General features: G+C 62.0%; 57 protein-coding genes and 2 pseudogenes (2 of these 59 only partly in view). 36 read left to right on the top strand and 23 right to left on the bottom strand.

The annotated features are described in order from the left end of the window. Nucleotides 1–249: the 5' portion of a tRNA (uridine(34)/cytosine(34)/5-carboxymethylaminomethyluridine(34)-2'-O)-methyltransferase TrmL gene (trmL, locus tag BN1079_RS11990; RefSeq protein ID WP_037024658.1), read on the bottom strand. It extends 213 nt beyond the left edge of the window; the window shows 249 of its 462 coding nt (coding positions 1–249); it begins with the start codon at nt 247–249; its stop codon lies beyond the left edge, outside the window. Here trmL and BN1079_RS11985 point away from each other — a divergent pair. Next, the gene (locus BN1079_RS11985; protein ID WP_037024657.1) at nt 248–703 is read left to right on the top strand and encodes a hypothetical protein; all 456 of its coding nucleotides are present in this window, start codon (nt 248–250) and stop codon (nt 701–703) included. The two genes, trmL and BN1079_RS11985, sit on opposite strands and share 2 nt — an antisense overlap. 233 nt (nt 704–936) lie before the next feature. Here BN1079_RS11985 and ntrC read toward each other — a convergent pair whose 3' ends face one another. The 5 genes from ntrC to glnA all read right to left on the bottom strand — a co-directional run bounded on the left by ntrC (nt 937) and on the right by glnA (nt 6,870). Continuing rightward, nucleotides 937–2,364 carry a nitrogen regulation protein NR(I) gene (ntrC, locus tag BN1079_RS11980; RefSeq protein WP_037024656.1) on the bottom strand — a complete coding sequence of 476 codons (1,428 nt, stop codon included), beginning with the start codon at nt 2,362–2,364 and terminating at the stop codon, nt 937–939. 2 nt (nt 2,365–2,366) lie between these two features. Next, the gene (gene glnL, locus BN1079_RS11975) at nt 2,367–3,443 is read right to left on the bottom strand and encodes a nitrogen regulation protein NR(II) (RefSeq protein ID WP_037024655.1); all 1,077 of its coding nucleotides are present in this window, start codon (nt 3,441–3,443) and stop codon (nt 2,367–2,369) included. Nucleotides 3,444–3,601: 158 nt separating this feature from the next. Continuing rightward, nucleotides 3,602–4,225, bottom strand: a complete 624-nt coding sequence (locus tag BN1079_RS11970) for a DUF4124 domain-containing protein (RefSeq protein WP_037024654.1) — start codon at nt 4,223–4,225, stop codon at nt 3,602–3,604. After that, nucleotides 4,222–4,746, bottom strand: a complete 525-nt coding sequence (locus BN1079_RS11965) for a DUF4124 domain-containing protein (RefSeq protein WP_037024653.1) — start codon at nt 4,744–4,746, stop codon at nt 4,222–4,224. The genes BN1079_RS11970 and BN1079_RS11965 overlap by 4 nt, the downstream gene beginning before the upstream one ends. A 717-nt stretch (nt 4,747–5,463) precedes the next feature. After that, nucleotides 5,464–6,870 carry a glutamate--ammonia ligase gene (glnA, locus tag BN1079_RS11960; protein WP_037026887.1) on the bottom strand — a complete coding sequence of 469 codons (1,407 nt, stop codon included), beginning with the start codon at nt 6,868–6,870 and terminating at the stop codon, nt 5,464–5,466. A 363-nt stretch (nt 6,871–7,233) separates the two neighbouring features. On the opposite strand from glnA, the gene thiI reads away from it, so the two are divergent. Together thiI and typA are read left to right on the top strand one after the other, a co-directional pair. Continuing rightward, nucleotides 7,234–8,718, top strand: a complete 1,485-nt coding sequence (gene thiI, locus BN1079_RS11955; RefSeq protein ID WP_037026885.1) for a tRNA uracil 4-sulfurtransferase ThiI — start codon at nt 7,234–7,236, stop codon at nt 8,716–8,718. A gap of 119 nt (nt 8,719–8,837) precedes the next feature. Then, the gene (gene typA, locus BN1079_RS11950; RefSeq protein ID WP_037024652.1) at nt 8,838–10,649 is read left to right on the top strand and encodes a translational GTPase TypA; all 1,812 of its coding nucleotides are present in this window, start codon (nt 8,838–8,840) and stop codon (nt 10,647–10,649) included. 193 nt (nt 10,650–10,842) lie between these two features. Here the strand turns inward: typA and BN1079_RS11945 are convergent, their stop codons facing one another. After that, on the bottom strand, nt 10,843–11,808 hold the full coding sequence (locus BN1079_RS11945) for an integron integrase (RefSeq protein WP_037024651.1): 966 nt from the start codon (nt 11,806–11,808) through the stop codon (nt 10,843–10,845). A 217-nt stretch (nt 11,809–12,025) separates the two neighbouring features. Here BN1079_RS11945 and BN1079_RS17610 point away from each other — a divergent pair, with 217 nt between their 5' ends. From BN1079_RS17610 to BN1079_RS11920, 8 genes and pseudogenes are all read left to right on the top strand, one after another. Then, complete coding sequence (locus tag BN1079_RS17610; RefSeq protein ID WP_139053059.1) at nt 12,026–12,385, top strand: hypothetical protein; 360 nt, start codon at nt 12,026–12,028, stop codon at nt 12,383–12,385. A gap of 90 nt (nt 12,386–12,475) precedes the next feature. Beyond that, the gene (locus BN1079_RS11940; RefSeq protein ID WP_037024650.1) at nt 12,476–12,892 is read left to right on the top strand and encodes a hypothetical protein; all 417 of its coding nucleotides are present in this window, start codon (nt 12,476–12,478) and stop codon (nt 12,890–12,892) included. 102 nt (nt 12,893–12,994) lie between these two features. After that, complete coding sequence (locus BN1079_RS11935) at nt 12,995–13,555, top strand: bromodomain-containing protein (protein ID WP_037024649.1); 561 nt, start codon at nt 12,995–12,997, stop codon at nt 13,553–13,555. Nucleotides 13,556–13,654: 99 nt separating this feature from the next. Next, the gene (locus tag BN1079_RS11930) at nt 13,655–14,668 is read left to right on the top strand and encodes a DUF4917 family protein (RefSeq protein WP_037024648.1); all 1,014 of its coding nucleotides are present in this window, start codon (nt 13,655–13,657) and stop codon (nt 14,666–14,668) included. Nucleotides 14,669–14,755: 87 nt separating this feature from the next. After that, complete coding sequence (locus tag BN1079_RS17440; RefSeq protein ID WP_074436839.1) at nt 14,756–15,070, top strand: HNH endonuclease; 315 nt, start codon at nt 14,756–14,758, stop codon at nt 15,068–15,070. A 121-nt stretch (nt 15,071–15,191) separates the two neighbouring features. Beyond that, a complete protein-coding gene (locus BN1079_RS11925) occupies nt 15,192–15,722 on the top strand; it encodes a hypothetical protein (RefSeq protein ID WP_037024646.1) in 531 nt (176 codons plus the stop codon). Nucleotides 15,723–15,874: 152 nt separating this feature from the next. After that, nucleotides 15,875–16,000: pseudogene (locus BN1079_RS17605) on the top strand (IS5/IS1182 family transposase); the annotation flags it as partial. Between the two features lie 117 nt (nt 16,001–16,117). Beyond that, a complete protein-coding gene (locus BN1079_RS11920; RefSeq protein WP_037024643.1) occupies nt 16,118–16,846 on the top strand; it encodes a pseudouridine synthase in 729 nt (242 codons plus the stop codon). 209 nt (nt 16,847–17,055) lie between these two features. Here the strand turns inward: BN1079_RS11920 and BN1079_RS11915 are convergent, their stop codons facing one another. Together BN1079_RS11915 and BN1079_RS18030 are read right to left on the bottom strand one after the other, a co-directional pair. Continuing rightward, on the bottom strand, nt 17,056–18,309 hold the full coding sequence (locus BN1079_RS11915; RefSeq protein WP_414860264.1) for a methyl-accepting chemotaxis protein: 1,254 nt from the start codon (nt 18,307–18,309) through the stop codon (nt 17,056–17,058). Between the two features lie 120 nt (nt 18,310–18,429). Next, a pseudogene (locus BN1079_RS18030) lies at nt 18,430–18,852 on the bottom strand (HAMP domain-containing protein); the annotation flags it as partial. Between the two features lie 310 nt (nt 18,853–19,162). Between BN1079_RS18030 and BN1079_RS11910 the strand changes: the two are divergent. The 9 genes from BN1079_RS11910 to BN1079_RS11870 all read left to right on the top strand — a co-directional run bounded on the left by BN1079_RS11910 (nt 19,163) and on the right by BN1079_RS11870 (nt 26,510). Then, nucleotides 19,163–19,621 carry a YehS family protein gene (locus BN1079_RS11910; RefSeq protein WP_037024640.1) on the top strand — a complete coding sequence of 153 codons (459 nt, stop codon included), beginning with the start codon at nt 19,163–19,165 and terminating at the stop codon, nt 19,619–19,621. Nucleotides 19,622–19,741: 120 nt separating this feature from the next. Then, nucleotides 19,742–20,230 carry a Na+/H+ antiporter subunit E gene (locus BN1079_RS11905; RefSeq protein ID WP_037026883.1) on the top strand — a complete coding sequence of 163 codons (489 nt, stop codon included), beginning with the start codon at nt 19,742–19,744 and terminating at the stop codon, nt 20,228–20,230. Continuing rightward, entirely contained in the window at nt 20,230–20,481 is a 252-nt protein-coding gene (locus tag BN1079_RS11900; protein ID WP_037024638.1) for an MrpF/PhaF family protein, read from the top strand. The genes BN1079_RS11905 and BN1079_RS11900 overlap by 1 nt, the downstream gene beginning before the upstream one ends. Further along, complete coding sequence (locus BN1079_RS11895; protein ID WP_037024637.1) at nt 20,474–20,764, top strand: cation:proton antiporter; 291 nt, start codon at nt 20,474–20,476, stop codon at nt 20,762–20,764. The genes BN1079_RS11900 and BN1079_RS11895 overlap by 8 nt, the downstream gene beginning before the upstream one ends. Next, nucleotides 20,761–21,669 carry a hydrogenase subunit MbhD domain-containing protein gene (locus BN1079_RS11890; RefSeq protein ID WP_037024636.1) on the top strand — a complete coding sequence of 303 codons (909 nt, stop codon included), beginning with the start codon at nt 20,761–20,763 and terminating at the stop codon, nt 21,667–21,669. Before BN1079_RS11895 ends, BN1079_RS11890 begins: the two co-directional genes overlap by 4 nt. Further along, nucleotides 21,666–21,947: an NADH-quinone oxidoreductase subunit K gene (locus BN1079_RS11885; RefSeq protein WP_037024635.1), complete on the top strand. Its 282-nt coding sequence runs from the start codon at nt 21,666–21,668 to the stop codon at nt 21,945–21,947. Before BN1079_RS11890 ends, BN1079_RS11885 begins: the two co-directional genes overlap by 4 nt. Continuing rightward, nucleotides 21,944–23,368: a complex I subunit 5 family protein gene (locus tag BN1079_RS11880; protein ID WP_037024634.1), complete on the top strand. Its 1,425-nt coding sequence runs from the start codon at nt 21,944–21,946 to the stop codon at nt 23,366–23,368. Before BN1079_RS11885 ends, BN1079_RS11880 begins: the two co-directional genes overlap by 4 nt. Next, nucleotides 23,365–24,861 carry a complex I subunit 5 family protein gene (locus BN1079_RS11875; protein ID WP_037024633.1) on the top strand — a complete coding sequence of 499 codons (1,497 nt, stop codon included), beginning with the start codon at nt 23,365–23,367 and terminating at the stop codon, nt 24,859–24,861. The genes BN1079_RS11880 and BN1079_RS11875 overlap by 4 nt, the downstream gene beginning before the upstream one ends. Further along, nucleotides 24,858–26,510: a proton-conducting transporter transmembrane domain-containing protein gene (locus BN1079_RS11870; protein WP_037024632.1), complete on the top strand. Its 1,653-nt coding sequence runs from the start codon at nt 24,858–24,860 to the stop codon at nt 26,508–26,510. The genes BN1079_RS11875 and BN1079_RS11870 overlap by 4 nt, the downstream gene beginning before the upstream one ends. A gap of 6 nt (nt 26,511–26,516) precedes the next feature. Here the strand turns inward: BN1079_RS11870 and BN1079_RS11865 are convergent, their stop codons facing one another. The 4 genes from BN1079_RS11865 to BN1079_RS11850 form a co-directional block, all read right to left on the bottom strand. After that, nucleotides 26,517–27,914, bottom strand: coding sequence for an ATP-binding protein (locus BN1079_RS11865; RefSeq protein ID WP_037024631.1), 1,398 nt, complete (start codon nt 27,912–27,914; stop codon nt 26,517–26,519). Continuing rightward, entirely contained in the window at nt 27,911–28,588 is a 678-nt protein-coding gene (locus BN1079_RS11860) for a response regulator (RefSeq protein ID WP_037024630.1), read from the bottom strand. Before BN1079_RS11860 ends, BN1079_RS11865 begins: the two co-directional genes overlap by 4 nt. Before the next feature lie 96 nt (nt 28,589–28,684). Continuing rightward, a complete protein-coding gene (locus tag BN1079_RS11855; RefSeq protein WP_037024628.1) occupies nt 28,685–29,290 on the bottom strand; it encodes an outer membrane beta-barrel protein in 606 nt (201 codons plus the stop codon). Between the two features lie 172 nt (nt 29,291–29,462). After that, a complete protein-coding gene (locus BN1079_RS11850) occupies nt 29,463–30,047 on the bottom strand; it encodes a helix-turn-helix transcriptional regulator (RefSeq protein WP_037026881.1) in 585 nt (194 codons plus the stop codon). Nucleotides 30,048–30,368: 321 nt separating this feature from the next. On the opposite strand from BN1079_RS11850, the gene BN1079_RS17755 reads away from it, so the two are divergent. Then, nucleotides 30,369–30,749, top strand: coding sequence for a hypothetical protein (locus tag BN1079_RS17755; RefSeq protein WP_052114475.1), 381 nt, complete (start codon nt 30,369–30,371; stop codon nt 30,747–30,749). Nucleotides 30,750–30,884: 135 nt separating this feature from the next. Further along, the gene (locus BN1079_RS11840; protein WP_052114474.1) at nt 30,885–31,190 is read left to right on the top strand and encodes a hypothetical protein; all 306 of its coding nucleotides are present in this window, start codon (nt 30,885–30,887) and stop codon (nt 31,188–31,190) included. Between the two features lie 47 nt (nt 31,191–31,237). Here the strand turns inward: BN1079_RS11840 and serA are convergent, their stop codons facing one another. Continuing rightward, the gene (gene serA / locus BN1079_RS11835) at nt 31,238–32,467 is read right to left on the bottom strand and encodes a phosphoglycerate dehydrogenase (RefSeq protein ID WP_037024627.1); all 1,230 of its coding nucleotides are present in this window, start codon (nt 32,465–32,467) and stop codon (nt 31,238–31,240) included. 196 nt (nt 32,468–32,663) lie between these two features. On the opposite strand from serA, the gene BN1079_RS11830 reads away from it, so the two are divergent. The 3 genes from BN1079_RS11830 (at nt 32,664) to BN1079_RS11820 (ending at nt 35,794) form a co-directional block, all read left to right on the top strand. Then, nucleotides 32,664–34,058 (top strand): FAD-binding oxidoreductase, encoded by a 1,395-nt coding sequence (locus BN1079_RS11830; protein ID WP_037024626.1) that lies wholly within the window; start codon nt 32,664–32,666, stop codon nt 34,056–34,058. Nucleotides 34,059–34,124: 66 nt separating this feature from the next. After that, nucleotides 34,125–34,790: a fumarylacetoacetate hydrolase family protein gene (locus BN1079_RS11825; protein WP_037024625.1), complete on the top strand. Its 666-nt coding sequence runs from the start codon at nt 34,125–34,127 to the stop codon at nt 34,788–34,790. 89 nt (nt 34,791–34,879) lie between these two features. Then, nucleotides 34,880–35,794, top strand: coding sequence for an SdiA-regulated domain-containing protein (locus tag BN1079_RS11820; RefSeq protein ID WP_037024624.1), 915 nt, complete (start codon nt 34,880–34,882; stop codon nt 35,792–35,794). Nucleotides 35,795–35,827: 33 nt separating this feature from the next. On the opposite strand, the gene BN1079_RS11815 is transcribed toward BN1079_RS11820, so the two are convergent. Then, complete coding sequence (locus BN1079_RS11815) at nt 35,828–36,175, bottom strand: YegP family protein (RefSeq protein ID WP_037024622.1); 348 nt, start codon at nt 36,173–36,175, stop codon at nt 35,828–35,830. Nucleotides 36,176–36,465: 290 nt separating this feature from the next. Here BN1079_RS11815 and BN1079_RS11810 point away from each other — a divergent pair, with 290 nt between their 5' ends. Then, nucleotides 36,466–38,634, top strand: a complete 2,169-nt coding sequence (locus BN1079_RS11810; RefSeq protein WP_052114473.1) for a heavy metal translocating P-type ATPase — start codon at nt 36,466–36,468, stop codon at nt 38,632–38,634. A 63-nt stretch (nt 38,635–38,697) separates the two neighbouring features. Here BN1079_RS11810 and rpiA read toward each other — a convergent pair whose 3' ends face one another. Beyond that, nucleotides 38,698–39,369, bottom strand: coding sequence for a ribose-5-phosphate isomerase RpiA (gene rpiA, locus BN1079_RS11805; RefSeq protein WP_037024621.1), 672 nt, complete (start codon nt 39,367–39,369; stop codon nt 38,698–38,700). 148 nt (nt 39,370–39,517) lie between these two features. On the opposite strand from rpiA, the gene ilvA reads away from it, so the two are divergent. The 5 genes from ilvA to BN1079_RS11785 are packed head-to-tail and all read left to right on the top strand — an operon-like array spanning nt 39,518 to nt 43,074. Beyond that, a complete protein-coding gene (gene ilvA / locus BN1079_RS11800; RefSeq protein WP_037024620.1) occupies nt 39,518–41,032 on the top strand; it encodes a threonine ammonia-lyase, biosynthetic in 1,515 nt (504 codons plus the stop codon). A gap of 11 nt (nt 41,033–41,043) precedes the next feature. Further along, nucleotides 41,044–41,484, top strand: coding sequence for a DUF2269 family protein (locus tag BN1079_RS11795; RefSeq protein ID WP_037024619.1), 441 nt, complete (start codon nt 41,044–41,046; stop codon nt 41,482–41,484). After that, nucleotides 41,484–41,747 (top strand): NAD-dependent epimerase/dehydratase family protein, encoded by a 264-nt coding sequence (locus BN1079_RS17850; RefSeq protein WP_231850783.1) that lies wholly within the window; start codon nt 41,484–41,486, stop codon nt 41,745–41,747. The genes BN1079_RS11795 and BN1079_RS17850 overlap by 1 nt, the downstream gene beginning before the upstream one ends. Nucleotides 41,748–41,749: 2 nt before the next feature. After that, nucleotides 41,750–42,610 carry an SDR family oxidoreductase gene (locus BN1079_RS11790; RefSeq protein ID WP_231850782.1) on the top strand — a complete coding sequence of 287 codons (861 nt, stop codon included), beginning with the start codon at nt 41,750–41,752 and terminating at the stop codon, nt 42,608–42,610. Further along, complete coding sequence (locus BN1079_RS11785) at nt 42,607–43,074, top strand: DUF2269 family protein (protein ID WP_037024618.1); 468 nt, start codon at nt 42,607–42,609, stop codon at nt 43,072–43,074. The genes BN1079_RS11790 and BN1079_RS11785 overlap by 4 nt, the downstream gene beginning before the upstream one ends. Here BN1079_RS11785 and BN1079_RS11780 read toward each other — a convergent pair. Further along, nucleotides 43,071–43,724: a histidinol-phosphatase gene (locus BN1079_RS11780; RefSeq protein WP_037024617.1), complete on the bottom strand. Its 654-nt coding sequence runs from the start codon at nt 43,722–43,724 to the stop codon at nt 43,071–43,073. The two genes, BN1079_RS11785 and BN1079_RS11780, sit on opposite strands and share 4 nt — an antisense overlap. 179 nt (nt 43,725–43,903) lie before the next feature. Here BN1079_RS11780 and BN1079_RS11775 point away from each other — a divergent pair, with 179 nt between their 5' ends. Beyond that, entirely contained in the window at nt 43,904–44,383 is a 480-nt protein-coding gene (locus BN1079_RS11775) for an RNA pyrophosphohydrolase (protein WP_037026868.1), read from the top strand. Nucleotides 44,384–44,402: 19 nt separating this feature from the next. Then, a complete protein-coding gene (gene ptsP / locus BN1079_RS11770; RefSeq protein WP_037024616.1) occupies nt 44,403–46,676 on the top strand; it encodes a phosphoenolpyruvate--protein phosphotransferase in 2,274 nt (757 codons plus the stop codon). A 107-nt stretch (nt 46,677–46,783) separates the two neighbouring features. On the opposite strand, the gene BN1079_RS11765 is transcribed toward ptsP, so the two are convergent. Further along, nucleotides 46,784–47,575: an NRDE family protein gene (locus tag BN1079_RS11765; RefSeq protein ID WP_052114472.1), complete on the bottom strand. Its 792-nt coding sequence runs from the start codon at nt 47,573–47,575 to the stop codon at nt 46,784–46,786. Between the two features lie 168 nt (nt 47,576–47,743). On the opposite strand from BN1079_RS11765, the gene BN1079_RS11760 reads away from it, so the two are divergent. The 3 genes from BN1079_RS11760 to BN1079_RS11750 all read left to right on the top strand — a co-directional run bounded on the left by BN1079_RS11760 (nt 47,744) and on the right by BN1079_RS11750 (nt 50,229). Continuing rightward, nucleotides 47,744–48,526: a sulfite exporter TauE/SafE family protein gene (locus tag BN1079_RS11760; RefSeq protein ID WP_037026864.1), complete on the top strand. Its 783-nt coding sequence runs from the start codon at nt 47,744–47,746 to the stop codon at nt 48,524–48,526. Nucleotides 48,527–48,536: 10 nt separating this feature from the next. Next, nucleotides 48,537–49,337, top strand: a complete 801-nt coding sequence (gene lgt, locus BN1079_RS11755; protein ID WP_037024615.1) for a prolipoprotein diacylglyceryl transferase — start codon at nt 48,537–48,539, stop codon at nt 49,335–49,337. A 97-nt stretch (nt 49,338–49,434) separates the two neighbouring features. Next, on the top strand, nt 49,435–50,229 hold the full coding sequence (locus BN1079_RS11750; protein WP_037024614.1) for a thymidylate synthase: 795 nt from the start codon (nt 49,435–49,437) through the stop codon (nt 50,227–50,229). 19 nt (nt 50,230–50,248) lie between these two features. On the opposite strand, the gene BN1079_RS11745 is transcribed toward BN1079_RS11750, so the two are convergent. The 5 genes in view from BN1079_RS11745 to BN1079_RS11725 are tightly spaced (each overlapping or abutting the next) and all read right to left on the bottom strand, a layout consistent with a single transcriptional unit that may run on beyond the window. Then, nucleotides 50,249–51,241 carry a branched-chain amino acid ABC transporter permease gene (locus tag BN1079_RS11745; protein ID WP_037024613.1) on the bottom strand — a complete coding sequence of 331 codons (993 nt, stop codon included), beginning with the start codon at nt 51,239–51,241 and terminating at the stop codon, nt 50,249–50,251. Then, complete coding sequence (locus BN1079_RS11740) at nt 51,241–52,128, bottom strand: branched-chain amino acid ABC transporter permease (protein WP_037024612.1); 888 nt, start codon at nt 52,126–52,128, stop codon at nt 51,241–51,243. Before BN1079_RS11740 ends, BN1079_RS11745 begins: the two co-directional genes overlap by 1 nt. Further along, nucleotides 52,128–52,838 carry an ABC transporter ATP-binding protein gene (locus BN1079_RS11735; RefSeq protein ID WP_037024611.1) on the bottom strand — a complete coding sequence of 237 codons (711 nt, stop codon included), beginning with the start codon at nt 52,836–52,838 and terminating at the stop codon, nt 52,128–52,130. Before BN1079_RS11735 ends, BN1079_RS11740 begins: the two co-directional genes overlap by 1 nt. Continuing rightward, entirely contained in the window at nt 52,831–53,637 is an 807-nt protein-coding gene (locus BN1079_RS11730) for an ABC transporter ATP-binding protein (RefSeq protein ID WP_037024610.1), read from the bottom strand. The genes BN1079_RS11735 and BN1079_RS11730 overlap by 8 nt, the downstream gene beginning before the upstream one ends. Further along, on the bottom strand, nt 53,634–54,421 hold the 3' portion of the coding sequence (locus BN1079_RS11725; RefSeq protein ID WP_037024609.1) for an ABC transporter substrate-binding protein. It continues 418 nt past the right edge of the window; 788 of the gene's 1,206 nt are visible here — the last part of the coding sequence; the start codon falls outside the window, past its right edge — the gene reads right to left on this strand; the stop codon is at nt 53,634–53,636. The genes BN1079_RS11730 and BN1079_RS11725 overlap by 4 nt, the downstream gene beginning before the upstream one ends.

The following is a 54,421-nucleotide window of genomic DNA, read 5'->3' as shown; positions in this document are numbered from 1 at the left end:
TGAGCCCTTGGTGGTAAAGCCGAACAGGCGCGGATGGCCGAGGCTGGCCAGGCAGCTGTCCAGGTCGGCATGGCGCTGGAGCGGTGCGTATTCGTGGTAGTCCAGGCCGGCGCGGCGCAGGCGCTTGTCATCCAGCTCGAAGCCCAGTGGTTCGATCAGGTGCAGACCGCAGCCGGCATTGGCGCAGAGCCTGATAATGTTGCCGGTATTGGGCGGGATTTCCGGCTGAAAAAGGATCACTTGGAACATGGCGGGCACTGAGTCGGATAACGGCGAGCATTCTACTGCGCCAGGCGACCCTGCGGCGGACGATCCGCTATCGCGCATGCGCTGGCGCTTTTTCGGCTCGCTGGTGCTGATCGGCCTGCTGGTGGGAATGATGATCGGGCGGCTGACGACGCCGGAACCGGCGCGGTTGATCGATGTGCAGGCCGTAGAGGATGGGCTGGTGCTGCGCTTCAATCAACAGACGGCCTATCGCGAGGAGCTTATCGACGGCGCCTACGCTTTGCTGCTGCAGGCTCGTGGAAGCGAGGGAGCCGGGCAGCTGCGCTTCAACGGCGAGAATATTCGCTGGCGCGTGCAGCCTGCCGAGCATGGCCTGACGCTGCATCTGGTCGCGTTGAGAGCGCTACGGGTGCAGGCAACTGAGCTAGAAGTGGGCGGAGACTGGCTTTTGGAGCTGCGACCGGCAGTGGACTAACGATTTGGTGGGAGCGGGCCATGCCCGCGAAGGTTACGTGCGAGTGGTGCCCCGTTCGCAGGCATGGCCTGCTCCTACAGGGTGAGTGCAACACTCTGCTTTTTCGGTGGGCGGGCCATGCCCGCGAAAGGTTACGTGCGAGTGGTGCCCCGTTCGCAGGTATGGCCTGCTCCTACCAGGCTATGCGTTTTTATCGTCCCACCGAGCGAAACACCACATTCCGCTTCTCCAGCTTATTCCTCATCCTCTTCTTCGCCCGCATCGCCCATGCCCAGCTCCTTGATCTTGCGGGTCAGGGTATTGCGGCCCCAGCCCAGCAGCTGGGCGGCGTCGCGACGGCGGCCGGCGGTGTGCTTGAGCGCGGTTTCGATCATGATCCGCTCGAAGGTCGGCACTGCTTCATCAAGCAGGCCGGTCTGGCCGAGGGTCAGAGCATGATCGGCCCAATGGCGCAGCGCCTGTTCCCAGTTGTGCAGCGGCGGGGCGTCGCCGGGCTGGCTGAGAAGCTCCGGCGGCAGGTCATCGATATGCACCTCGCGCCCGGAGGCCATCACCGTGATCCAGCGGCAGGTGTTTTCCAGTTGGCGAACGTTGCCCGGCCACGCCAGGTTCTGCAGGTACTGCGCGGTTTCCGGGCGCAGCAGCTTGGTTTCCACTGCCAGTTCTTGGGCGGCGCTGGCCAGAAAGTGTTCGGCCAGGGCCGGAATATCCTGACGCCGGTCGGCCAGACGTGGAATATGGATGCGAATGACGTTCAGCCGGTGAAACAGGTCTTCGCGAAACTTGCCGGCCTGGACCAGGCCTTCCAGATCCTGGTGGGTGGCAGCGATGATGCGCACGTCCACCTTGACCGGCGTATGGCCGCCGACCCGGTAGAACTCGCCATCGGCCAGCACGCGCAGTAAGCGGGTTTGTGTATCGGCCGGCATATCGCCGATCTCGTCGAGAAACAGGGTGCCGCCATCGGCCTGTTCGAAGCGCCCGCGGCGCTGGTTGGCCGCGCCGGTAAACGCGCCTTTCTCGTGGCCGAACAGCTCGGACTCCATCAGATCCTTGGGAATCGCCGCCATGTTCAGCGCGATGAACGGCGACTGGGCTCTGGGACTGTGGCGGTGCAGGGCGTGAGCGACCAGCTCCTTGCCGGTGCCGGATTCACCATTGATCAGCACCGTGATGTTGGAGTGGCTGAGGCGACCGATGGCGCGGAACACCTCCTGCATCGCCGGCGCTTCGCCGATGATTTCCGGGGTGTGATGGCGGCTGGCAGGCTCCTGCTGGCTCTGCTGTTCGCGGGTGTGCAGCTGGGCGCGCTTGACCAGCGCCACCGCATCATCGACGTCGAACGGCTTGGGCAGGTACTCGAAGGCACCGCCCTGATAGGAGGCAACCGCGCTGTCGAGGTCCGAGTGCGCGGTCATGATGATCACCGGAAGGCGCGGGTACTGGGCGCGAATCTGCGCCAGCATCTCCAGGCCGCTGGCACCGGGCATGCGGATGTCGGAAATGATCACGTCCGGCTGCTGGCGGGCCAGGCGGGCGAGGACGCCGTCGGCGCTATCGAAGCTCTGGGTAGCCATGCCTTCCTGTTGCAGGGCCTTTTCCAGCACCCAGCGGATGGAGCGGTCGTCATCGACGATCCAGATATTTTCGCTTTGGCTCATGCTCAAGAGGCTCCTTGTTCCAGCGGCAGGAAGAGTGAGAACGCGGTATGGCCAGGATGGCTCTCGCATTCGATCAGGCCCTGATGCTGGCTGACGATGTTCTGGGTGATGGCCAGGCCCAGGCCGGTGCCGTCCGGGCGGCCGCTGACCATGGGGTAGAAGAGGGTGTTCTGCAGTTCGGCGGGGATGCCGGGGCCGTTGTCGATGATCTCGATGCGTGCCACCAGTCGATGGCGCACATGGCCGATGGTGAACTGGCGCAGGGTGCGGGTGCGCAGGGTCAGGCGGGCAAGGCCCAGTTCGCTTTGCGCAGTAAGCGCCTGCATGGCGTTGCGCATGATGTTGAGCACGGCCTGGATCATCTGCTCGCGGTCCATCAGCAGCTCCGGGATGCTCGGGTCGTAGTCGCGCACCAGGGTCAGATTGCCCTGGCTCTCGGCTTCGATCAGGCTCGCGACGTGCTCAAGCACTTCATGGATGTTGGTCTTGGTCAGCGACGGCAGCTTGTTGGAGCCGAGCATGCGGTCCACCAGATTTCGCAACCGGTCGGCTTCCTCGATGATCACTGCGGTGTAGTCGGCGAGGTGCTCGCCGGGCAGCTCGCGGGCCAGCAGCTGTGCCGCGCCGCGAATACCGCCCAATGGGTTCTTGATCTCGTGAGCCAGGCCACGCACCAGCATGCGGGTGGTTTCCTGCGTGGATAGCTGTGCTTCTTCCTTGCTGATGCGAAGCAGACGGTCGCGGGGCAGCACTTCCAGCAGCAGCCAGGTCTGCTGGCGGTTGAGAATCGGTGTGACCGCGTAATCGACTGTCAGTGACTGGCCGCTGGCTGAAGTGAGCGTCGCTTCACGCTTGGTAAAAGGATGCGCCTCGGCCACTGCCTGGCGCAGCGCGGACAGCGCTTCGGCCGATTCGGTAAACAGCTCGCTAATGAACTGGCCATGGCTGCGCTGGCCGCTGACGGCAAGCAGCATCTCCGCCGCCGGGTTCATGTATTCGAGGTGCAGGCGCGAATCCAGCAACAGGGTTGCGGTGGTCAGGTTCTCGATCAGCAGGCGTTGCAGGGCTTCGTTGATCATGGCGGTCTGCATCCGGTATGGAATGCGGCAAATGCAAGAAGCAAACCAAGTGTCTGTTTCCTTGGAGAAAAGCGAATTGCACCGAGTTGGCACGATCGGCGGAGGAAGGCGCCCTCACCAATAGGAATGTTCGTGCACCACTTAGGTGCATAGCATGCTCACAGAAAGGGCGCGAAAGGAATGTTTTTCTTCTCGACAGGCTTGTCCTTCAGCGGACATTCGGGGCGTACGCCGTAATCAGCCTTCTGGCACGGCCTCACCATGCGCCGCTGGGCCAGCGAGGTGCGCATCATGTGAAAGGTCTGGGGTGCACTGTGCAGCAGCGTTTTTCCCTGGTTGTCGATGATTTCCACCGTCAGCTGGTGAGTGCCGCGGTCCACATATTCCAAGGCCAGGGTCGCGGCATCGCTGGTGGCGATCGGGTTGCCGTCCAGCAGCAGCCGATATTGATGGCCGGGTTGCAGGGCCGGCTCACTGCTCAGGATGACAACGAGCGAGCCGGCATTGTCGCGGATGGTGGCGTCCGCTTCCGGCTGGAGGATGTTCAGCTGTCGGTAATAAGCAGCGGGCTCGGTATCGGCTTGGCGCCTGGAAGGTGTCGGCGTGGCAACGGGCATGGCCGGCATGCTGTTGATGGGCTTGGACTGAACCTGTTCGGCGGCACGACCGGCGGGGCGGTCGGTAAAGACGCGGTTGCCCTGGTCGTCGATATAGGAATAGATCTGGCCTGCTGCCGGGAGAGCCAGCATCAGCAGCAGGCCGAGCAGAGCGGTACGGGTCATCGGCGCGCCGGGCTGGAGACGTGCACGCGCTGCACGGTGAAGGTTTGCATGGCGCGCTGCAGCACACGTTCGCCGGACAGCACCTCGATTTCCAGGCGATGGGTGCCGCGATCGACGTTGTTCAGTTGCAACGAGGTGCTGGGACTGGCCGGGGCCTGTGGAATGCCATCAAGCAGGAAGCGCACCTGGTGGCCCTGTTGCAGGGGCGGGTCCAGCAGGGCAGTGACGGTAAAGGTGCCGTTGTTGGCGCGCAGGGCCTCGTCGTCAGGAATGCCGCCAATGCTCAGGCTTCGGTAAGGCTGGCGCTGTTCGTCCTGGCGATCGTCGGCCAGGGGTGGCGGCATGTCGGGGGTTTTGATGTTCACGGTATTGGCTGGCGGCAGCTTCACTTCATCGGCCACCACGCCGTCGGGCAGCTGGTTGGTGAATACCGTGTTGCCCTTGTCGTCGGTGTATTTGTAGATCTCGGCCGTGGCGCTGGTGGCGAGGATCATGAGCAGGCTGATCAATGCAGTGCGCATGGGAAGCTCCGCGTGGGAAGAAGGCTGAAGCCTTGCACCGCTTTGGCCGACAGGCAAGTTCGTTCGGCAGGATTTGCGAGCGGCGACAAGCTGCGGTGGCCAAGTAAGGTCCGTGGGCCTGCGGCCTGCATTCGCCGCAGCCCGCTGCACGCGCTTTTGGTGGGAGCGGGCCATGCCCGCGAAAGTACCACCCAGCCGAGGTAGCGGCCTCTATTCGAGCGCTACGGCTGCTTTGATTGAGGTCGCCCCGAAGGTTTTCATGGGGCGTAGGCTCTGGTTCGCAGGCATGGCCTGCTCCTACAGGGGTGAGTGCAACACTTTGCTTTTCAGTGGGAGCGGGCCATGCCCGCGAAATGCTACCCCGCTGAGGCTGCGGCCTCTATTCGAGCGCTACGGCTGCTTGGATTGAAGGCGCCCTGAAGGTTTTCATGGGGCGTAGGCTCTGGTTCGCAGGCATGGCCTGCTCCTACAGGGGTGAGTGCAACACTTTGCTTTTTCAGTGGGAGCGGGCCATGCCCGCGAAAGGCTACCCCGCGGAGGCTGCGGCTGTTATTCGAGCGCTACGGCTGCTTGGATTGAAGGCGCCCTGGTTTTCATGGGGGTAGGCTCTGGTTCGCAGGCATGGCCTGCTCCTACGGGGTGAGTGCGCCACTCCTGAAACCTGCCCAGAAACAACAAGGCCTCCCGAAGGAGGCCTTGTGTGATCAGGCAGCTAGATCAAACGCTGTAGTACAGCTCATATTCCAGCGGATGCACAAAGGTGCGCACCTTGATCTCTTCCTCGCGCTTGAGCTCCAGGAAGGCGTCGATGAAATCATCGCTGAATACGCCGCCCTTGGTCAGGAACGCGCGGCCTTCGTCCAGTGCTTCCAGTGCTTCCTTGAGGCTGCCGCAAACCTGCGGGATCAGCTTGCCTTCTTCCGGCGGCAGATCGTAGAGGTTCTTGTCGGCGGCATCGCCGGGGTGAATCTTGTTCTGGATGCCGTCGATACCGGCCATCAGCAGTGCAGCGAAGCACAGGTAGGGGTTGGCGGCCGGGTCCGGGAAGCGTGCTTCGATACGGCGGGCTTTCGGGCTCGACACGTAAGGAATGCGGATGGAGGCGGAGCGGTTGCGTGCCGAGTAGGCCAGCATCACAGGCGCTTCGAAGCCCGGGACCAGACGCTTGTAGGAGTTGGTCGACGGGTTGGTGAAGCCGTTCAGTGCCTTGCCGTGCTTGATGATGCCGCCGATGAAGTACAGGGCGGTTTCCGACAGGCCGGCATAGCCTTCGCCTGCGAAGGTGTTCTTGCCATCCTTGGAGATGGACATGTGCACGTGCATGCCGCTGCCGTTGTCGCCATACAGAGGCTTGGGCATGAAAGTCGCGGTCTTGCCATAGGCGTCGGCGACGTTGTGCACGCAGTACTTGAGGGTCTGAACTTCGTCAGCCTTTTTCACCAGGGTGTTGAACTTGACGCCGATTTCGTTCTGGCCGGCAGTTGCCACTTCGTGGTGGTGGACTTCAACAACCAGGCCCATTTCTTCCATGGCGTTGCACATGGCAGTACGGATTTCATGGTCGTGGTCGCACGGCGGAACCGGGAAATAGCCACCCTTGACAGCCGGGCGATGGCCCTTGTTGCCGCCTTCGACGTCGCCGTCGGTCATCCAGGAACCCTGCTCGGAGTAGATCTTGAACATCGAGCCGGAGATGTCGGACTTGAACTTCACCTGATCGAAGATGAAGAACTCAGGCTCCGGACCGACAAACACGGTGTCGCCGATGCCGGTGGACTTGAGGAATTCCTCGGCACGCTTGGCGATGGAGCGCGGGTCGCGGTCGTAGCCTTGCATGGTGCTCGGCTCGACGATATCGCAGACCAGAATCAGCGTCGGCTCCTCGGTGAACGGATCAAGCACGGCGGTTTCGTCGACCGGCATCAGGATCATGTCGGAGGCTTCAATCCCCTTCCAGCCCTGGATGGAAGAACCGTCGAACATCTTGCCGTGTTCGAAGAAGTCCTCATCCTCGGCGTCGCGTGCCGGAATGGTGACGTGATGCTGTTTGCCTTTGGTGTCTGTGAAGCGCAGATCAATCCACTTCACATCGTAATCTTTGATCAGTTGAAGCGACTTCGACATGGTGTTCTCCAAATAGTGGAAGCGCTGACAGGGGATGCTTCCGAAGCAGGGTGAAGCCGGGCGGCGATGTTCCGCCAAGGCGACCTGCCTCACAAGAGAGCAATTTGCGTGCCATCGCTCTTTTGCGGGCAGGGGAACCTTAGTCGGGGCGCTTTTCCGGGGCGCGACTTTTCGTATGACCGTCAAAGTCGATTTAATGCACCATAATAGTGCGCCGCTTCGGATTTTCGAGCGATTTAGGGGCAATTGACCGGTCGGCACGCTTTCCATGGCACAAGAGCAGAAAACTGCCTGAAAGTTGATCAGTTCCGGTATACTCCGCCCCCCTCTTTTTTTGCCATGCCGGCGCGTGTGCGCTTTCAAATGAAGCTGATCGTCAAGGTTTTCCCCGAAATCACCATCAAGAGCCCACCGGTGCGCAAGGGCTTCATTCGCCAGTTGGCGAAGAACATCCGCACCGTGTTGCGCGAGCTCGATCCCGACCTGCGGGTGGCCGGGGTGTGGGACAACATCGAGGTGGAAACCGATATCAGCGACGTGAAGGTGCTGCGCGAGATGATCGAGCGCCTGCGCTGCACGCCCGGTATCGGGCATTGTCTGGAAGTTCACGAATATCCGTTGGGCGATCTGGACGACATCTTCGAGAAGTGCAAGGCGCACTTTGCCGACCGCCTGCCCGGGAAGATCTTCGCAGTGCGCTGCAAGCGTGCAGGCAAGCATTCGTTCAGCTCGATGGACGTCGAACGCCTTGTCGGCAGCCGTTTGCGTGCGGAATGTGGTGCGGCGGGAATCTCCTTGAAAGCGCCCGAAATCGAAGTGCGCATGGAAATCCGCGACCAGCGCCTGTTCGTGGTGCATGCCCAGCATGACGGCATCGGCGGCTATCCGCTGGGTGCGCTGGAGCAGACCCTGGTGCTGATGTCGGGCGGGTTCGACTCCACCGTCGCCGCTTACCAGATGATGCGCCGCGGGCTGATGACGCATTTCTGCTTCTTCAACCTCGGCGGCCGCGCCCACGAGCTGGGCGTGATGGAAGTCGCCCATTATCTGTGGAAGAAATACGGCAGCTCCCATCGCGTGCTGTTTATCAGCGTGCCGTTCGAGGAAGTGGTTGGTGAGATCCTCGAAAAGGTCGACAACAGCCAGATGGGCGTAGTGCTCAAGCGCATGATGCTGCGCGCCTCCACGCAGATCGCCGAGCGCCTGCATATCGATGCGCTGGTCACCGGCGAGGCGATTTCGCAGGTTTCCAGCCAGACGCTGCCCAACCTCTCGGTGATCGACTCGGCCACCGACATGCTGGTGCTGCGCCCGCTGATCGCTGCGCACAAGCAGGACATCATCAATACCGCGTTCGAGATCGGCACGGCCGAGTTCGCCAAGAACATGCCCGAGTATTGCGGCGTGATCTCCAAGAACCCGACCACCAAGGCCAAGCGCTACCGCATCGAACACGAAGAAAAGCAGTTCGACATGAGCGTGCTGGAGCGCGCCCTGGAAAATGCCCGCCAGGTGCCCATCGATCAGGTGATCGACGAGCTGGGCGAGGATGTCCAGGTTGAACATGTGGCCGAGCCGACTGCCGGCCAGGTCATTCTCGACATTCGTCACCCGGACGAGGTCGAGGACGAACCCCTGCAACTAAGCGGCATCGAAGTGCAAACAATGCCTTTCTATGCCATCAACAATCGCTTCAAGGAACTGGATGTAAATCGCCAGTACCTGCTGTACTGCGATAAAGGTGTCATGAGCCGCCTGCATGCTCATCACCTGCTCTGTGAAGGGCATCAGAACGTACGGGTCTATCGACCTGCCAGGCTGAAGCCCGAAGCTGGAAGTTCGAAGTGAAGAGCCTCGGTCCTACCAGCCGCTTCGTCATCAGGCGCAAGCACCCCCCTGATCCGGCGGTGTGTGCTGCCTAGTTCTTCCAGCCGCCAGGCTTCCAGCTTCTTATCAGGTATCAAATAGTGATCGAAAATCTTCGCAACATCGCCATCATCGCCCACGTCGACCATGGCAAGACCACCCTCGTCGACAAACTCCTGCGCCTGTCCGGCACCCTGGACCGCAAGGAGCTCGAGAACGAGCGCGTGATGGACAGCAACGACCAGGAAAAGGAACGCGGCATCACCATCCTGGCCAAGAACACCGCGTTGAAGTGGAAAGACTACAACATCAACATCGTCGACACCCCCGGCCACGCCGACTTCGGCGGTGAGGTCGAGCGCGTGATGTCGATGGTTGACTGCGTACTGCTGGTAGTCGACTCCATCGACGGCCCGATGCCGCAGACCCGCTTCGTCACCCAGAAGGCCTTCCAGGCCGGCCTCAACCCCATCGTTGTGGTCAACAAGATCGACCGTCCGGGCGCGCGTCCTGACTGGGTTGTGGACCAGATCTTCGACCTGTTCGACAACCTCGGCGCCACCGACAAGCAGCTGGACTTCCCCATCGTCTACGCCAGCGCCCTGAACGGCCTGTCCGGTCTCGATCACGAGAACCTGCAAGACAACATGGACGCCCTGTTCCAGGCCATCGTTGATCACGTGCCGGCTCCGGACGTCGACGTTGACGGCCCGTTCCAGATGCAGATCTCCCAGCTGGACTACAACAGCTTCCTCGGCGTGATCGGCGTTGGCCGCATCAAGCGCGGCAAGATCAAGACCAACACCCCGGTCGTTGCCATCGGTGCCGACGGCAAGAAGCGCCAGGGCCGGATCCTGAAGATCATGGGCCACTCCGGCCTGCAGCGCGTGGAAGTGCCGGAAGCCGAAGCGGGCGATATCGTCTGCGTCAGCGGCATGGACGAGCTGTTCATCTCCGACACCCTGTGCGACATGAATCACGTCGAGGCGCTGCCGCCGCTGACCGTGGACGAGCCCACCGTGTCCATGACCTTCCAGGTCAACGACTCGCCGTTCGCCGGCAAGGAAGGCAAGTTCGTCACCAGCCGCAACATCAAGGAGCGCCTGGAGAAGGAGCTGCTGCACAACGTTGCCCTGCGCGTCGAGGAAGGTGATTCTGCAGACAAGTTCAAGGTCTCCGGCCGTGGCGAGCTGCACCTCTCGGTACTGATCGAAACCATGCGCCGTGAAGGCTTCGAGCTGGCCATCGGCCGTCCCGAAGTGGTGATCCGCGATATCGACGGCGAGAAGCAGGAACCCTACGAGAACGTCATCATCGACATCGAGGAGCAGCATCAGGGCGCCCTGATGGAGCAGATGGGCCTGCGCAAGGGCGATCTGACCAACATGTCGCCGGACGGCAAGGGCCGTATCCGCCTGGAATACACCATTCCGGCACGCGGCCTGATCGGCTTCCGCAACAACTTCCTGACCATGACCTCGGGTACCGGCATCCTCGCCTCCACCTTCAGCCACTACGGCCCGATCAAGGGCGGTGACGTTGCCCATCGCCAGAACGGCGTACTGGTCTCCATGGCTACCGGCAAGGCGCTGACCTACTCGCTGGAAACCCTGCAGAGCCGCGGCAAGCTGTTCCTCGAGCCCGGCCAGGAAATCTACGAAGGCCAGCTGGCCGGCATCCACAGCCGCGACAACGACCTGACGATCAACCCCACCAAGGGCAAGAAGCTCGACAACATGCGCGCCTCCGGCAAGGATGAAGTCATCGCCCTGGTCCCGCCGATCAAGTTCACCCTTGAACAGGCCCTGGAATTTATCGACGACGACGAACTGGTTGAAGTGACGCCGAAGTCGATCCGCCTGCGCAAAAAGATTCTCGACGAGAACCAGCGCAAGCGCGCCGCCAAGAACTGATAGCTGCTGAGCCAAAACTAAGGCGCCTTCGGGCGCCTTTGTTGTTTCAATCCACTGGATCGAGCATGCGCTCTTGAATCGCGATGTCTGACCGGACTACGCTCCCAGCCAGCATGGATGGCATTTCGCTATCCTCCCGGCAGGGAACGACGCCATTCATCCCCATACGCCCTACCAACGTTCGCCCCACTACTTACCCCAGCGGGCTGCGCACGCCCGCAAACGCCTGGCCCAGCACATGGGTATAGATCTGCGTGGTGCGCACGTCGGCATGTCCGAGCAACGTCTGCACCGTCCGGATATCGCTGCCCCGGCGCAGCAGCTCGGTGGCAAAAGTATGCCGAAAGGTGTGAGAACTCGCCGGCTTGCCCAACCCACACGCCTGCACCGCCTGCTTGACGGCACGTTGAATGGACGTGACATGCACGTGATGGCGGACCGGATCGCCGTCCGCGTCCAGGCATACCCCAGCAGACGGAAACAGCCATTGCCATTGCAGCGAACCGGAGGCGCTGGGGTATTTGCGCTTGAGCGCGAAGGGCACTGTCACCGGCACTTGGTAGAACGGCTCCCGCACCTGCAAACGCCCGCGAATCAGCGCAATGCGCTCCGTCAACGGCGCGATCAGGCTGGCCGGCAGCAGGGTAGTGCGATCCTTGCCGCCCTTGCCGTCACGCACGATGATGAGCTGCTTGTCGAAATCGATGTCCTTCACCCGCAACCGCGAGGCCTCCACCACCCGCAAGCCAGCGCCATACATCAGCGACGCCAGCAGATCGTAGGGTGCAGCAAGCTGCCCGATGATCGCCATCGCCTCCTGATGCGAAAGCACCACCGGCAAGCGCGGCGGACGCTTGGCCCGGATCGTCTTGCCAATATCGCCCAAGGGTCGCTCAAGTACACGGGCGTAGAGAAACACGATGGCATTCAATGCCAGATTTTGTGTGGCCGCCGCCACCTGGCGCTCGCTGGCGAGCCAGCTCAGAAACTGATTGACCTCGAAAGGCCCCAGCTCCAGTGGATGACGCATTTGGTGAAACCGCAGGTAAAAGCGTATCCAGTACCAGTAACTTTTCTCGGTGCGGATGCTGTAGTGATGTGCACGCATCAAGGCGTGAAACTGCTCTTGCAGGCGCGGCTTGGGTGGTTGGCTGTTCATGTGATTCCCTTCACTGGTTTTTTGCACAGTGGTAATAGGCTCGCAAAAGATATCTGTCAAGCGAATACAGCCGAAGGCACCAGCACTCAGCCAATGTCTTGTTTTACAAGGGGATCTATTTCCAAGGCTACTCCAGATTTCCGGAGTTATATCGAACGCGACCGTTATGTATTAACGCAGCATGCGGTCTAATCACTGTTAGCCATCAGGAGAATTTATGGGCATCAGAGACCAGCGGATTGAAATTGGATTTAGCATGAAGGCAATTGTGCGTTGCGTATATGACATAAGGAGTAATGAAATATATAAATTTCAAACTGGTTTTGTGCAACATGATAATAATGAAGTTCCTGTATGGCGTCCTTATGATCCAAATGATCTCTCCCTTGATGCTCCTTGGAGGAATGGAAAATGGGAAAACATCTATATTCTTAGAATGAATCAAAAAAAAGGAAGTAAATACGTTGAATATGAGACCGTAGAGCATGAATTCGAGGGCGCAGTTATACAACTGCCTAAGGCATCTAGTGAGCTAATGCATGCATTCAAAACACACATTAAAAAAGTAAATGGCTAACAAGCCGCACCATTACGCCGCCGCAAGCGTCGGCGGGACGCTCGTAAACTCGCGCCCATGTGCGGGGCGTTATGCATTAAGGGGGAGTCAGTGCTCGAACCAGTAGTTCAGGAGGAAGCCACGGGATGCGGAATCGCGTCGGTTGCCAACATTCTGGGCAAGACGTACTCGGAGATGAAGGCCGTAGCCAATGCTATGGGCATCCATGCTTCGGACAAATCGCTGTGGTCAGATACACAGTATGTCCGGCGTATGTTGTCGAGCGCAGGTGTCAAAACTTCCGCTGATGAAACCCCATTTGAATCTTGGGAGGCATTGCCCAATCTGGCGTTGTTGTCTATCAAGCACCATCAGGAAGAAGGCAAGGACTTCTGGCACTGGGTTGTATTCAAGCGCGTGGGAGGTCAACCATTTGTGCTGGATTCGGCTAGTTACCTGCCATCCAATATCCGTCAGGATTTCGATGCCATGCAGCCCAAGTGGTTCATCAAGGTCGAAAATGCATAACCAGGCGCTGTTGTCGCCGCTATCGCGGCTGGGACGGCTTACGCTTCGCTCCAGCCGCCCCAAAGCTTATCGTTATGTACTCATCTGGCACTGGAGCAGCCTTTGAAAATCTATTACGTCGACGCTGAAAACATCGGCCTCAGCATGCTGGACGAACTAACGATTTCCATCCTCGATAGAGTTTTCGTTTTCACAAATTCAGAAAGCCTAAAATCTGCATGCAGCAACGCCTTATTAACCTGCGTAAGTGGCTATCCGCCGGGGCAAAATCAAGCAGATTTCTACATAATCGCTCATCTATCTAACGTCTTATCTCATCTCTCAAAGGCTGAGAAAAAAGCAATAGAATTCAACCTTTGCTCCAGAGACCAAAACCTTTGGAAGGCTTTTGAATTTCAATGCTCACTTGCAGGCGTAAAATCTAGCGCACCACATATCGCTATAGAAACTGAGAGCAACAATGTTGTGGTCGCAATTGACACATCCATTGAGGCAAAAATTCTCAAGCTAATGTCTCAACCAATTACATCAATTGAGATACAACATAAACTCAAGATTCCGCAGTCCGAATTCACCACTTCTTTCAATCAGCTTATAAAATCTGGCAAGATCAAGCGCCAGGAAAACTCAAAAAAGCATTGGCTACGAGTTAAGAGCACATAACAACTGGTTCAAACCGTTCGCTTCGCTCACTGGGACGGGCTAAAGCCCGCCCCTTAACCAAACGTTATGCATTTCATGGTTTCTCGAAACGGAGTATCGATGCCAGAGCTTAAAATTGACGAAAACTTAGTTGAGTGGGACGAGCTATCCGAGTTGGAATGGAAAAACCTGCTTCTTGGAAATGGTTTTAGTATCAATATTTGGCATCGATTTGGGTACGGAACACTGTTTGAGGTTGCTCAGAGAGAAGATATAGACCATCAACTCACCGCGCAAAGTCTTGCTCTGTTTGAGCATGTTGGCAGTGTTAACTTTGAAGACGTTCTGAGAATCCTGTATCACGCGAAGCTCGTAGATGAGCAGCTTGGTAGCCCTCAAGATGCCGAGATCACAGCTCTATATGAAATCGCCAAGAATGCCTTGGGTTCAGCTGTTAACTTTGCCCATATACCGCCAGCACTTGCTAACGTCACTGAAATTAATGCAAGGCTTAGGGATTACAAGAATGTTTTTACCACGAACTATGACCTAATCCCATATTGGGCCATTATGGATTCCGATACATGGAGATTTAAAGATTACTTCTGGGGGGAAGATGGTTGCTTTGATTCGTCTGATACAACTGTTCCCGCAGACAGAACAAAACTCCATTACCTGCATGGCGCTATCCACCTCGTAGAGCTTCCAAACGGAAAGACTAAAAAGCTAACCGCCAATGGCCTGAACCGGCTATCAGAACTCTTCGATTTAGACCATCCCGAGCAGTTCCCTCTTTTTATCACCGAAGGCAGCTCCAAATGGAAGCTGTCGCGGATTAAACGGAATGACTATCTCCGCTTTTGTTACGAAAAGCTTGCAAGGAGCAAGAATGGGTTGGTCGTAATTGGGCATTCTTTGCATAAAGATTATGACCAACACATTATCGATGCGATCCTGCAGAGCGATTCCAGTAAAGTGGCTATTGGTGTTTGGCCGCACCAAGATGGAGAGGAAATTGTCGCCCTGAAATCTCGGCTAACCGTTGATCTGAAAGGGAAGGAACTATATTTCTTCAATTCGGAAAGCCATCCCCTTGCTTCAGCAAACTTGAATGTTCGAGATGAAGGTGCATAACAATCGCCAGCACGGGGACATAGTTTACGCTGCGCTTCAACTTTGCCCGTGTGGCGGGCGTTAAGCGGGAGAAGGTAAGTTTGAGCAATGGCAAATAACTGGAATATTCCGGGCTGGCTGGAAAAAGAGGTCCGAGCCCGAGACACGGAGTGCGTCTATTGCCGCAATGAATTTACCTCCGTGAAAGTCTCAAGAAAATCTGCGGCAAGCTGGGAGCACATCATCAATGATGCCAGCATCATTACTCGAGAAAATATTGCTCTTTGCTGTTGCGGTTGTAATGCCAGCAAAGGCCAAAAGCAGCTATCCGCATGGCTGCAAACTAAGTATTGCCGAGACCGGGGCATCACTCCGGAAACCGTAGCGCCGGTCATAAAGCAGGCTATTGAGCGTGGCCTTTAGCACAGCGCTTAACAAGTCGCTGTAGTACGCGGCCGATGGCCGCCGGACGCCCTTTTCATTGCGGCTACGCCTGCATTACAAGGTCGCCGCTAAGCTCAGCGTTAGAGCTAAGGAGAAAATTTTGACAGAAGTCGAAATAAAGGATATCGCAATAATAATCGGCGGGCTGATCACCGCTATATCAACACTTCTCGCAGTTGTCATTACAAATTTTTTCAACTTAAAGCTATCGAAGTCTAATTCGGATGCACAAGCAAGGCAAAAGCTTGCTGAGCAGAGAATCTTAAAAGTTGAAGAGACTTATTTATTATCTGAAAAATGGGAATCATACTTCTCAAGCGTTTACATCACGTATCTCAGTTGCTATTTAGGAAAGCTAGATTATAACCAGGTGCTAGATATAACAGGGAAGAGCGATATTCTTGCTCCTGGAGAGGCTCAAAAACTAAAAATGCTCATTGGCGTTCACTTCCCAGAGTTGGCGTCAGATTATGAAGAAGTAAATAGTGCCCGAAGTAAAGTTGCAAAATTTCTATGCGATCCAAAAGATAGTAAATTAAGTTCGAATGATTTTGTTGCTGCGCAAGAAAAATTTGAAAAAGTTTTCGCTAGTTTCAAAGAGAAAATTGCTTCATTAGCCCACAAGAACTAAATCGTTGAACGCTCTAACAAATGGTTCAACCGTTCGCTTCGCTCACTGGGACGGGCTAAAGCCCGCCCCTTAACCAGACGTTAGGGACACTCTGAAAAACACTTCCAGAATCTGGTGAAATACGCCGGTAATCCCGCCCCCCGAGTTCTTCCATGAAGCAGATGACCTTCGCCGACGCCAAGTACGCCGGCAAGCGCAAGCAGACCCGCAAGGAGTTGTTCCTGATCGAGATGGATCAGGTGGTGCCTTGGAAGCGCTTGGTTACGCTGATCGAGCCGGGACTATCAGCGCTGCATTTCTGATTTGCGCGAGTTGAAAGATATCTTCGGGGTCAAGGTCCCCTTCTGTGCCCGCGCGCCGTATTATCGTGCCCTGTCAATCAAGCGCGCCTACCGATGAGCCTGCCGCCCGCAAATCCGCTGACCGAGTTGTACCGGGACGACTGGCTGTTGGCCGTGCACAAACCTGCCGGTTTGCTGGTGCACCGCAGCCCCATCGACAAACACGAAACCGAATTTGCCCTGCAGTACGCCCGCGAGCTGAATGGCGGCGAACACGTCTATCCAGTGCACCGTCTGGACCGCCCGACCTCGGGCCTGCTGCTTTTTGCCCGTGACCCGCAAACCGCCAGCCTGCTCGGCCAGGCCATGATGGCCAATGCCGTGCACAAGACCTACCAGGCCCTGGTGCGCGGCTGGCCGCCGGAAGAAGGCTTGATCGACCACGCCCTGCGCGAGCATGCCGTGGACAAGCGCCTCAAGGACGAGCCCCAGCCCCTGCGTGAGGCTCAGACGCGCTACACCCGCCTGGCGACCACGCAGCTGCCGGTAGAGATCGAGGGCTTTCCCACCAGCCGCTACAGCCTCATGGCCCTGCACCCGCTAACCGGTCGCAAGCACCAGCTGCGGCGGCATATGCAGCACATCGCCCATCCCATCATCGGCGACACCAACTACGGTCGAACCAAACACAACCACTACTTTACCGAACGCTTCGGCCAGGGCCGTCTGATGCTCGCTGCCACGGATCTGCACCTTACCCACCCGGTCACCGGCAATCCCCTGCACCTGCAGGCTTCACCCAGCGAGGATTTCCAGCGCGTAATACGGGAGATATTCAGCTGAGGCGTTCGAGTATCAAGCGGAAAGCCCACTTCCGCCGGAACGCAGTTTCAGCCAGCAATGGATTGGTGATAGCGGCGCAGTGAAGCGACTTGTCCGGAGCGAGGCCATTGCTGCAGGCGTAGCGCGCCGGCCGATGAGATCAGGTCGTCAGCCTCGGATTGTTCCGTAAGCGGAGGAAAAGACGCGCCCGCCGGACACGGGCACGTTTATCAGTCCTTCAACAGCGCCTCTACCGAGCAGCCGACCCGCACGTTGCCCCAGTGTCGGCCGCTGATGTAGATCGGCATGGCCAGGTAGCAGAGCACTTCGCCGGTGTCGCGCAGGTAGGTGCGTACCAGCAGCGGCGCCGTGTTCTTTGCTGCTTCCAGCTCACCGGGGCTGTCGAACTTGCGGTAGCAGCGGTTGCCGACCAGGTCTATCGCGTCGTCGCCGGTGAGCGGCTGGGAGAATTTTGCGTTGTGCGCCGACAGGTAACCGTCGGTGTTGACCGCCACCGCGTAGCTGCACGCCGGAATGGCATTCAGGGTGATGTCGAGGTAATGCTGGCAGCGCCGGACGAACTCGTCGCTCCAAGCCAGCTTGAACTTGGGTGGCACGGTATTACCGAAGGGCTGGTAGTTGCGGTCGAAGATATCGATGCCCTGGCGGCTCATTTCCAGCAGTTCCGCCTGAATGGTATCGCGCATGATGCGTGTCTTGTCGACCGCCAGGTCGAATGTGCCGATACCGATCTTGAAACGCGATACCAGCTCTTGCACCGCCTCGGTATCTACGGACAGGGTTCTGGCGCGGTTTTCCGAATCGGACATGTGCGCGGCGACCTCGGCCGACAGCCGCTGGATTGAGGTGACGTTCTCGTGCACCTGCACGTTGGAAGCGGAAAGCTGTTCCATGGCGCTGGCGATATGCAGCAGCTGCGCACTGGTCTGCTCGAAGTCCGCAACCATGCCTTCGAACTGCTCGGCCGAGCGGCTGACCACGTCGCGGGTCTGCCGCACGTCGCTGTTGATCTCTTCGTTCGCCTGGCGGGTGTGGCTGACCAGTTTGAGCATGGTCTCGGTATTGCCGGTGATCTCCACCGAGGCCTTGTTGACGCGTTCGGCGAGGGTGCGTACTTCATCGGCAACCACGGCGAAGCCACGGCCGGCTTCCCCGGCGCGGGCGGCTTCAATGGCGGCGTTGAGGGCCAGCAGGTTGGTCTGGTCGGCGACGCTGCGAATCAGTTCGGCGGTCTGGCTGATGCTTGCCGAGCGCTGGGAGAGGTCTTCGATGGTTTGGTTGAAGGTTTCGACCTTGTTGCCGACCTCGTTGATCTTGCGCGAGATGTCCTGCATTTCCTCCAGGGAAGCGCGTGCGCTGTTGAGGTTGGCGCTGGTCGAGTCGGAGATGATCTGGGTGCTGCGCGACACTTCGCCGATGGCCTGGGTGGCTTCGGTGCTGGCGCCGAACACGGTGTCGGTCATGGTGACCTGCTGGCGTGCGCTGCTGCCGGTCTCCTCGATGCGGGTCTTGACCTGAAGCGCTTCCAGCGCGATGGGAATGGTCATCTTGCGGATATCGCTGATGATCCGCCGCATCTTGCCGGCGAAGCGGTTGTAGCTTTCGGCCAGCTCGCGAAATTCGTCGTGGGAACGAGGCTTGAGATCCTGGGAGAAGTCGCCGCCTTCGTCGCTGATTTCGTCCAGCGCGCTGATCATCGAGCGAACGGGCGTCAGAATCAGGTGGCGCAGGTAAAGGATCTGCGCAACAAGCCAGACCAGGCTGAGCACGCTGAGCACGATCACGGCTGTCAGGCCGTTGTCGAGTGATGCGTTGATGCTGGCGACCAGTTCAGCGGAAGCCTGACCGTGTTCAAGCGCCGTGTTGATGGCGTTTTTCTGCTGGATGTAAAAGTACAGGTAGCCCAGGTTCACCGAATAGAGCACCAGCAGGCTCGCAAGCTTCTTGCTCAGCGAGTTCCAGAAGGTCCGTTCGCTCCAGTCATAGAGGTTTCGCAAGGTTCCCATCGTGGCTCTCTCCGTTTCTTGTTCTGTGCCTGCTCACGAAAGTGGTGCTGGGCATGCGCCCCTGCCGAATATGACGGCAAGTGCCGAACTATCTTCGGCTGGCAAATGCTAGATGGCAACTAGCCATTGAGCTGTTCGCAAGACGCTCTGCTTGATATCGGCCTGGTTGGCAGGAAGATGAATGGATGCCCATGTCGGCCATCGCATGGGAATCGCAGGGCTATCCTCTATACTGCCGCGCCCAAGTGAAACGCGCGGGCGAGCCGGTGAGTGAACTGCGCTCGTTCAACCACCCCAGCAAGGACATTCCATGCTCAACAACGACGTGCTGCGCAGCCTGCGTTATACCCTCAACGCCAGCGATGCGGAGATGGCCGAGATCACCCAGCTCACCGGCTGCGAGTTGCCTGAGGCTGAAATGACGGCCTACCTGAAGAAGGACGACGAGGCAGGCTACAAGCCGTGCGGCGACCGCATCATGGCGTACTTCCTCGATGGGCTGGTGATCCACAAGCGCGGCAAGGATGAAAGCCGGCCGGCGCCGCCCATCGAGCTGCCCCTGACCAACAATCTGATTCTGAAGAAGCTGCGTGTGGCCTTCGAGCTGAAGGAGGAGGACATGCTGGCGATTCTCAAGAACGCCGGGTTCCCGATCGCCAAGCCGGAACTCAGTGCACTGTTTCGCAAGGCCGGGCATAGCAACTACCGCGTCTGCGGCGATCAGTTGCTGCGTAACTTTCTCAAGGGCCTGGCGCAGGCCAAGCGCTAGCCGTTCCGTTGCGCGGCTGCTTCTAGCGCAACGGCAAACTGTCGATACAAGGAAAGGTGATACCGCGCTGAACGTTTGACCTCGTCTTGTTTACCAACTCCCGAGGAAGGGAGAACAATGATGAATCAGGTCACGCGTGTCCGAGTGGTTGCCGACGGGCTCTATTGGGCGGCTCTCTACGCCACGCTCTGGCTGGTGTTCGCCCAAGGGCGCGGTTGGGTTGCCGGGAGCTTGGCGGTGTCGCTGGCCGTCACCCTTAGTCTGTGGCTGAGGCTGCGTCCGTTGCGGCTACGCCTGCTCGCGCTGCCGGGTTTTCTGGCGTTCTTCTTTCAGCACATGTTCATTGGCGCCTGGGACGTGGCCCGGCGTGCGCTGCTGCCTGGCGCCACGTTGCAGCCGGCGTGGCACAGCTATTCGGTGGAATTGGCTTCGCCCCGGGCCCGCCTGCTGTTGGCTTCGCTGATCGGACTGCTTCCCGGCACCCTGGTCGCGCGCATCGAAGGCGATCAGCTGTGCATGCACATACTCGATGAACGCCTGGCTTGGCGGCCCACGGTGATCGAGCTGGAGCGGCACCTGCAGCAACTGCTTGGTGGTGACAGCCGATGATGGGCCTGTTTGCGCTGCTCCTGCTGCTGACCCTGGTGCTCGGCCTGTGGCGCGTTTGGCACGGGCCAGGGCGGGTCGACCGCTTGCTGGCGGTGCAGTTGCTGGGCACCAGTGGTACGGCGTTGCTCCTGATGCTCGCCCAGTGGCTGGGGCAGCCGGGCTTGCGCGATGCGGCGCTGATACTGGCGTTGCTGGCGGCGATGATCAGCGTCGCGCTGGTGCAGTTGCTGCGGCGGAGTCGCCATGGCTGACTGGCTGCTCATCCTGAGTAATCTGCTGCTGGCCGGCGGGTTGCTGTTCTTCGCCGCCGGCAGCGTCGGCTTGCTGCGTTTCCCCGATACCCTGAGCCGCCTGCATGCGCTGACCAAGGCCGATACTCTGGGGCTGGGCTTGGTGGTGGCGGGGCTGTCCCTGCATGCCGAAGGTCTCTTCGAGGTCGCGCAGATGGTGCTGATCTGGCTGTTGCTGCTGGCCTCCGGCGCCATCGCCTGTCAATTGCTGGCGCGTCAGGCCGACGAGGAGGGCGACGCGTGACGCAGTGGCTGCTCGATGGCGTGCTCGGACTGTTGCTCCTGACGCTGGCCGGCGGTGCGCTACATGTGCGCCAACTGTATGCCGGGGTGCTGCTGTTTACCGCCTTCGGCCTGGTGCTGGCGCTGATTTGGGCACGTCTGGGCGCGCCTGATCTGGCCCTGGCCGAAGCGGCGATAGGCGCCGGGCTGACGGGTGTGCTGCTGTTCTCTGCACTGGCGCGTCAACCTGTGGAAGGCAGCGAACCGCAAGTGCCGGGGCGCCGGCGATTGGCTGCCCTGGCCGTGATGCTGCCGTTGCTGATCCTGCTGATGGGGGAGCTGGCACCACTGGCTGAGCAGATCGCACCGCTGCCGGCGCGCATTGACCAGGCCATGCCGGACAGCGGCGTTGACCATACGGTGACGGCCGTCCTGCTCAACTTCCGCGCCTGGGACACCCTGCTGGAGCTGGCCGTGTTGCTCTTGGCGCTGCTGGGTGCGCGCCAGTTGGGGCCGGTGCGCCTGGGGTTGAGCGAACCCTGGCCGTTGCTGCGTGCCTGGAGCCGGATCCTCGCGCCGCTGCTGGTGCTGGCCGGCGGCTATGTGTTGTGGCGCGGCTCCAGCGCGCCCGGCGGTGCGTTCCAGGCCGGCGCGTTGTTGGCAGCGGGCGTGGTGCTTTTGCGCCTGGCCGATGTCCTTCCGGCGTTGCGCTGGTCGGCCTGGCCGCTGCGTTTGGCAGTGCTGCTGGGGCTGCTGCTGTTTGTGGCGGTAGCGGCACTGACGGCCTGGCTCGGGGATGGCTGGCTGCACTATCCGCCGGCCTGGAGCAAACCGCTGATTCTGCTGGTGGAGACGGCGGCGACGCTCTCCATCGCCGCCAGCCTGAGCCTGCTGGTGGTGGGCGATGAGCCGGAGCGTCAGCCATGAACAGTACGGTGTTCTGGCTTTCGATCGGCGTCGCGCTGTGGCTGCTGGGCTTGCATGGGCTGCTGACCCTGCGTCAGCCGTTGCGGCGGATCATCGCGATCAACCTGATGGGCAGCGGCGTGTTTCTGGTGATGATCGCCCTGGCGGCGCGTAGCACACCCACTGATCCGCTGCTGGTGGCGCTGGTGGTCACCGGGCTGGTGGTGGCGGTCAGCGCCACGGCGCTGGCCCTGCGCCTGAGCAGCGCGCTGGAGCAACCCCCGGAGGACGGGGAATGAGCGCGGCGCTGCTCAGCCTGCTATTGCCCTTGGGCGGTGCCCTGCTGCTGCTTTTGCTGCGGCCCCGGCATGAGTCGCGCTGGGTTATCGCATTGAACCTGGCCAGTGTGCTGGCCGCAGCCGTGGCTCTGCAGCTGGCGATGGAACACGGCGTGCAGCGCCTGCATATCGGCGGCTGGGAGATCGGCCTGGCGATCCGCTTGCAGCTGTCGCCGCTGGCGGCGCTGTTGCTGGTCTTTACTGCGGGTCTGCATCTGCTGGTGGCCTTGTACGCGGCAAGGATTTCCCACGCAGCCGGCAATCGCGACTTCTGGCCGCTGTCCTGCCTGTTGCACGCCGCGCTCGTTGCCCTGTGGCTGTCGGCGGATCTGTTCAACCTCTACGTGACGCTGGAGCTGCTCGGGCTGGCGGCTGTGGCATTGGTGTCGCTGGCCGGGCACAAGGCTTGGCGGCCAGCGCTCAATTACCTGCTGTTGTCCCTGGCCGGTTCGCTGGCCTATCTGCTGGGCGTGGCGATTCTCTACGGGCGCTACGGCGTGCTGGATATCCACCTGCTGGCCAATCTGGCCGAGGCCGACGGCGCGACCCGCGTGGCGTTGTTGCTGATGAGCCTCGGGCTGATGCTCAAGGCCGCGTTGTGGCCGCTGCACCTGTGGCTGCCGGCCGCCCATGCCGCGGCGCCGACGGCGGTCAGTGCACTGCTGTCGGCGCTGGTGGTAAAGGGGCCGCTGTATATCCTCTGGCTGCTCTGGAGCGAGATTGCACCTGCCGAGCTGGGGCGCGAGGCCGGCCTGCTGTTCGGCAGCGCCGGCGTGCTGGCGCTGCTGGCAGGCGGCTGGTCGGCGCTGCGAGCGCCGCTGATGAAAAGCCTGGTGGCCTATTCCACCGTAGCCCAGCTGGGCTACGCGCTGCTGGCCCTCGGGCTATTGCTGCACCTTGAGGAGCCCCGTCTGCATGCGGCGCTGTGGCTGTTCGTGCTGGCCCATGGTCTGGCCAAGGTGTCGATGTTTCTGGCGGCCGGCGAGCTGCAAAGCATTCTCGGCAGCAAGCGGGTGAAGGGAATGAGAGGCGCCAGCCAGAATGTACCGATCGCCCTCGGCGCCTTCGCCGTAGCCGGCGGCAGCCTGATCGGGCTGCCACCCAGCGGCGGCTTCCTGGCCAAGTGGCTGCTGTTGCAACCGCTGTTCGAGAACCCGCAGCACTGGCCCTGGGTGGTGGGTGTGCTGCTGGGTACGCTGATGTCCGCAGCCTATGTATTCCGCGTGCTGACTCATGGCTTCAACCGCGCACGCCCGAACCCGCCGAGCATTCGTGCCGACCGGCTGGCGCAGTGGCTGGCATTGCTGCCGGCGCTGCTGGTCTGGGGCCTGGCTCTGATCAGCGAGCCGCTGCTGCTGTGGCTGGGAGGACTCGGGCGATGAGCTGGAGCAGCCTGTTGCCGCTGGGCATTCTGCTCAGCTCGCTGTTGCCCGGGCTGGTCATCTTTGCTTTGAGCGAAGAGCAGAAACGTCTGCGGGTGGCGCTCAATCTGGGCGGTATCAGCGTCAAACTATTGCTGGTGGGGACCATGCTTTACGGCGTCAGCCAGGGCATGGAGTTTCGTTTCAGTCTGGCGCTTTTGCCCGGCGCGCCGTTGGTATTGCAGGGCGACGCGCTGTCTCTGCTATTTGTCAGCCTGTCCTCGGTGTTGTGGGCGCTTACCACGGTTTATGCCATCGGCTACCTGGAAGGCTCACCCCTTCGCTCGCGCTTCTTCGGCTATTTCAGCCTGTGCGTCAGCGCCACGGTCGGGCTGGCGCTGGCGGGCAATCTGGTGACCTTTCTGCTGTTCTACGAAATGCTGACCCTGGCCACCTTCCCCCTGGTGGTGCACCGGGGCACGCCGGAATCGCTGCGGGCCGGGCGGGTTTATCTGGCCTACACGGTGGGCGGCGGGGCGCTGGTGCTGATCGGCGTGGCGATGCTGCACAGCCTGGCGGGTACGCCGGACTTTCGCGCCGCCGGCTACCTGCTGGAGCAGGTGGAAGAGCACGGCCTGGCGCTGCAGGTGGCTTTCGTCCTGCTGATCCTCGGCCTCGGGGTAAAGGCGGCGCTGGTGCCGCTGCACGGCTGGCTGCCCAAGGCGATGGTGGCGCCGGCGCCGGTCAGTGCGTTGCTGCATGCGGTGGCGGTGGTCAAGGCTGGCGCCTTCGGTATCGTGCGGGTGGTCTACGACGTGTTCGGCGCCGAGGCCCTGAGCGTGCTGGAGTTGAACCGCCCGCTGCTGTGGCTGGCGGCGTTCACCATTCTTTATGGCTCGGTGCGCGCCTTGCAGCAGCAGGAGCTGAAAAAGCGCCTGGCCTACTCGACCATCAGCCAGGTCTCCTACATCACCCTGGGCGTCGCGCTGCTTGGGCCGGTAGCCGCGGTTGGCGGCCTGGTGCATCTGGTGCATCAGGGGCTGATGAAGGTGACGCTGTTCTATTGCGCCGGCAACTTCGCCGAAACCCTGGGCATCCACCGTATCCGCGAGATGGATGGCGTCGGGCGACGGATGCCCTGGACGATGGCGGCGTTCAGCGTGGCTGCGCTGGGGATGATCGGCGTCCCGCCCATTGCCGGCTTTATCAGCAAGTGGACCCTCGGCCTCGGCGCGCTGGAAGTCGGCCATGACTGGGTGGTGCTGGTGCTGCTTGGCTCGGCGCTGCTGAATGCCATGTATTTTCTGCCGCTGCTCTGGCGCGGCTGGTTCGCCAGGCCCGCTGCCTGGCATGACGACAACTTTGCCGGTGCGCGTTTCGAAACCCATTGGATGCTGTTGCTGCCGCCCTTGATTACCGCGTTGTTGTCGCTGCTGGTGGGCCTGCTGGCGGCTAGCGTGCTGAGTCCGCTGGGCTGGAGCCAGCTGATCGTCGAACGGGAGTTCGCCATATGAACGCCTGGGTTTGGCTGCTGGTGCCCTTCGCGCCGCTGCTCGCTGCGCTGTTCTTGCCGTTGTTGCGTGAGCGGCTGCAGCCCTGGCTGTGGCTGACCTGCGTGCCGGCACTGCTGGTTACCTGGCAACCGCCGCCCGCGCTGGAGCTGCCCTGGCTGTGGGAGGGCATACGCTGGGGTGCAGACGATACGCTGAGTCGCGCCTGGCTGGGGTTCACCGCCTTGCTCTGGGGCTGCGCCGCGGTGTTCGCCCATAGCAGCCTGGCCCAAAGTCCGCACAGGCTGCGTTTCTGGGTGTTCTGGCAGCTGGCGTTGACCGGCAATCTGCTGCTGATTGCCGCTACCGATGCGCTGAGTTTCTACCTCGGCTTCAGTGCCATGAGCCTCTCCGCCTACGGGTTGATTGTGCATCAGGGCGGGCCGGAGCCGCGTCGGGCCGGTCGGCTGTATCTGCAGCTGGCCGTGTGCGGTGAGATGCTGCTGCTGGCGGGGTTGCTGCTGCGGGTGCACGGGGCAGACCGGACGTTCGACTTTACCGGCTGGCAGGCGCAGCCCATCGACCACCTGACCTTGATCCTGCTGGTGCTTGGCCTCGGGCTCAAGGCGGGTTTCTGGCCGCTGCACGTCTGGCTGCCGCTGGCTCACCCAGCCGCACCAGCGCCGGCCAGCGCGGTGCTTTCCGGAGCGATGCTCAAGGCCGGGCTGCTGGGTATCTGGCGCTGTCTGCCGCAGGACGATCCGGTCCTCGCGGCCTGGAGTGCAGCGCTGTTGGCGGTGGGTTTGTTCGGCGCCTTGTATGCGGCACTGCTGGGGCTGTGTGCCGGCCGGTCCAAGGCGGTATTGGCCTATTCATCGGTGAGCCAGATGGGCTGGTGCCTGATGATCATTGCTCTGGCCTGGAGTCTGGAAGGGTCGCAAACGGCGATGCTGGCCGTGCTGCTGGTGTTTGGTGTCCACCACGGCCTGGCCAAGGGAGCGCTGTTTCTGGCCGCCGGAATGGCCCATCAGAGTCGTCTGCCGCGGCTGGCCTGGGCGCTGCTGTGGCTACCGGCGCTGGCACTGATGGGCACGCCGTTTACCAGCGGGGCGGCGGCCAAGCACCTGATGAAGGATGCCTGGCAGCAAAGTGTTTTCGATGCCTGGGCGCCTTGGCTCACCCTCGCCAGCTTCGCCACCGCGCTGTTGCTGCTGCGCGCGCTCTGGCTGATGCGCCGTGACCAGCAGCACGCTCCGGCGCACTCGCCGTCGCCGGCGCAATGGCTGCCCTGGGCGCTGCTCGGTCTGGCACCGGTGGTCTGGCCGTGGATCTGGCAGGTTTCCCGCGAGCCGCTGCTGGCTGGCCTGTATCCAGGAGGTATCTGGTCGGCGTCCTGGCCGTTGCTGGCAGCCATGGCGCTGGCCTGCCTGGCGCTCTGGCGCGGCTGGCGGGTGCCGGTGCGTCTGCAGCGAATGCCAAACCTGGCTTTGCGCGGTTCGCTGGCTCTGGCCAGGCTGTTGCGCCAACCGCCCTTGCCGGTACCGAAGCTTCGGCTCGAACCTGGGTACTGGCGTCAGCGCGAGCGGCGCTGGAATCGGCTGTGGGAAAGCAGCACTCTGGCTTTCAGCGCCTGGCTGCTGGTGGGGCTGCTCTGGCTCGGCTGGTTGTGGTGACCGAAATTAATCGGTCCGCAGCCTGATCTGAAAGGCGGCGCCGCCCAGTGGCGACTCACCGAGACTGAGTTCGCCGCCATAGCTGTCGAGAATGTCCTTGACCACCGCCAGGCCGATGCCCTGGCCGGGGTGCTGGCCGTCGAGGCGCTCACCTCGGCGGATGATCCGCGCCTGCTGGTCCAGCGGTACGCCGGGCCCGTCATCTTCGATACTCAACACCAGGTCGCCGTCGCCGATGTTGGCACTTACACGAATGTGCTGCAGACAGAGCCGGTAGGCGTTTTCCAGCAGGTTGCCGAGCAGCTCCATCAGTGCGCCTTGCTCCATCGGCACCTGACAGGAGCTGGGGAGTTGCAGCTCGACCTCCACGTGCTTGTCGCGGTAGACCTTGTCCAGCGTGCTACAGAGGCTGGTCAGCAGCGGTTCAAGCTCGGCCCGATGGCGCACCAGGCCGCTTTTGCCGAGGCTGGCGCGTTGTAACTGATAGCTGATCTGCTGGCTCATGCGCTCGATCTGCGAGCGCATGATCTGTGCCTGTGCGCGGCTGTGCGCTTGCGCCGAGAAGGTATCGCTGACGCCCTGCAGAACGGTCAGCGGAGTCTTCAGGCTGTGCGCCAGGTCACCGAGAGCGTTGCGGTACTGCTCGCGCTGACGACGCTCGCTGTCCAGCAGCCGGTTGAGCGAACGTGTCAGGCGTAGCAGCTCGCGCGGGTGGTCGTCGCTTAGCCGTTCGCGCTGGCCCAACTCGACCGCATCGAGCTCGGCGCTGACCCGTTTGAGCGTGCGAAAGCCCCAGGTCAGGCCGAGCCAGAGCAGCACCAGCAGTACCAGCAGGCCGCTGCCCAGCCAGAGATAGAGCTGGCGGCGAAACTCTTCGAACAGGCTGAGATATTCGCTGGTTGGCTGCATGGTGACGAAGCTGAAGGCGTTGTCGCGTCGGCCGGCCAGATGCAGTTCGACGTCATAGGCGAAATACTCGATGCCCTCCGCGTCGCGTACACGCAGGAACTCCGTCGTACGGCCTTCGTAGCGCGGGCGATAGTCGATGTGTTCGTCGACAGCCGAACGCGAGCGCCACACCAGCTCGCCGCGGCGATCGTAGATAAAGCCCAGCAGTTGCGCGTCCGGCAGGTTGAATTCTTCGTCGGGCAGCCGCTCGGGCATCGACAGCCGGCCGTCCTCGACCTGTGCGGCAGTGATCAGCGTAATGGCATCGGCGGCCAGGCGCTGCTCGATGACTTTCTCGAAGCTCAGGCTGAAGGCGCCCTGCAACACAGGCAGCAGGGCCAGCATAAACAGCACGGCCAGGCTTGCGGCGCCGAGCATCAGGCGCAGGCGCAGCGACATGGCGCCGGTGCTCAGGATACGGATGCGCGCCTGAAGCCGGCGCCAGCGTCGGTTCATCGGCAGCGCTCGGTGAACAGGTAACCCAGCCCGCGTACGGTTTCGATGGGTTTCATCGCGCACTGGCTTTCGAGCTTGCGTCGCAGCCGACCTACAAGCACTTCGATCACGTTTGGATCGCGCTCCTCGTTATCGCTGTAGAGCTGCTCCATCAGGCGCTCCTTGGCTACTACCTGCTGCTGATGGCGCATCAGATACTCGAGTATGCGGTATTCGTAGGCGGTCAGTGACAGCGACTCGCCATTGGCGGTGGCCTGCTTGCGGTTGAGGTCGAGCAGCAGCGGCCCGGCCTGGATGGTGGCCTGGGTGAAGCCGCTGGAACGCCGTAGCAGCGCATTCAACCGGGCTTCCAGCTCTTCGAACTGGAAGGGTTTGACCACATAGTCGTCGGCGCCGGCCGCCAGGCCTTCGACCTTGTCCTGCCAGTTGCCGCGGGCGGTGAGGATAAGAATGGGGAAGGTCTTGCCACCGCTGCGTAACTGGCGGATCAGGTCCAGGCCGCTGATACCGGGAAGGCCCAGATCGATGACGGCCAGGTCATGATTGAATTCCTGGCACTGATACAACGCCTCTTCGGCATCGGGCACTGCATCGACGATGTGCCCGCTCTCGCTGAGCCGGGCCTGCAAGTGGTGGCGCAGCAGCGCCTCGTCTTCCACCACCAGCACTTTCATATTCTCTTCTCCCCAGGTTCGAAGTTGCTGCGAGCCCCCAAAAGAAGGCCGAGCATTAGCCCGGCCGTCGTTCAACTGTCTGTCAGCGCGATGCCATCAGAAGTGATAGTTGAGGCCCAGGTAGACCTGCTTGCTGCTGTGCAGGTCAATCGAGCCCAGCTTGCCGACGCCACGTTCTGACACTTCGGTGCTGGCGTTGCTGCGCAGATAGCGATAGCCGGCTTCCAGCGAGGTATTGGTGCCGACGTTCTGCAGGATACCGGCCTGCAGACCGACCAGATAGCCGATGTCGCTGTCACGGCTGTAGCCGCTGGATTCGTTTTCCAGTTTGGTCAGACCGGCGCTAGCACCACCGAACAGGCGGGTGCTGTCGCCCAGCGGGACGAACATGTCATAGCTGCCGATAAGGTTCTGCTGGCGCAGCTTGAGGCTGCTGCCGTAATCGTCCGAGACATTCTCGTAAGTCATGTAGTAGCGGGCTTCGTCGGTCATCTGACCAGCACGCACACCCCAGGTGCCGCTGTTCTTGATGGTGTCGTCGAAGCGGTTTTTACCGGGCATGTTCTGCTGCAGTGAGCTGGACCGGTCGGTATTGATGGTGCTTTCGCCCCAGGTGAGGCCGGCGAAATTTTCCGCGGCATGGCTGCCCATGCTGAACATGCCAAAGGTGGTGGCCAGGGCCAGGGTGGTGATTTTCTTCATCGGTGACTCCTTTTCAAACTACAGGAACTGACGGTCCCCAGTCTGAAAGGTGGTCACTGAACCGCTGCTGAACCCAAGCTGAACCTGCGCTGAACGAACGGCCATTGGCGTGCCGTTGGTCCGCTTAAGCCTGCCGCTTGCGTCCAAACGGCAGCCTCACCGAATACCGGGCTCAGGCCCGGCAGGGCTCGGGTTGTTCCAGACGGCCGCGCAGGAGCAAGGCCGCTTCAGCGCGGTTGGCCGCTCCAATCTTGCGCAGCAGATTGTGGATATGGCTTTTGATCGTATGCGGGCTCAGGTTCAGCTGTTCGGCAATTTCGGCGTTCGACAGGCCCTGGCCGGCGAGCTTGAGAATTTCTCGCTCACGCAGCGTCAGCGATGGCCTGTTGCCAACCCGTTGGCGCATGCGGCGCCACTGGCTGAGCAGGCGCTCGGTCAGTAGGCGGGGCAGCCAGTCTCCGCCATCAAGCAGTACTTGAATGCCTTCCAGCAGATGTTCGGGCGTTGCATGGGCGTAGAACACGCCGCGAACGGCAGGGTATTGCTCAACCAGCTGCTCGGCCTCCTCTGGAGCGATGTTCAGCAGGGCTACCGGTACCTCTCCGTCCAGTTGCTCCAGAAACTGGGCCAGCTGTGTGGAGTCGTTGCTGTCGGCGTCGAGCAGATAGAGATCAGGGGCTGGCGCTCTGCTCTGGACGGAGCGCTCCAGGCTGACTTCAAGACGGATCTGCTCATTTATGAAGTGTTTGAAGAACAGCCCAAGCAGTTCGTTACTGGTAAGCAGGCACACGCAGGAAAGATTGCGTTCCTGATGGGTCAGATCCGCGTCGTCCATGTTCAATCCATTGTTATAAGAGGCTGAAAGTTACTAAACGACCGGCAACAGTCAGTGAAGTTCACCGCTTCGCTGGTTCAGGGCGTGTCCAGCGTGGCGCAAGAACGAAAAGGCGACGAACGGTAGCGAAACGGAGGGGATATGGCCTGCTGGTGAAAAGAAAGATTTTGTAATGCCCCCGATGAAACCCTTGGCGTGCCCTGCTGCCCGATTTTAGGTACTCACTGAGAAATGGAGAACGACATGAAAGCGACCAAAATTGCCGCATTTACCCTGGCCAGCCTGATGTCTACAGCTGTGTTCGCGACGGGCACCACTGGTACCGACCGCACCGAGAACGGCGGCTACGGCAGCATGGATGGAACCACCAATGAAGATACCCGTTCGGGCATGCCGGCCAGCCCGGGCATGAACACCGGCACCGGCGTTGATGCCGACACTGGCACTGGCACTGGCACTGGCACTGGCACTGGCACTGGCACTGGCACTGGCGTTGGTACCGGTACTGGTACTGACGGCATGGGGACCGGTACTGGCACCGGCGGTATGGGTACTGGCACCGGCACCGGTGGTGGTGCAGGCGGAGCAGGTGGTGCAGGCGGAGCGGGTGGCGCAGGTAACTGATGTTGAGACCAGCGTTGCTTGAAGCAAAGCCCCGGCCTCGACCGGGGCTTTTGCTTTGGCGGCCATGCTTGCCCGTACCGTTGAAACTCATGCTGCAGGAGGTTGCCAAACCAGGTATCACTTCAGGAGTGAGCCATGGACCTGCGTACGCTGATCTTCACCGCAACCCTGGTAGCCGCTGCTCCGGCGCTGGCAACTGGTACCGGACCAACGCTACCGGAGAAAAGCCGCGAGCATCCGCTGGACAACCGCGAGCCACGTCAGGACATCATCGACTCGCCTGACGAGCGCGAGCCGCGCCCGCCTACGCTGGACGCCCCTCCTGAAGTACCGCCGCTCGAGCCGGTCCAGCCACGACCGCAGCGGCAGCAGCGGCCAGAGACCGACAACCTGGAGAAAACCAGCGGCCGTGCTCTGCCGGCGAGCTGGGCTTTTGACTGAGCACAAAAAAGGGAGGCCGTAGCCTCCCTTTGGTCATCACCTGCCGATCAGAACAGGACGCGGCTGCGGATGGTGCCGTTGACCTTCTGCAGCTTCTCCAGCGCCAGCTCGGAGTACTGCTTGTCGACGTCGATCACCACGTAACCGACCTTCTCGTTGGTCTGCAGGAACTGACCGGCGATGTTGATGCCGTTGTCGGCGAAGACCTTGTTGATCTCGCTCATCACACCAGGGATGTTCTGGTGGATGTGCAGCAGGCGGTGCTTGTCGGGATGAGACGGCAGGGCCACTTCAGGGAAGTTGACCGATGACACCGAGGTGCCGTTGTCGCTGTACTTGACCAACTTCTCTGCCACTTCCAGGCCGATATTGGCCTGCGCTTCGGCGGTAGAACCACCGATGTGCGGCGTCAGGATCACGCGGTCCAGGCCACGCAGCGGGCTTTCGAACTCTTCATCGTTGGAGCGCGGCTCCACCGGGAACACGTCGATGGCGGCGCCGATCAGGTGCTCGTCCTTGATGGCGGCGGCCAGGTGATCCAGCTCGACCACGGTACCGCGAGCGGCGTTGATCAGGATGCCGCCCTTCTTCATGGCGCGGATTTCCTTCTCGCCGATCATCCACTGGGTGGACGGCAGCTCCGGCACGTGCAGGGAAACGATGTCGCACATGCCCAGCAGCTCGTACAGCGAGCCGACCTGGGTGGCATTGCCCAGCGGCAGCTTGGTCACCACGTCATAGAAGTAGACCTGCATGCCCAGGGACTCGGCCAGCACCGACAGCTGGGTGCCGATGGAGCCATAACCGATGATGCCGAGCTTCTTGCCGCGGATCTCGAAGGAGTTGGCTGCAGACTTGATCCAGCCGCCGCGGTGGCAGGAGGCGTTCTTCTCGGGGATGCCGCGCAGCAGCAGGATGGCCTCGGCCAGCACCAGCTCGGCTACCGAACGGGTGTTGGAGTAGGGCGCGTTGAACACGGCGATACCGCGCTCGCGGGCGGCATTGAGGTCGACCTGGTTGGTGCCGATGCAGAAGCAGCCGACAGCGATCAGCTTCTTCGCCGCATCGAACACTTCCTCGGTGAGCTGGGTGCGCGAGCGGATGCCGATGAAGTGGGCATCCGCGATCTTTGCCTTCAGCTCGTCGCCGGAGAGCGCGGTCTTGAGGTATTCGATGTTGGAGTAACCGGCGGCCTTCAGGGTGTCGATGGCGTTCTGGTGGACACCTTCAAGGAGAAGGAACTTGATCTTGCTCTTGTCGAGAGAGGTCTGGCTCATCTGTGTTTAAACCTTTAGGGCCGGAGGTTATGACGAGTGTCCAGCGAAGGCCGGCCGACCGGATAATGCCGGTTCGGGAGTCTGCCGAGGCACGTTTCAAAGGGGCTCGTATGCTAGCATACGAGCCCCCTGAAAGACCCATCCCCCGAGCTGAAGCGTGCTCAGGGTGACCATGAATCGTATGAGAGTTCCTGTGATGACCGATCCCGTCCTGATCGAAGAGCTGAAAACCCTGGTCGAGCCCGGCAAGGTCCTGACCGACGCCGAATCGCTGGCCGCCTACGGCAAGGATTGGACCAAGCATTTCGCTCCGGCGCCGTCGGCCATCGTCTTCCCCAAGACCGTCGAGCAGGTCCAGGCCATTGTGCGCTGGGCCAACACCCACAAGGTCGCCCTGGTGCCGTCCGGCGGCCGTACCGGGCTGTCCGCCGCGGCTGTCGCGGCCAACGGCGAGGTGGTGGTGTCCTTCGACAACATGAACCAGATCCTCGACTTCAATGCCACCGACCGCACCGTGGTCTGCCAGCCCGGGGTGGTCACCGCGCAGCTGCAGCAGTTCGCCGAGGACAAGGGCCTGTACTACCCCGTGGACTTCGCCTCTGCCGGCTCCAGCCAGATTGGCGGCAACATCGGCACCAACGCCGGCGGCATCAAGGTGATCCGCTACGGCATGACCCGCAACTGGGTGGCGGGCATGAAGGTCGTCACCGGCAAGGGCGACCTGCTGGAGCTGAACAAGGACCTGATCAAGAACGCCACCGGCTATGACCTGCGCCAGCTGTTCATCGGCGCCGAGGGCACCCTGGGCTTCGTGGTCGAGGCCACCATGCGCCTGGAGCGCCAACCGACCAACCTCACCGCGATGGTGCTGGGCACGCCGGATTTCGACTCGATCATGCCGGTACTGCACGCCTTCCAGGACAAGCTGGACCTGACCGCCTTCGAGTTCTTCTCCGACAAGTGCCTGGACAAGATCCTCGGCCGCGGCGACGTACCCGCGCCGTTCGAAACCCGCGCGCCCTTCTACGCGCTGCTGGAGTTCGAGGCCACCACCGAGGAGCGTGCCGACCAGGCCCTGGCGACCTTCGAGCATTGCGTCAACGAAGGCTGGGTGATCGATGGCGTGATGAGCCAGAGCGAGCAGCAACTGCAGAACCTCTGGAAACTGCGCGAATACATCTCCGAAACCATCAGCCACTGGACGCCATACAAGAACGACATCTCGGTGACCGTGAGCAAAGTGCCGGCCTTCCTGGCCGACATCGATGCCATCGTCAGCCAGAACTACCCGGATTTCGAGGTGCTCTGGTACGGCCATATCGGCGACGGCAACCTGCACCTGAACATCCTCAAGCCGGAAGCGCTGTCCAAGGACGAGTTCTTCGAAAAATGCGCTTCGGTGAACAAGTGGGTGTTCGAAACCGTCGAGAAGTACAACGGTTCGATCTCCGCCGAACACGGCGTCGGCATGACCAAGCGTGATTACCTCGAGTACAGCCGCTCGGCTGCGGAAATCGAGTACATGAAGGCGGTCAAGGCGGCGTTCGACCCCAATGGCATCATGAACCCTGGCAAGATATTCGCGGTTTGAAGCACGGCGGGTGTTACCCGCCTAGGGCATCGGCGGGATAACCGCCCCACGGATTAAGGATCACCCATGACCTACAAGCATCAATACACCGATGGCACGCCGATCCACTTTCCCCTGGGCAAGGTGGTTTGCGTCGGTCGCAACTACGCCGAACATGCCAAGGAACTGAACAATCCGGTGCCCACCGAACCGCTTCTGTTCATCAAGCCCGGCAGCTGCGCAACGGATCTCGATGGTGGCTTCGCTATTCCTGCCGACCGTGGAGCGGTGCACTACGAGGCGGAGATTGCCGTGTTGATCGGCAAGCCGCTGTCGCGCCGGCCCAACGAGGAAGAAGTCCGCGATGCCATTTCCGGTTTCGCCCCGGCACTGGATCTGACCCTGCGTGACGTGCAGGCGCAGCTCAAGGAAAAGGGCCACCCGTGGGAAGTCGCCAAGAGCTTCGACGGGGCCTGCGTTCTGGCGCCCTTCGTGCATTCCAGCACGGTGGAAGACCTGACCGATATCGGCATCCGTCTGAGCATCAACGGCGAGCTGCGCCAGGACGGCAACAGCAGCCAGATGCTCAACGCCATCCTGCCGCTGCTGCAGCATATCGCCGGCCACTTCAGTCTGCAGCCGGGTGACGTGGTGCTGACGGGCACGCCAGCCGGTGTGGGTCCGCTGGCTTCGGGCGATACGCTGACGCTGGAGCTGGTCGGGCTGTCGAGCTTCGAAAGCCGCGTACTCTGAGCCGTAGCGGCGGGGCAATCCCGCCGCTTTGCGTTTCCTGCTGATGGCTGCCGTGCTGTAATGCGCGTCCTTTCGCTGGAACCTTGTCCATGCCCCCCATTGCCACTCGCACGCCGCGCTGGCGGCTGATCCTCAATTCCTGCTTGTTGCTGGCCCTGGCCGCTTTTCTGATTACTGGTCATCAGCTGCACTGGGATGACCAGCTGCGGTTGTACTGGGCCGAGAAGCACGTGGGTGCTGAGCAGCGCGCGGCCAGTATCTGGCTGCCTGACTACGAGTTGGTACTGGAGACGACCCTGGCTGGGCTGGAAGAGGATGAAACCTCGGGCCTGACCTGGAACCCGCTGACGGGCACGCTGTGGACCGTCACCGGGCAGAACCCGCAGCTGGTCGAATTCACCCCGGCGGGCCTGGTGTTGCGACGCATACGGCTGAACGGTTTTTCCGATCCCGAGGCCGTCGAGGCCATTGGCGATGGGCGCCTGGCTGTGGTTGACGAGCGTCGACGACTGGTGGCGCTGGTGAATCCCGAGCCGGGCGTGGACAGCATCGATCTGGACGATCTGGTCGTGCATGACCTGGGCTTTGCCGATGCGGGCAACAAGGGTTTCGAAGGCTTGGCCTGGAACCCCCATACGCAACGCCTGCTGCTGGCCAAGGAGCGTGACCCGCAAGGGCTGTTCGAACTGCCGTTTCCTGGTGAAGACGGCGACTTTGGCGTGCTTGAAGCACTGCCAAGGCAGCCGCTGGTGGTGCGTGATATTTCCTCGTTGGCCTTCGACCCCGTGAGCGGCCATACCCTGATGCTCTCGGACGAGTCTCGCCTGCTGGTGGAGCTTGATCTGCAAGGTAAGCCGCGCAGCTTCATGGCGCTGTTTGGCGACTTGAATGGCCTGGTTCAGGGGATCAATCAGGCCGAGGGCGTGGCGATGGATGGGCGGGGCAACATCTACGTGGTCGGTGAGCCCAACCGCTTCTATGTATTCAAGCGGACGGCCCGCTAAAGGCTGGAGGTCGGGCCGTGCCGCTCTTCAGGTTCAGGTGGTCGCTGCAGTGCTTTCGTCCAGCAGGCTTGCCCCCGGGGCGTGGTTGCGTACCGATTCGCAGCCTTTTTCCGCACTGCTCAGGCTGGCGTACATCTGGCTCTGGCCGATGACCTGTCCGTTGGTCGCCTTGAGCACGAAGTAGGGTTTGCCGCTGCTTGATTCACGTATCTCGAACGCGCCTTCGCGCGAGGCGTTCTTGCGTACCGAGTCGATGCCGTTGATGGCCGAGGCATGGGCCTTGTACTGCTCGCTGGAGAGAATGACCTGGCCGTTGCTCGCCAGCAGGTTGAAATGAAACTGGCCGTTGTTGCCTTTCTTCAGATGAAACTTGCCGGACATGGCGATGCTCCTGTCATGACCTGCGCCGGGGTCGGTGCAGTATCAACAAGCGTAGCTGCAATTCGGCATGCCGCTGCGCTTCAGCGTGAGCGTCTGCATGCCGTCCGGGTGCCCGTGGTAGACCGGGTTGCCGCCCAGCCAGGCAGCTCCCGAGCGAAGTGCTGCGGGGTGGAGTAGCCGGCCAGTTCACCAATTCATCGCAGGCTTCTGCGCGGAGCTTGACCCTATGGTGACAGGGGATTCAGGGTGTGTACTGCGCAACAGGCATTCGTTACTCCTGCGAGGTCTCCATGAAAAGTTGCTGTGGCCATGAGCATGACCACGAACCGGCGGTATCGACCGCCCGGGTTCTGGCGCCAGGTAGCACGCGCATTCGTATCGAACAGATGGACTGCCCCACCGAGGAGCGCCTGATTCGTGATGCGCTGGCGGGTGTACCCGGCGTTGGCGAGCTGCAGTTCAATCTGTTGCAGCGGGTGCTGAGCGTCAGCCATGAAGAGGGTGCGCTGGAGCGGGTGATCTTGGTCATCGAGAAGCTGGGATTCACCCCGGTGGTGGAAGACGAAGCCGCACCGCAAACCGGCCCCGAACAGCTCTCGACGAAAAAGCACTGGTGGCCGTTGGCCTTGTCCGGGGCAGCAGCGCTAGCCGCGGAGATCGTCCACTTCAGTGGGGCAGGGCCGCAGTGGCTGGTGGCCGGCCTGGCCCTGCTGGCGATCCTGCTCTGCGGCTTGAACACCTACAAGAAGGGCTGGATTGCCCTGAAAAATCGCAACCTCAATATCAATGCCCTGATGAGCATTGCCGTGACTGGCGCGGTGCTGATCGGCCAGTGGCCGGAAGCGGCCATGGTGATGGTTCTGTTCACGCTTGCCGAGCTGATTGAAGCGCGCTCGCTGGATCGGGCACGCAACGCCATACGTGGCCTGATGGATCTGGCGCCACCCCAGGCGACGGTGATGCAGGCCGATGGCCGCTGGCTGGAGCTGGACGTGCAGTCCGTCAATCCGGGCGATGTGGTGCGCGTGCGGCCTGGCGAGCGTATCGGCCTGGACGGCGAGGTGATTTCCGGAAGCTCAACGGTCAACCAGGCACCTATCACCGGTGAAAGCCTGCCGGTGGAGAAGCGCATCGGCGATCAGGTTTTTGCCGGCACCATCAATGAAGCGGGCTCGCTGGAGTTTCGCGTGTCGGCGGCGGCGCGTGATACCACTCTGGCGCGGATTATCCATGCCGTAGAAGAGGCCCAGGGCTCCCGGGCACCGACACAGCGCTTTGTCGATCGGTTTTCGCGTATCTATACACCATTGGTGTTCCTCTTCGCCCTGCTGGTTGCCGTGCTGCCACCTCTGCTGCTGGGCGGCGCCTGGTTCGACTGGATTTACCGTGCCCTGGTGTTGCTGGTGGTGGCCTGCCCCTGCGCGCTGGTGATTTCCACGCCGGTGACGGTGGTCAGCGGCCTGGCGGCAGCGGCGCGCCGGGGCATCTTGATCAAGGGTGGCGTGTACCTGGAAAACGGGCGCCATCTGCAGGTCTTGGCGCTGGACAAGACCGGCACCCTGACCCACGGCAAACCGGTGCAGACCGACAGCCTGAACCTGTTTGGCGATGACGAACCAACCCATGCTGGCTGGGCGGCAAGCCTGGCGGCGCGCTCTGACCATCCGGTATCCAGAGCGCTGGCCCGCCACGCCGAAGAGCAGGGTCTGGCGCTTCTGGAGGTGGATGATTTTACTGCGCTGCCCGGGCGCGGCAGCCAGGGCCGGGTTACCGGCAGGCTGCTCTACCTGGGCAATCATCGGTTGGTCGAGGATCTGGGGCTGTGTTCTGCGCCGCTGGAAGAGCGCCTGGAAGCGCTGGAGCGTCAGGGCAAGACGGCGGTGGTGCTATGCGATGAGCAGCGTGCGCTGATGCTGTTCGCCGTTGCCGACACGGTGCGCCAAAGCAGTCGTGAGGCACTGGCCGAACTGCAGCAGCTGGGTATTCGTACCTGCATGCTAACGGGTGATAACGCCCACACCGCGGCAGTCATTGCCGAGCAGGTGGGAGTCGCCGAGGCGCAGGGGAATTTGCTGCCGGCCGACAAGCTGGGGTGGATCGAAGCGCGTCAGGTACAGGGCCAGATGGTCGGCATGGTCGGTGATGGCATCAACGATGCGCCGGCGCTGGCCAAGGCGCAGATTGGCTTCGCCATGGGCGCAGCCGGCACCGACACGGCCATCGAAACAGCGGATGTCGCGCTGATGGACGACGACTTGCGCAAGATTCCGGCGTTTGTTCGCCTGTCACGGCAGACCGCGAGCATCCTCAAACAGAACATCGCGCTGGCGCTGGGTATCAAGGCGTTGTTTCTGGGCATGGCCCTGGCCGGCGAGGCAACCATGTGGATGGCGGTATTTGCCGACATGGGTGTGAGCCTGCTGGTGGTGTTCAACGGCCTGAGGTTGTTGCAGAAGTGAGTACGGAGAGCGCCGGACGATAAGCGATAGGTTCTCTCGTCCGGCTTTCCGGTCATTCAGGCGTTAACGCTTGAGTGTCTGTACGCCATCCTTGGTGCCCAACAGCAGCACATCCGCCGGGCGCGCGGCGAACAGGCCGTTGCTGACCACACCGACGATATTGTTGATCTGCGCCTCGACATCGGGGGCGAAGCCGATCATCAGGTTGTGTACGTCGAGAATCACGTTGCCGTTGTCGGTCACCACGCCCTCGCGGTACACCGGATCGCCGCCCAGCTTCACCAGCTCACGGGCGACGTGGCTGCGGGCCATGGGGATGACTTCCACCGGCAGCGGAAAGGTGCCGAGACGTTCGACCAGCTTGCTGGCGTCTGCGATGCAGATGAAGGTTCGTGCCACTGCTGCGACGATCTTCTCGCGAGTCAGTGCCGCGCCGCCGCCCTTGATCAGCTCCAGATGGCCGTTGGCCTCGTCGGCGCCGTCCACGTAGAACTCCAGATCGTGCACGTTGTTCAGGTCGTAGACCGGAATGCCGTGCTGCTTCAAGCGCTCGGCCGTGCTGTCGGAACTGGCCACGGCGCCGTCGAAGAAACCCTTGTGCTTGGCCAGCAGGTCGATAAAGAAGTTGGCGGTCGAGCCAGTGCCGACGCCGACGATGCTGCGGTCGTTGAGTTGCGGGACGATAAGGTCTACGGCGGCCTGGGCGACGGCCTGCTTGAGTTGGTCCTGGGTCATGGCTGGAGTCCGGGGCGGGAATTCGAGGGGGTCAAAGTATACCGGTGCCGGACGTGTCGGTCTTGTCCGCTGGCCGATTGCCGGTGGTCGGCGGGGTGTCGTGGGAGTAGACTCGGCGGTCTTCGCAAGCCCCGCCAAGATACCCATCATGCTCGAACAGTACGTCAAGAAGATCCTCACCTCGCGCGTCTACGACGTGGCCGTGGAAACTCCGCTGCAGCCCGCTCGCCAGCTCTCCGAGCGTCTCGGTAACCAGGTTCTGCTCAAGCGCGAGGATCTGCAGCCGGTGTTTTCCTTCAAGATTCGCGGCGCTTACAACAAGCTGGCGCAGCTTTCTGCCGAGGAACTGGCGCGCGGTGTGGTTACCGCATCGGCCGGCAACCATGCCCAGGGCCTGGCGCTGGCAGCGCGCGAATTGGGGATCAAAGCCACCATCGTCATGCCGCGTACCACACCGGAGCTGAAGGTTCAGGGCGTACGCGCCCGTGGCGGCAAGGTCGTGCTGCACGGTGATGCTTTCCCCGAGGCGCTGGCGCACTCGCTGAAACTGGTCGAGGAAAAGGGCTACGTCTACGTCCATCCCTATGACGACCCGGACGTGATCGCCGGGCAGGGCACGGTGGCCATGGAGATCCTCAGTCAGCATCAGGGGCCTTTGGACGCTATCTTTGTGCCGGTGGGCGGTGGTGGGCTGATCGCTGGGGTGGCGGCCTACATCAAGTACCTGCGTCCGGAAACCCGGGTCATCGGCGTCGAACCGGATGATTCCAACTGCCTGCAACAGGCCTTGGCCGCCGGTGAGCGGGTGGTGCTGCCCCAGGTCGGGCTGTTTGCCGACGGTGTGGCGGTGGCGCAGATTGGCGAGCACACCTTCGATATCTGCAAAGACCATGTCGATGAAGTCATTACGGTCAGTACCGACGAGCTGTGCGCCGCGATCAAGGACATTTACGACGACACCCGCTCGATCACCGAGCCTGCGGGTGCGCTGGCGGTGGCCGGCATCAAGAAGTATGTCGAGCGCGATGGCGTTACCAACCAGGTGCTGGTGGGTATCGATTCGGGTGCCAACATCAACTTCGATCGCCTGCGCCATGTGGCCGAGCGCTCCGAGCTGGGCGAGAAGCGCGAAGCTATCATCGCTGTGACCATTCCCGAGCAGCCGGGCAGTTTCAAGGCCTTCTGCGCGGCCATCGGCCGGCGCCAGATCACCGAGTTCAACTACCGTTATCACCAGAACGGCTCGGCACATATCTTCGTCGGGGTGCAGACGCACCCGGAAAATGATCCGCGCGAAGCATTGGTGGAAGGGCTGCGGGAAAAAGGCTTCCCGGTTCACGATCTCACCGAGAATGAACTGGCCAAGCTGCACATCCGTCATATGGTGGGCGGCCATGCAGCCGGCGTCAGTGATGAGATGGTGTTGCGCTTCGAGTTTCCGGAGCGGCCCGGTGCGCTGTTCAACTTCCTCAACAACCTGGGCGGGCGCTGGAATATCTCGATGTTCCACTACCGCAACCACGGCGCCGCCGATGGCCGGGTGGTAGCGGGCCTGCAAGTGCCTGCCGAGGAACGTCATCTGCTGCCGGCAGCGTTGGACAAGATCGGCTACCGCTATTGGGATGAGACGGATAATCCGGCCTATCAGCTGTTTCTGGGCTGACGAGGGAACAGATGGAACATTACAAGCTGCTGTACTTCATCCATGCGGCGCTGGCCGTCCTGGTATCGCTGGGGCTGATCGCCCACATGGTCATCCTGTGGAAGGCATGGCGCCGCGCCGATGCTGGCGTGCTGCAGCAGAAACTCAAACGCACCCGCCAGATCTCCCTTCCGCTGCTGGCGGTTCTGGCCTTGCTGCTGCCGTTAAGCGGCTGGTGGCTGGTGCATCTGGCCGGGTGGCCGCTGGGTCAGCTATGGCTGCTGGCCAGCTCGGTGCTGTTCCTGTTGCTGGTGCCTCTGGGACTGCTGCTGGGCGGGCGTCTGCGCGCCTGGCAGGCCCTGGGCGAACAGCCGGCACCGCCCAGGCTGCCGCGTTTCGCCCTGGCGTACGCGGGGCTGATCCTGCTGGTTCTGGTTGCGATCATGGGCCTGATGGGCGCCAAGCCGGTCTGATGCGCATCCTGCTGGTGGGTGCCAGCGGCTTTATCGGCCGGCATCTGCTGCGGGCACTGCATGCTGAAGGCCACTCGCTGGTCGCCACCTCGCGCTCGGGGCAGGGATCCGCTTGGCCGGGAGTCGAGTGGCGGGCGCTGGACCTCGCCTTGCTGGCCACTGACGCCGCGCATTTTCGCTGGCCGCCTTGGGCGCTGGCGATCAGCCGGATGTCCCTTTCCTTGCCAGCAAGTCCCTGGCCGATAAGCACCTGCTCGGTCTGAACGTGCCCGCCGTAGTGCTGCGCCCGTCGCTGGTGCTGGGCGAGGGCGGCGCCAGTAGCGGCTGGTTGAGCCGCATGTCGCCCTGGCCATTGATCCCCGTATTGAGTACCCAGGTACGCATGCAGCCGCTGCATGTGGACGATCTTGTTGCCGCCGTGCTTGGGCTGTTGCGCCGCTGGCCGGAGCGATCCTGTGTTCTGCCTCTGGTCGGCCCGCAGGCGATGACGCTGCCGCAGTTGCTCGATCAGCTGCGAGCGGCTCAGGGCTGGGCACCGGCACGCTACCTCCAGGTGCCGGCGCCGTTGGCCGGATTGGGCGCAAGGCTTGGGGATCGCTTCGGTTGGCGGGCGCTGAACACGCAGACGCTGAGCCTGGCGAGACGCGGCAACCTGGCCGATGCCGGCGCGATGAAGACGGCGATCGGCTTTGCGGCCGCGCCTCTGGCGAGTCGCCTGAGCGAGTGGCCGCGCCCGGAGCGCAGCGTTACTACAGCGCTGCGCCCGTTGCTGTTGGCTGTACTGGTGCTGATCTGGCTGGGTACGGCAGTTGTTTGCCTGGGGCCGGGTCATGGCTGGGGGCTGCGGATCATGGCCGAAGTTGGCGTGCACGGCTGGATGGCGACGGCGGCGGTGGCCGGGGGAGCCCTGGTCGATGGGCTGCTGGGCATCGGTCTGCTGCTACGGCGCTGGCGTCGCCATGCGCTGCGTGCACAGCTGGCACTGATGCTCGGGTATATGCTGATCATCAGTCTCTGGCTGCCGCACTACTGGCTCGACCCGTTCGCGGCGGTGGCGAAGAATGCCGTGCTGCTGGTCGCCACGCTTTGGCTGCTATGGACAGAACCGCAGGAGCGCCGCCGATGAGTCTCTATCTGCTGCTCAAGACGCTACATATCCTGTCGTCCACGGTGCTGTTCGGCACCGGGCTCGGCTCGGCCTACTACAGCTGGCGCGCCTGGCGCAGCGGCAAGGTCGAGGTGATCGCCGTGACCTTCCGCCACCTGGTCTTCGCCGACTGGGCCTTCACCGCCACCACCGCCGTGATCCAGCCGCTCAGCGGCCTGGCCCTGGTGCATCTGGCCGGCTTCGACCTGAGCCAGCCGTGGCTGATGTGGAGCATTGCGCTCTACGTCCTCGCCGGTGCCTGCTGGCTGCCGGTGGTCTGGCTGCAAATCCGCGTGCACAAGCTGGCCGAGCAGGCGCTGCGTGACGGCACGCCGCTACCGGCCGAGACGTTTCGCTACATGCGCTGGTGGTTCGCACTCGGCTGGCCGGCGTTCATTGCCTTCGTGGTGATCTTCTACCTGATGGTGAGCAAGGGCGCTTAACGCAGGCTGATGATGTCCCAGCCGCGCTGCTCGGCAATTTCCCGCAGGGTCGGGTCAGGGTCCACCGCCACCGGATGCGTGACGCGCTCAAGCAGCGGCAGGTCGTTGCGCGAATCGCTGTAGAAATAGGCGCCTTCGAGGCTATGTCCAGTTTCTTTCAGCCAGCGCTCGATGCGCGTGACCTTGCCTTCCTGGAAGCATGGCGTGTCGGTCAGACGGCCGGTGTAGCGCCCGTCCTGCATCTCGCATTCGGTGGCCAGCAGCGTATCAACGCCCAGCCGCGCGGCGATCGGCCCGGTGATAAAGCGGTTGGTGGCGGTGATGATCACCACCTGATCACCGGCCTCATGATGTTGACGCACCAGCGCCTCGCCCTTGGCCAAGACGATAGGTTCGATGAACTCGGCCATGAACTGTCGGTGCCACTCGTCCAGTTGCGCCATTTCGCTGCGCCCCAGCAGTTCTTGGCAGAAGTTCTGGTAGGCCAGGACGTCCAGCTTGCCGGCCAGGTAATCCTGGTAGAAGGCATCGTTGCGTGCCTTGTAGTCGGTACTGTCGACGATGCCGTGACGGCAGAGAAATTCACCCCAGGCGTGGTCGCTGTCACCGGCCAGCAGGGTGTTGTCGAGATCGAATAGAGCCAGGCGCACGTGGCGAACCCTCACGATGAAAAACGCGCAGCATAGCGGGAATCCCCACTGTAGGGCAGTCGGGAAGGCCTTGGCGGCTGCCTGCAGAGCCTGTTGTAGAACAGGCCAATATCCGGCTTTCGGCTGCTCGCCTTTTTGTGGAACAATGCGGCGCACATGCGTCTGCGAGGTTGTGTGCCGTGATCGACTCGGATGGTTTTCGCCCCAACGTCGGCATCATTCTGACCAATGATGTCGGGCAGGTGCTGTGGGCACGGCGGATCAATCAGGATGCCTGGCAGTTTCCCCAGGGCGGTATCAATCCCAACGAGACCCCGGAAGAGGCGCTGTACCGCGAACTTAATGAAGAGGTCGGGTTGGAGCCGCATGATGTGCGTATCCTGGCCTGCACCCGAGGCTGGCTGCGTTATCGCCTGCCGCAACGCCTGGTACGTACCCATAGCCAGCCGCTATGTATCGGACAGAAGCAGAAGTGGTTCCTGCTGCGTCTGACCGGCGCCGAGGAGCGAGTACGCATGGATGTCACCGGCAAGCCCGAGTTCGATGGCTGGCGCTGGGTCAGCTACTGGTACCCGCTGGGCCAGGTGGTCACCTTCAAGCGCGAGGTCTATCGTCGCGCCCTTAAAGAACTTGCTCCGCGGCTGATGTCGCGGGACTGACGGGAGAAAGCCTCTGAGCATGCTCGGCACGCTGCGCAAGATTGTCCAGGAAGTGAACGCCGCCAAGGACCTCAAGGCGGCGTTGGGCATCATTGTGCTGAGGGTACGCGAGGCCATGGGCAGCCAGGTCTGCTCGGTCTACCTGCTCGATCCCGAGTCGGATCGCTTCGTTTTGATGGCTACCGAGGGTCTGAACAAGAAGGCCATCGGCAAGGTCAGCATGGCCCACAACGAGGGCCTGGTGGGTCTGGTGGGCTCCCGCGAAGAGCCGCTTAACCTCGAACACGCTTCCGAACATCCGCGCTACCGCTACTTCGCCGAAACCGGCGAGGAGCGCTATGCCTCATTCCTCGGTGCGCCAATCATTCACCATCGCAGGGTCATGGGTGTGCTGGTCATTCAGCAGAAAGAGCGCCGCCAGTTCGACGAGGGCGAAGAAGCCTTCCTGGTCACCATGAGCGCGCAGCTGGCCGGCGTCATCGCCCATGCCGAAGCCACCGGCTCGATCCGAGGCTTCGGCCGCCAGGGCAAGGGCATTCAGGAAACCCGTTTCCTCGGCATCGCCGGTGCGCCTGGCGCAGCTGTCGGTAGCGCCGTGGTGGTCTTGCCGCCGGCTGATCTGGATGTGGTGCCGGACAAGCATATCGAGGACATTCCCGCCGAGCTGGCGCTGTTCGAGGCGGCGCTCGAAGCGGTTCGGGCGGACATGCGCGCACTCTCGCAGAAGCTCTCCTCGCAGATGCGCAAGGAAGAGCTGGCGCTGTTCGACGTCTATCTGATGATGCTCGATGACTCCGCCCTGGGTGGCGAAGTGGCCGCGGTGATCCGCACCGGCCAATGGGCCCAGGGGGCCTTGCGTCAGGTGGTCAGCAACCATATCGCGCGCTTCGAGATGATGGACGATGACTACCTGCGCGAACGCGCTTCGGACATCAAGGACATCGGCCGGCGCCTGCTCGGCAATCTGCAGAAGGCGCACAAGCAGGCGTTGACCTATCCCGAACGAACCATTCTGGTCAGCGAGGAATTGACTCCGGCGATGCTCGGCGAGGTGCCTGAAGGGCGTCTTGCGGGCATGGTTTCGGTGCTGGGGTCGAGCAACTCCCACGTCGCCATCCTGGCCCGCGCCATGGGTATTCCGACGGTAATGGGCGCGGTGGACCTGCCCTATTCGAAGGTCGATGGCATCGAGTTGATCGTCGACGGTACGCGCGGCGAAATCATCACCAACCCGGGCAAGGTGCTGCGCGAGCAGTACCTGCAGCTGGCCGAGCAGGAACGACAGCTGTCCGCCGGGCTCGATGTATTGCGCGAGCTGCCGTGCGAAACCACCGACGGCCACCGCATCCCGCTGTGGGTCAATACCGGGCTGCTCGCCGACGTGGTGCGCGCCCAGGAGCGCGGCGCCGAGGGTGTTGGGCTGTACCGCACGGAAGTGCCCTTTATGATCAAGGAGCGCTTTCCCAGCGAGAAGGAGCAGATGGCGATCTATCGCGAACAGCTCCAAGCCTTCCATCCGCTGCCGGTAACCATGCGCACCCTGGATATCGGCGGCGACAAATCACTGCCGTACTTTCCGATCAAGGAGGAGAATCCCTTCCTCGGCTGGCGCGGTATCCGGGTGACGCTGGATCATCCGGAAATCTTCCTGCTACAGATTCGCGCCATGCTCAAGGCGAGCGTAGGCCTGAACAATCTGCGCATCCTGCTACCGATGATCTCCGGTACCCGCGAGCTGGAGGAATCGCTGCACCTGATCCATCGCGCCATAGGCGAGGTGCGCGACGAAGGCATGGACGTGCAGGTGCCGCCAGTCGGGGTCATGATCGAGGTGCCCGCCGCGGTCTACCTCACCCGTGAACTGGCGCGGCAGGTAGACTTCATTTCGGTCGGCTCCAACGACCTGACCCAGTATCTGCTGGCCGTTGATCGCAACAATCCGCGGGTCGCCGATCTCTACGACTACCTGCATCCGGCGGTGCTTGAAGCGCTGCAGCGAATCGTCAAGGAAGCCCACGAAGAGGGCCGACCGGTAAGCATCTGCGGCGAGATGGCCGGCGATCCGGCGGCTGCCATGCTATTGCTGGCGATGGGCTTCGACAGCCTGTCGATGAACGCCACCAACCTGCCCAGGGTGAAATGGCTGTTGCGCCAGATCAGCATGCAGACCGCCAAGGACTTGCTGGCCAGGGTTATGACGATCGACAGCCCCGAGGTTACCCATGCCACCGTGCAGCTGACCCTGCGCAACCTCGGTCTGGACAAACTGACCAATCCTTCTGCGGCGGTCTGAGAAGCCGCCTCCAAGCGGACTTCTGCCGCAGAGCAGAACCTGTCGGTCTTGGGCTCGCTGTCCGTATAAATCCGGCCCCGCGCTAAAAGCTCGCGGATAAATCCGCCCTACAGAAGCTGGCTGCAATTTTGTAGGGTCGGGGTCTCAGCAGCCTTAGGGTGAACGAAATGTACTTCGCCCAGCCTGCCATCGGGCCCAAAGGCGCGCTCACGGATTTCCAGAGAACCATCACGACGGCGAACCAACGCCGTGCTGGCGCGGGTGCCGTAGTTCGGGCTGGCAATGAATATGCTGGACAGCAAGGTTTCCAGTTCAAGAGTTACGCCGGTATTGGGCAACTGATCGATCGGTGCCTTCTGGGTATCGGCCAGCAATTCCAGCAACGCTTCGCTGTCGGGGCGCTCCAGGCAGTTGGCCAGTGCCGCCTTGGCTCGCAGCAGTTTCGGCCAGGGCGTGTCCAGCGAGGCGTTGGAAAGCCCGTACAGGCCCGGCTCAAGCGCGCGTGGAGTCCCTTCATGGGAGTTCAGATGCCAGAGGGTCTGGCTGTCACCCACCAGCAGGTTGAAGCCGGCGTAGTCGGCGCACCGGGACTGCAGGTCCGCCATGTAGGCTTCGGGTGATAGCCCACTGGCCAGGAAGCGCTCCGGCAATTCCCCGCGCGAGCGAGGACTGACCGGCTGGCCGGGGACGCGGATATTGGTCAGAGCGGCAAAACGTCCGTCCAGGGTCGCTCCCATCCAGGTGCCGCCCCCTTGCAGATCGCGCCCGGCGATCAGCTCGGGTCGCTCCGGCCACGGGGCCAGCGGCAGGCTGGGGCGCTCATGGAATTCGTCACGGTTGGCCGCGACGACAAGGGGTATGGCCTGTGCAGGCTGCCAGGCGAAAACGATGAGGCACATAAGCATCGAACGAACCGTGGGGCTTCGAGGCTAGACGAAAAAGCCTCGCGGGTCACCTGTCGGCACAGCGAAGAAACGGCAGGAAAAACGCGCTATTCAGCCTATCCGACGTTCAGCTCGGGAATGCTTTTCAGCTACCATGCCGCTTTGTTTTTCAGGGTGACTCCGATGGAGTTCGTGCTTTACCTCGTCCTTGGCGCGTTCGCTGGGGTGCTGGCCGGACTATTCGGCGTCGGCGGCGGCATGGTGATCGTGCCGGTGCTGGTTTTCAGCTTCACCCTGCAGGGTTTCGCTCCGGAAATTCTTACCCATCTGGCCATCGGCACCTCGTTGGCGACCATCGTGTTTACCTCGATCAACTCGATTCTCGCGCACCATCGCCTGGGTGCAGTGCGCTGGCCGCTGGTGCTCTGGATGACCTTCGGCATCGTTTTCGGCGCGGTGCTTGGCAGCCTGACCGCCGACATGATCCAAGGGCCGCACCTGCAAAAGATCATTGGCGTATTCGCCATCATGGTAGCGATCCAGATGGGCTTCGAACTCCAGCCCAAAGCCAGGGGCGAGGTTCCGGGCAAGCCAGCCCTGTCCATCGCTGGCGTGGTGATCGGTTGGGCGTCCTCGATATTCGGTATCGGTGGCGGCTCGCTGACGGTACCCTTCCTGACCTGGCGCAGCGTGCCGATGCAGCAGGCGGTGGCCACCTCTTCCGCCTGCGGGTTGCCGATTGCGATTGCCGGTGCGCTGAGCTTCATGGCGGTTGGCTGGCACAATGCGCAGCTGCCGCCCTGGAGCCTGGGTTTCGTCTACCTGCCGGCGCTGGTCGGTATCGCCGTCACCAGCATGTTCTTTGCCCGGCAGGGCGCGCGCCTGGCCCATCGCTTGTCGCCGAAACTGCTCAAGCGGCTGTTTGCGCTCCTGTTGTTGAGCGTCGGTATCAATTTCCTGATCTAAGGAGTTCCGGATGCTCGCCTATCCGCAGATAGACCCCGTCGCCGTTTCCCTCGGGCCACTGCAGATCCACTGGTACGGCCTGATGTACCTGATCGGCATCGGCGGCGCCTGGTGGCTGGCATCGCGGCGGGTACAGCGCTTCGCCCCGGAATGGAACAAGGACAAGCTCTCCGACCTGGTGTTCTGGGTAGCCATGGGGGTGATCGTCGGGGGTCGCCTGGGCTACGTCCTGTTCTACGACCTGGCGTCCTACCTCAATGACCCCAGCCTGATCCTGCAGGTGTGGAAGGGCGGCATGTCCTTTCATGGCGGGCTGATCGGCGTGCTGCTATGCACCTGGATCTTCGCCCGGCGCAACGGCAAGTCCTTCTTCGAACTGATGGACTTTATCGCGCCTTTCGTGCCCATCGGCCTGGGCGCCGGGCGCATCGGCAACTTCATCAATGCCGAACTCTGGGGCAAGGCCACCGACGTGCCCTGGGCAATGGTGTTCCCCACCGACCCGCAGCAGCTGGCCCGTCACCCTTCGCAGCTCTACCAGTTCGCGCTGGAAGGCGTCGCGCTGTTCCTGATTCTCTGGTTCTATTCGCGCAAGCCTCGGCCGACCATGGCAGTGTCGGGGCTGTTCGCCGTGTGCTACGGGATTTTCCGCTTTATCGTCGAGTTCGTCCGGGTGCCGGATGCGCAACTTGGCTACCTTGCCTTCGGCTGGCTGACCATGGGGCAGGTGCTGTGCGTGCCGATGGTGCTGATTGGTGCTGGCATGATGATTTGGGCCTATCGGCGCGAAGGTGCCAGGGCCGCCGTCTGAGCGCTCGGCTGTCGCATCAGGGAGACAAGCAAGGCCCGGGCTTTTACTATGCGCCCAGCCTTTTCACTTGCGCTTCGGCGCCCGCTCCGAGTTGATCATGAAACAGTACCTTGACCTGATGCGCCACGTGCGCGAGCACGGCACCTTCAAGAGCGACCGTACCGGCACCGGCACCTACAGCGTGTTCGGCTACCAGATGCGCTTCGACCTGGCCGATGGCTTCCCGCTGGTGACCACCAAGAAATGCCACCTGCGCTCGATCATTCACGAACTGCTGTGGTTCCTGCAGGGCGACACCAACATCCGCTACCTCAAGGAAAACGGCGTGTCGATCTGGGACGAGTGGGCCGACGAGAACGGCAATCTCGGCCCGGTCTACGGCTATCAGTGGCGCAGCTGGCCGGCGCCCAATGGCGAATCCATCGACCAGATCGCCAAGCTGGTGGAGATGATCAAGAAGAACCCGGATTCGCGTCGCCTTATCGTCTCGGCGTGGAACCCTGCGCTGGTGGATCAGATGGCCCTGCCGCCGTGCCATGCGCTGTTCCAGTTCTACGTCGCCGACGGCCGGCTCTCATGCCAGCTCTATCAGCGCTCGGCGGACATCTTCCTCGGTGTGCCCTTCAATATCGCCAGCTACGCGCTGCTGACGATGATGGTGGCGCAGGTCTGCGACCTCGAACCGGGCGAGTTCATCTGGAGTGGCGGCGATTGCCATCTGTACGCCAACCATCTGGAGCAGGCCGATCTGCAGCTGACTCGCGAGCCGTTGCCATTGCCGACGATGAAGCTCAATCCGGCCGTGAAAGACCTGTTTGCCTTCCGTTTCGAGGATTTCGAGCTGGTGGGCTACGAGGCGCACCCGCACATCAAGGCCCCGGTCGCGGTCTGAGCCCCCGGGGCCCGCGCCGTCAATCATCGTCGTGGCGCTGGGTGAGCCGGCGCCCCAGCCGCGAGGCGTAGAACTCACCGATCATGCCGCGGCGGAATACCAGCACGCAGATCATGAAGATGATGCCGGTGACCAGTGTGACCGGCAGCTCGGAGGTGGCGAAGTAGTTGCCCAGCGTGGTGACCAGGGCGGCGCCAAACACCGGGCCGATCAGCGTGCCGATCCCCCCCAGCAAGGTCATCAGCACCACTTCCCCCGACATCTGCCAGCTGACATCGGTGAGCGTCGCGAACTGGAATACCAGCGCCTTCAGCCCGCCGGCCAGCCCGGCCAGCGCCGCCGACATCACGAAGGCGCCGAGCTTGTAGCGCGACACGCTGTAGCCCAGTGAAATCGCGCGGTTTTCGTTCTCGCGAATCGAGCGCAGGATCATGCCGTACGGCGAGTGGATCACCCGCCAGATCACCAGCATGCCGAGCAGGAACACCGTCAGTACGAAGAAGTACATGTACAGCGGATTCTCCAGGTCGATCAGGCCGAACAGCTGACCGCGCGGGATCCCCTGGATGCCGTCCTCGCCGTGGGTGAAGTCGGCCTGCAGGCAAAAGAAGAAGAACATCTGCGCCAGCGCCAGGGTGATCATCGTCGAGTAGATGCCCTGCCGGCGTATGGCCAGGAAGCCGATCACCAGCCCCAGCAGCGCCGCGCCGGCGACGCCGACGAGAATCCCCAGCTCCGGCGTCAGCCCCCATTCCTTGACCGCGTGGGCGGTGAAATAGGCGGCGCCGCCGAAGAAGGCCGCGTGGCCGAAGGAAAGGATTCCCGCATAGCCCAGCAGCAGGTTGAAGGCGCAGGCGAACAGCGCGAAGCAGAGTACCTTCATGATAAAGATCGGATAGAAGTAGAAGGGCGCCAATGCCAGTGCAGCGACCCCTACCAGGATGAGGAGGGTTTCCAGGCGTAACAGCGGGCGCTTGGTCGGGGTGAGGGTGCCGCTGGCTCGACTGTTCATCAGGCATCCCTCCCCATCAGGCCGGCCGGGCGCACCAGCAGCACGATCGCCATGACCACGAAGATGACGATGTTCGAGGCCTCGGGATAGAACACCTTGGTCAACCCTTCGAGAATCCCCAGCATGTAGCCGGTGATGATCGCGCCGAGAATCGAGCCCATGCCGCCGACCACCACCACAGCGAAGACCACGATGATCAGGTTCGACCCCATCAGCGGGCTGACCTGGTAGATGGGCGCGGCGAGCATGCCGGCCAGGCCCGCCAGCGCGGCGCCCATGCCATAGGTGAAGGTCAGCAGCAGCGGCACGTTGATGCCGAAGGTGCGCACCAGGGTCGGGTTCTCGGTGGCGGCGCGCAGATAGGCGCCGAGTTTGGTCTTCTCGATCAGCAGCCAGCTGCCCAGGCAGATCACCAGTGACGCCAGCACCACCCAAGCCCGGTACTTGGGCAGGAACATGAAGCCCAGGTTGTAGCCGCCGGCCAGCTCCTTGGGCACCGCGTAGGGTTGCCCGGAGGACCCGTAGAAATAGCGGAAGGTGCCCTCCAGGGCCAGCGCCAGGCCGAAGGTGAAGAGCAGCCCGTAGAGGTGATCCAGGTTGTACAGCCGCGACAGTGCCACACGTTCGATCACGGCGCTGGCCAGGCCGACGATCAGCGGCGCGAGGATCAGTGCCGGCCAATAGCCTATGCCGAAGGTGGCCAGCAACAGGTAACCGGCGAAAGCGCCGATCATGTACTGCGCGCCATGGGCGAAATTGATGATCTTCAGCATGCCGAAGATGATCGCCAGGCCGAGGCTGAGCAGCGCGTAGAAGGAGCCGTTGATCAGGCCGATCAGCAGCTGACCGAGGAAGGCCTGGATGGGTATGTCGAAGATCGTCGTCATCAAACCCCCAGGGCTTCGTTGAGCCGGCTCATGCGGCCGGGCAGTTCCGCAGCGGAGAAGCTGTCGGCAATCTTGCCGTGGTCCACCACGTAGAAGCGGTCGGCTACCCGGCTGGCAAAGCGGAAGTTCTGTTCCACCAGCAGGATGGTCATGCCGCGCTGCTTGAGCGTTACCAGTACCTCGCCGATGCGCTGGACGATCACCGGCGCCAGGCCCTCGGTAGGCTCGTCGAGCAGCAGCAGGCGCGCGCCGGTGCGCAGGATGCGGGCCATCGCCAGCATCTGCTGCTCGCCGCCGGACAGCTTGGTGCCGGGGCTGCTGCGGCGTTCCTCAAGGTTGGGGAACAGCCTGTAGATCTCCTTCAAGCTCATGCCGCCCTTGGCGACGATCGGCGGCAGGGTGAGGTTTTCCTCCACCGTCAGGCTGGAGAAGATGCCGCGCTCCTCCGGCACGTAGCCGATGCCATGGCGCGCGGTGCGGTGCAGCGGTACGCGCAGCATGTCCTTGCCATCGACGCGGATGCTGCCGCTGCGCTTGCGGATGATGCCGACGATGGCACGCAGCGCGGTGGTCTTGCCCACGCCGTTGCGGCCCAGCAGGGTCACGGTTTCGCCTTCGTGCACGTCCAGGTCGATGCCGTGCAGCGCATGGCTCTCGCCATACCAGGCGTTGAGCTCGCGTACCGACAGTAATGCAGGGCTATCATTCATCTTCGGTCCCCATGTAGGCCGTGCGCACGCGCTCGTCCTGGCTGACGCTGCGGTAGTCGCCGGAGGTGAGAATTTCGCCGCGCTGCAACACCGTCACTTCGTGGCAAAGGTCGGCGACCACCTTGAGGTTGTGCTCGACCATCAGCACCGCGCGCTCGGTGGCCACGCCGCGGATCAGCTCGGCGACCACCGCCACGTCCTCGTGGCCCATGCCCGCCATGGGCTCGTCGAGCAGCAGCACCTTGGGCTCCAGCGCCAGGGTGGTGGCCAGCTCCAGCACCCGCTTGCGGCCATAGGACAGATCCGCCGCCAGCTCGTGACGCTTGTCCGCCAGGCCGACGGATTCCAGCAGTTGCATGGCCCGCTCGTTGAGGCGGTTGAGCGAGCGCAGCGGCAGCCAGCACTGGGTCGCCAGGCCGTTGGGGCGTTGCAGCGCGACGCGCACGTTGTCCAGCACGCTCAGGTGGGGGAACACCGCGGAGATCTGGAACGAGCGCACCAGCCCCATGCGCGCCACCTTGGCCGGCGCCGTGCGGGTGATGTCCTGGTCCAGCAGGCGGATGCTGCCGCTGGTGGGTTGCAGGAACTTGGTCAGCAGGTTGAACACTGTGGTCTTACCGGCGCCGTTGGGGCCGATCAGGGCGTGCACCCGGGCGTGGCGCACGTCCAGATCGACATTGTTGACCGCGACGAAGCCACCGAACTCCCTTCGCAGGCCGCGCGCCGAGAGCAGCACGGGCCAGTCCTGGTCAGCCGGCGGAGCGGCCGCTGCGCTGTCGGTCGGCGCCGTCATGCTCATTGCCCGACCAGGTCGCAGCCGCTTTTGCTCGGATCGATATAGGCTTCGGCGCCAGGCACCGTGGCCAGCACCTTGTAGTAGTCCCAGGCGCGGGTGCTTTCTTCGGGTTTTTTCACTTCCATCAGGTAGACGTCGCTGATCAGCCGGCCGTTGGCGCCCACCTTGGCGTTGCGCGCGAAGACATCGTCCACCGGCATTTCATGCATGGCCTTGGCCACCGGCTCGGTGGCGTCGGTGCCCGCCTTCTCGATGGCCTTGAGGTACTGCAGCACACCGGAGTAGGTGCCGGCATGGATCATGTTCGGCATGCGCCCGGTACGCTCGAAGAAGCGTTCGGCAAATTCGCGCGATTGATCGTCGCGATCCCAGTAGAAGCTCTCGGTCAGGCTCAGGCCCTGGGCGGCATCGAGGCCCAGGCCGTGCACCTCGGCAAGGGTGAACAACAGGGCGGCCAGGCGCTGGCCACCCGCGACGATGCCGAATTCGGCGGCCTGCTTGATGCTGTTGGCAGTATCCAGCCCGGCATTGGCGAGGCCGATGACCTTGGCACCCGAGGACTGCGCCTGCAACAGGAAGGAGGAGTAATCGGTGGTTGCCAGTGGATGGCGTACCGCGCCCTTGACCTCACCACCCTTGGATTTGACGAACTGGCCGGTCTGCTCCTCCAGCGAATAGCCGAAGGCGTAGTCGGCGGTGAGGAAGTACCAGCTGTCGCCACCCTGGGACACCAGCGCACCGCCGGTGCCGACTGCCAGGGCATGGGTGTCGTAGGCCCAGTGGAAGC

Source organism: Pseudomonas saudiphocaensis (genome assembly GCF_000756775.1).
Classification (GTDB): domain Bacteria; phylum Pseudomonadota; class Gammaproteobacteria; order Pseudomonadales; family Pseudomonadaceae; genus Stutzerimonas; species Stutzerimonas saudiphocaensis.
Note: the sequence above shows the minus strand (reverse complement) of the source record. Positions and strands in the feature narration are given on the sequence as shown.

What these genes read in the sequence shown, in the direction of transcription:
- BN1079_RS11985 (WP_037024657.1), top strand. Translation starts at nt 248, where the DNA reads ATGGCGGGCACTGAGTCGGATAACGGCGAGCATTCTACTGCGCCAGGC.
- ntrC (WP_037024656.1), bottom strand. Translation starts at nt 2,364, where the DNA reads ATGAGCCAAAGCGAAAATATCTGGATCGTCGATGACGACCGCTCCATC.
- glnL (WP_037024655.1), bottom strand. Translation starts at nt 3,443, where the DNA reads ATGATCAACGAAGCCCTGCAACGCCTGCTGATCGAGAACCTGACCACC.
- BN1079_RS11970 (WP_037024654.1), bottom strand. Translation starts at nt 4,225, where the DNA reads ATGACCCGTACCGCTCTGCTCGGCCTGCTGCTGATGCTGGCTCTCCCG.
- BN1079_RS11965 (WP_037024653.1), bottom strand. Translation starts at nt 4,746, where the DNA reads ATGCGCACTGCATTGATCAGCCTGCTCATGATCCTCGCCACCAGCGCC.
- glnA (WP_037026887.1), bottom strand. Translation starts at nt 6,870, where the DNA reads ATGTCGAAGTCGCTTCAACTGATCAAAGATTACGATGTGAAGTGGATT.
- thiI (WP_037026885.1), top strand. Translation starts at nt 7,234, where the DNA reads ATGAAGCTGATCGTCAAGGTTTTCCCCGAAATCACCATCAAGAGCCCA.
- BN1079_RS11945 (WP_037024651.1), bottom strand. Translation starts at nt 11,808, where the DNA reads ATGAACAGCCAACCACCCAAGCCGCGCCTGCAAGAGCAGTTTCACGCC.
- BN1079_RS17610 (WP_139053059.1), top strand. Translation starts at nt 12,026, where the DNA reads ATGGGCATCAGAGACCAGCGGATTGAAATTGGATTTAGCATGAAGGCA.
- BN1079_RS11930 (WP_037024648.1), top strand. Translation starts at nt 13,655, where the DNA reads ATGCCAGAGCTTAAAATTGACGAAAACTTAGTTGAGTGGGACGAGCTA.
- BN1079_RS17440 (WP_074436839.1), top strand. Translation starts at nt 14,756, where the DNA reads ATGGCAAATAACTGGAATATTCCGGGCTGGCTGGAAAAAGAGGTCCGA.
- BN1079_RS11920 (WP_037024643.1), top strand. Translation starts at nt 16,118, where the DNA reads ATGAGCCTGCCGCCCGCAAATCCGCTGACCGAGTTGTACCGGGACGAC.
- BN1079_RS11915 (WP_414860264.1), bottom strand. Translation starts at nt 18,309, where the DNA reads ATGACCGACACCGTGTTCGGCGCCAGCACCGAAGCCACCCAGGCCATC.
- BN1079_RS11910 (WP_037024640.1), top strand. Translation starts at nt 19,163, where the DNA reads ATGCTCAACAACGACGTGCTGCGCAGCCTGCGTTATACCCTCAACGCC.
- BN1079_RS11905 (WP_037026883.1), top strand. Translation starts at nt 19,742, where the DNA reads ATGAATCAGGTCACGCGTGTCCGAGTGGTTGCCGACGGGCTCTATTGG.
- BN1079_RS11900 (WP_037024638.1), top strand. Translation starts at nt 20,230, where the DNA reads ATGGGCCTGTTTGCGCTGCTCCTGCTGCTGACCCTGGTGCTCGGCCTG.
- BN1079_RS11895 (WP_037024637.1), top strand. Translation starts at nt 20,474, where the DNA reads ATGGCTGACTGGCTGCTCATCCTGAGTAATCTGCTGCTGGCCGGCGGG.
- BN1079_RS11885 (WP_037024635.1), top strand. Translation starts at nt 21,666, where the DNA reads ATGAACAGTACGGTGTTCTGGCTTTCGATCGGCGTCGCGCTGTGGCTG.
- BN1079_RS11880 (WP_037024634.1), top strand. Translation starts at nt 21,944, where the DNA reads ATGAGCGCGGCGCTGCTCAGCCTGCTATTGCCCTTGGGCGGTGCCCTG.
- BN1079_RS11875 (WP_037024633.1), top strand. Translation starts at nt 23,365, where the DNA reads ATGAGCTGGAGCAGCCTGTTGCCGCTGGGCATTCTGCTCAGCTCGCTG.
- BN1079_RS11870 (WP_037024632.1), top strand. Translation starts at nt 24,858, where the DNA reads ATGAACGCCTGGGTTTGGCTGCTGGTGCCCTTCGCGCCGCTGCTCGCT.
- BN1079_RS11865 (WP_037024631.1), bottom strand. Translation starts at nt 27,914, where the DNA reads ATGAACCGACGCTGGCGCCGGCTTCAGGCGCGCATCCGTATCCTGAGC.
- BN1079_RS11860 (WP_037024630.1), bottom strand. Translation starts at nt 28,588, where the DNA reads ATGAAAGTGCTGGTGGTGGAAGACGAGGCGCTGCTGCGCCACCACTTG.
- BN1079_RS11855 (WP_037024628.1), bottom strand. Translation starts at nt 29,290, where the DNA reads ATGAAGAAAATCACCACCCTGGCCCTGGCCACCACCTTTGGCATGTTC.
- BN1079_RS17755 (WP_052114475.1), top strand. Translation starts at nt 30,369, where the DNA reads ATGAAAGCGACCAAAATTGCCGCATTTACCCTGGCCAGCCTGATGTCT.
- BN1079_RS11840 (WP_052114474.1), top strand. Translation starts at nt 30,885, where the DNA reads ATGGACCTGCGTACGCTGATCTTCACCGCAACCCTGGTAGCCGCTGCT.
- serA (WP_037024627.1), bottom strand. Translation starts at nt 32,467, where the DNA reads ATGAGCCAGACCTCTCTCGACAAGAGCAAGATCAAGTTCCTTCTCCTT.
- BN1079_RS11830 (WP_037024626.1), top strand. Translation starts at nt 32,664, where the DNA reads ATGACCGATCCCGTCCTGATCGAAGAGCTGAAAACCCTGGTCGAGCCC.
- BN1079_RS11825 (WP_037024625.1), top strand. Translation starts at nt 34,125, where the DNA reads ATGACCTACAAGCATCAATACACCGATGGCACGCCGATCCACTTTCCC.
- BN1079_RS11820 (WP_037024624.1), top strand. Translation starts at nt 34,880, where the DNA reads ATGCCCCCCATTGCCACTCGCACGCCGCGCTGGCGGCTGATCCTCAAT.
- BN1079_RS11815 (WP_037024622.1), bottom strand. Translation starts at nt 36,175, where the DNA reads ATGTCCGGCAAGTTTCATCTGAAGAAAGGCAACAACGGCCAGTTTCAT.
- BN1079_RS11810 (WP_052114473.1), top strand. Translation starts at nt 36,466, where the DNA reads ATGAAAAGTTGCTGTGGCCATGAGCATGACCACGAACCGGCGGTATCG.
- rpiA (WP_037024621.1), bottom strand. Translation starts at nt 39,369, where the DNA reads ATGACCCAGGACCAACTCAAGCAGGCCGTCGCCCAGGCCGCCGTAGAC.
- ilvA (WP_037024620.1), top strand. Translation starts at nt 39,518, where the DNA reads ATGCTCGAACAGTACGTCAAGAAGATCCTCACCTCGCGCGTCTACGAC.
- BN1079_RS11795 (WP_037024619.1), top strand. Translation starts at nt 41,044, where the DNA reads ATGGAACATTACAAGCTGCTGTACTTCATCCATGCGGCGCTGGCCGTC.
- BN1079_RS17850 (WP_231850783.1), top strand. Translation starts at nt 41,484, where the DNA reads ATGCGCATCCTGCTGGTGGGTGCCAGCGGCTTTATCGGCCGGCATCTG.
- BN1079_RS11785 (WP_037024618.1), top strand. Translation starts at nt 42,607, where the DNA reads ATGAGTCTCTATCTGCTGCTCAAGACGCTACATATCCTGTCGTCCACG.
- ptsP (WP_037024616.1), top strand. Translation starts at nt 44,403, where the DNA reads ATGCTCGGCACGCTGCGCAAGATTGTCCAGGAAGTGAACGCCGCCAAG.
- BN1079_RS11765 (WP_052114472.1), bottom strand. Translation starts at nt 47,575, where the DNA reads ATGTGCCTCATCGTTTTCGCCTGGCAGCCTGCACAGGCCATACCCCTT.
- BN1079_RS11760 (WP_037026864.1), top strand. Translation starts at nt 47,744, where the DNA reads ATGGAGTTCGTGCTTTACCTCGTCCTTGGCGCGTTCGCTGGGGTGCTG.
- lgt (WP_037024615.1), top strand. Translation starts at nt 48,537, where the DNA reads ATGCTCGCCTATCCGCAGATAGACCCCGTCGCCGTTTCCCTCGGGCCA.
- BN1079_RS11750 (WP_037024614.1), top strand. Translation starts at nt 49,435, where the DNA reads ATGAAACAGTACCTTGACCTGATGCGCCACGTGCGCGAGCACGGCACC.
- BN1079_RS11745 (WP_037024613.1), bottom strand. Translation starts at nt 51,241, where the DNA reads ATGAACAGTCGAGCCAGCGGCACCCTCACCCCGACCAAGCGCCCGCTG.
- BN1079_RS11740 (WP_037024612.1), bottom strand. Translation starts at nt 52,128, where the DNA reads ATGACGACGATCTTCGACATACCCATCCAGGCCTTCCTCGGTCAGCTG.
- BN1079_RS11735 (WP_037024611.1), bottom strand. Translation starts at nt 52,838, where the DNA reads ATGAATGATAGCCCTGCATTACTGTCGGTACGCGAGCTCAACGCCTGG.
- BN1079_RS11730 (WP_037024610.1), bottom strand. Translation starts at nt 53,637, where the DNA reads ATGAGCATGACGGCGCCGACCGACAGCGCAGCGGCCGCTCCGCCGGCT.